The 57,381-nt window shown below is 73.1% G+C and carries 48 protein-coding genes and 1 riboswitch (1 of these 49 only partly in view); of the genes, 30 read left to right on the top strand and 18 right to left on the bottom strand.

From position 1 onward, the window contains the following. Positions 1-983 carry the final stretch of a 1-deoxy-D-xylulose-5-phosphate synthase gene (gene dxs, locus SM793_RS26185; RefSeq protein WP_320440734.1) on the top strand. Its footprint begins 1,018 nt before the window's first position, so the window shows 983 of its 2,001 coding nt (coding positions 1,019-2,001); its start codon lies beyond the left edge, outside the window; the stop codon is at positions 981-983. Continuing rightward, positions 973-2,403, top strand: coding sequence for an aspartate aminotransferase family protein (locus SM793_RS26180; protein WP_320440733.1), 1,431 nt, complete (start codon positions 973-975; stop codon positions 2,401-2,403). Before dxs ends, SM793_RS26180 begins: the two co-directional genes overlap by 11 nt. A gap of 67 nt (positions 2,404-2,470) precedes the next feature. Here the strand turns inward: SM793_RS26180 and SM793_RS26175 are convergent, their stop codons facing one another. Continuing rightward, positions 2,471-2,743, bottom strand: a complete 273-nt coding sequence (locus SM793_RS26175) for a DUF6343 family protein (RefSeq protein WP_320440732.1) — start codon at positions 2,741-2,743, stop codon at positions 2,471-2,473. An 88-nt stretch (positions 2,744-2,831) separates the two neighbouring features. Between SM793_RS26175 and SM793_RS26170 the strand changes: the two genes are divergently transcribed. Next, a complete protein-coding gene (locus SM793_RS26170) occupies positions 2,832-3,020 on the top strand; it encodes an I78 family peptidase inhibitor (RefSeq protein WP_320440731.1) in 189 nt (62 codons plus the stop codon). Between the two features lie 260 nt (positions 3,021-3,280). Here SM793_RS26170 and fabG read toward each other — a convergent pair whose 3' ends face one another. Beyond that, positions 3,281-4,048 (bottom strand): 3-oxoacyl-ACP reductase FabG, encoded by a 768-nt coding sequence (gene fabG / locus SM793_RS26165; RefSeq protein ID WP_320440730.1) that lies wholly within the window; start codon positions 4,046-4,048, stop codon positions 3,281-3,283. Between the two features lie 516 nt (positions 4,049-4,564). Between fabG and SM793_RS26160 the strand changes: the two genes are divergently transcribed. Continuing rightward, the gene (locus tag SM793_RS26160) at positions 4,565-5,461 is read left to right on the top strand and encodes a MarR family winged helix-turn-helix transcriptional regulator (protein ID WP_051742929.1); all 897 of its coding nucleotides are present in this window, start codon (positions 4,565-4,567) and stop codon (positions 5,459-5,461) included. A 329-nt stretch (positions 5,462-5,790) separates the two neighbouring features. On the opposite strand, the gene SM793_RS26155 is transcribed toward SM793_RS26160, so the two are convergent. Next, positions 5,791-6,654, bottom strand: a complete 864-nt coding sequence (locus SM793_RS26155; RefSeq protein WP_320440729.1) for an aldo/keto reductase — start codon at positions 6,652-6,654, stop codon at positions 5,791-5,793. Positions 6,655-6,922: 268 nt separating this feature from the next. Between SM793_RS26155 and SM793_RS26150 the strand changes: the two genes are divergently transcribed. The 11 genes from SM793_RS26150 to SM793_RS26100 all read left to right on the top strand — a co-directional run bounded on the left by SM793_RS26150 (position 6,923) and on the right by SM793_RS26100 (position 17,835). Continuing rightward, entirely contained in the window at positions 6,923-8,728 is a 1,806-nt protein-coding gene (locus tag SM793_RS26150) for an ABC transporter ATP-binding protein (RefSeq protein ID WP_320440728.1), read from the top strand. Positions 8,729-8,819: 91 nt separating this feature from the next. Beyond that, entirely contained in the window at positions 8,820-10,616 is a 1,797-nt protein-coding gene (locus SM793_RS26145; RefSeq protein WP_320440727.1) for an ABC transporter ATP-binding protein, read from the top strand. 136 nt (positions 10,617-10,752) lie between these two features. Then, positions 10,753-10,998 carry a LapA family protein gene (locus SM793_RS26140; protein ID WP_320440726.1) on the top strand — a complete coding sequence of 82 codons (246 nt, stop codon included), beginning with the start codon at positions 10,753-10,755 and terminating at the stop codon, positions 10,996-10,998. A 68-nt stretch (positions 10,999-11,066) separates the two neighbouring features. After that, complete coding sequence (locus SM793_RS26135) at positions 11,067-11,786, top strand: amino acid ABC transporter ATP-binding protein (RefSeq protein WP_320440736.1); 720 nt, start codon at positions 11,067-11,069, stop codon at positions 11,784-11,786. A gap of 10 nt (positions 11,787-11,796) precedes the next feature. Beyond that, complete coding sequence (locus SM793_RS26130; protein WP_320440725.1) at positions 11,797-12,684, top strand: glutamate ABC transporter substrate-binding protein; 888 nt, start codon at positions 11,797-11,799, stop codon at positions 12,682-12,684. A gap of 14 nt (positions 12,685-12,698) precedes the next feature. Next, the gene (locus SM793_RS26125; protein WP_320440724.1) at positions 12,699-13,343 is read left to right on the top strand and encodes an amino acid ABC transporter permease; all 645 of its coding nucleotides are present in this window, start codon (positions 12,699-12,701) and stop codon (positions 13,341-13,343) included. After that, on the top strand, positions 13,340-14,206 hold the full coding sequence (locus SM793_RS26120) for an amino acid ABC transporter permease (protein WP_320440723.1): 867 nt from the start codon (positions 13,340-13,342) through the stop codon (positions 14,204-14,206). The genes SM793_RS26125 and SM793_RS26120 overlap by 4 nt, the downstream gene beginning before the upstream one ends. 141 nt (positions 14,207-14,347) lie before the next feature. Beyond that, positions 14,348-15,262: a LysR family transcriptional regulator gene (locus SM793_RS26115; protein WP_320440722.1), complete on the top strand. Its 915-nt coding sequence runs from the start codon at positions 14,348-14,350 to the stop codon at positions 15,260-15,262. Positions 15,263-15,383: 121 nt separating this feature from the next. Then, entirely contained in the window at positions 15,384-15,950 is a 567-nt protein-coding gene (locus tag SM793_RS26110) for a cysteine dioxygenase family protein (RefSeq protein WP_320440721.1), read from the top strand. A 7-nt stretch (positions 15,951-15,957) separates the two neighbouring features. Next, positions 15,958-17,016 carry a YeiH family protein gene (locus SM793_RS26105; RefSeq protein ID WP_320440720.1) on the top strand — a complete coding sequence of 353 codons (1,059 nt, stop codon included), beginning with the start codon at positions 15,958-15,960 and terminating at the stop codon, positions 17,014-17,016. Positions 17,017-17,127: 111 nt separating this feature from the next. After that, positions 17,128-17,835 (top strand): spermidine synthase, encoded by a 708-nt coding sequence (locus SM793_RS26100; protein WP_320440719.1) that lies wholly within the window; start codon positions 17,128-17,130, stop codon positions 17,833-17,835. 77 nt (positions 17,836-17,912) lie between these two features. Here SM793_RS26100 and SM793_RS26095 read toward each other — a convergent pair whose 3' ends face one another. From SM793_RS26095 to SM793_RS26080, 4 genes are all read right to left on the bottom strand, one after another. Further along, the gene (locus SM793_RS26095; protein ID WP_320440718.1) at positions 17,913-20,225 is read right to left on the bottom strand and encodes a glycoside hydrolase family 18 chitinase; all 2,313 of its coding nucleotides are present in this window, start codon (positions 20,223-20,225) and stop codon (positions 17,913-17,915) included. A gap of 310 nt (positions 20,226-20,535) precedes the next feature. Continuing rightward, positions 20,536-22,455 (bottom strand): hypothetical protein, encoded by a 1,920-nt coding sequence (locus SM793_RS26090; RefSeq protein ID WP_320440717.1) that lies wholly within the window; start codon positions 22,453-22,455, stop codon positions 20,536-20,538. Positions 22,456-22,636: 181 nt separating this feature from the next. Then, complete coding sequence (locus SM793_RS26085) at positions 22,637-23,374, bottom strand: TetR/AcrR family transcriptional regulator (protein WP_320440735.1); 738 nt, start codon at positions 23,372-23,374, stop codon at positions 22,637-22,639. A gap of 243 nt (positions 23,375-23,617) precedes the next feature. After that, positions 23,618-24,127 carry an NUDIX hydrolase gene (locus SM793_RS26080; protein WP_320440716.1) on the bottom strand — a complete coding sequence of 170 codons (510 nt, stop codon included), beginning with the start codon at positions 24,125-24,127 and terminating at the stop codon, positions 23,618-23,620. A gap of 72 nt (positions 24,128-24,199) precedes the next feature. Between SM793_RS26080 and SM793_RS26075 the strand changes: the two genes are divergently transcribed. Further along, positions 24,200-25,420, top strand: coding sequence for a serine hydrolase domain-containing protein (locus SM793_RS26075; protein WP_320440715.1), 1,221 nt, complete (start codon positions 24,200-24,202; stop codon positions 25,418-25,420). 36 nt (positions 25,421-25,456) lie between these two features. Here the strand turns inward: SM793_RS26075 and SM793_RS26070 are convergent, their stop codons facing one another. The 3 genes from SM793_RS26070 to SM793_RS26060 form a co-directional block, all read right to left on the bottom strand. Next, complete coding sequence (locus SM793_RS26070) at positions 25,457-25,780, bottom strand: nuclear transport factor 2 family protein (protein WP_320440714.1); 324 nt, start codon at positions 25,778-25,780, stop codon at positions 25,457-25,459. A 273-nt stretch (positions 25,781-26,053) separates the two neighbouring features. Next, a complete protein-coding gene (locus SM793_RS26065; protein WP_320440713.1) occupies positions 26,054-27,577 on the bottom strand; it encodes an aldehyde dehydrogenase family protein in 1,524 nt (507 codons plus the stop codon). Positions 27,578-28,027: 450 nt separating this feature from the next. After that, positions 28,028-28,975 (bottom strand): terpene synthase family protein, encoded by a 948-nt coding sequence (locus tag SM793_RS26060; RefSeq protein WP_320440712.1) that lies wholly within the window; start codon positions 28,973-28,975, stop codon positions 28,028-28,030. Between the two features lie 293 nt (positions 28,976-29,268). Between SM793_RS26060 and SM793_RS26055 the strand changes: the two genes are divergently transcribed. The 7 genes from SM793_RS26055 to SM793_RS26025 all read left to right on the top strand — a co-directional run bounded on the left by SM793_RS26055 (position 29,269) and on the right by SM793_RS26025 (position 40,231). Continuing rightward, positions 29,269-32,382, top strand: a complete 3,114-nt coding sequence (locus tag SM793_RS26055; RefSeq protein ID WP_320440711.1) for an ATP-binding protein — start codon at positions 29,269-29,271, stop codon at positions 32,380-32,382. A 222-nt stretch (positions 32,383-32,604) separates the two neighbouring features. Further along, complete coding sequence (locus SM793_RS26050) at positions 32,605-33,690, top strand: aldose epimerase family protein (RefSeq protein ID WP_320440710.1); 1,086 nt, start codon at positions 32,605-32,607, stop codon at positions 33,688-33,690. 309 nt (positions 33,691-33,999) lie between these two features. Continuing rightward, complete coding sequence (locus SM793_RS26045; protein ID WP_320440709.1) at positions 34,000-35,277, top strand: extracellular solute-binding protein; 1,278 nt, start codon at positions 34,000-34,002, stop codon at positions 35,275-35,277. 191 nt (positions 35,278-35,468) lie between these two features. Further along, positions 35,469-36,473, top strand: coding sequence for a sugar ABC transporter permease (locus tag SM793_RS26040; RefSeq protein ID WP_320440708.1), 1,005 nt, complete (start codon positions 35,469-35,471; stop codon positions 36,471-36,473). Between the two features lie 36 nt (positions 36,474-36,509). Further along, positions 36,510-37,424, top strand: coding sequence for a carbohydrate ABC transporter permease (locus SM793_RS26035; RefSeq protein ID WP_320440707.1), 915 nt, complete (start codon positions 36,510-36,512; stop codon positions 37,422-37,424). A 55-nt stretch (positions 37,425-37,479) separates the two neighbouring features. Further along, positions 37,480-39,186, top strand: coding sequence for an alpha-amylase family glycosyl hydrolase (locus SM793_RS26030; protein ID WP_320440706.1), 1,707 nt, complete (start codon positions 37,480-37,482; stop codon positions 39,184-39,186). 25 nt (positions 39,187-39,211) lie between these two features. Then, entirely contained in the window at positions 39,212-40,231 is a 1,020-nt protein-coding gene (locus SM793_RS26025) for a LacI family DNA-binding transcriptional regulator (RefSeq protein ID WP_266273315.1), read from the top strand. A 54-nt stretch (positions 40,232-40,285) separates the two neighbouring features. On the opposite strand, the gene SM793_RS26020 is transcribed toward SM793_RS26025, so the two are convergent. Next, entirely contained in the window at positions 40,286-40,486 is a 201-nt protein-coding gene (locus tag SM793_RS26020) for a hypothetical protein (protein ID WP_320440705.1), read from the bottom strand. 172 nt (positions 40,487-40,658) lie between these two features. Beyond that, complete coding sequence (locus tag SM793_RS26015) at positions 40,659-41,951, bottom strand: transglycosylase family protein (RefSeq protein ID WP_320440704.1); 1,293 nt, start codon at positions 41,949-41,951, stop codon at positions 40,659-40,661. Between the two features lie 8 nt (positions 41,952-41,959). Continuing rightward, positions 41,960-42,127: riboswitch (cyclic di-AMP (ydaO/yuaA leader) on the bottom strand. 265 nt (positions 42,128-42,392) lie between these two features. On the opposite strand from SM793_RS26015, the gene SM793_RS26010 reads away from it, so the two are divergent. Further along, positions 42,393-44,627, top strand: a complete 2,235-nt coding sequence (locus SM793_RS26010) for a hypothetical protein (RefSeq protein ID WP_320440703.1) — start codon at positions 42,393-42,395, stop codon at positions 44,625-44,627. A gap of 89 nt (positions 44,628-44,716) precedes the next feature. Here SM793_RS26010 and SM793_RS26005 read toward each other — a convergent pair whose 3' ends face one another. After that, a complete protein-coding gene (locus SM793_RS26005; RefSeq protein ID WP_320440702.1) occupies positions 44,717-45,664 on the bottom strand; it encodes a hypothetical protein in 948 nt (315 codons plus the stop codon). Positions 45,665-46,178: 514 nt separating this feature from the next. Between SM793_RS26005 and SM793_RS26000 the strand changes: the two genes are divergently transcribed. Further along, on the top strand, positions 46,179-46,433 hold the full coding sequence (locus SM793_RS26000) for a DUF397 domain-containing protein (protein WP_030392214.1): 255 nt from the start codon (positions 46,179-46,181) through the stop codon (positions 46,431-46,433). A 539-nt stretch (positions 46,434-46,972) separates the two neighbouring features. Here SM793_RS26000 and SM793_RS25995 read toward each other — a convergent pair. After that, positions 46,973-47,494 (bottom strand): ATP-binding protein, encoded by a 522-nt coding sequence (locus SM793_RS25995; protein WP_320440701.1) that lies wholly within the window; start codon positions 47,492-47,494, stop codon positions 46,973-46,975. Positions 47,495-47,908: 414 nt separating this feature from the next. On the opposite strand from SM793_RS25995, the gene SM793_RS25990 reads away from it, so the two are divergent. Next, complete coding sequence (locus SM793_RS25990) at positions 47,909-48,775, top strand: helix-turn-helix domain-containing protein (protein ID WP_030392216.1); 867 nt, start codon at positions 47,909-47,911, stop codon at positions 48,773-48,775. 76 nt (positions 48,776-48,851) lie between these two features. Here the strand turns inward: SM793_RS25990 and SM793_RS25985 are convergent, their stop codons facing one another. Next, positions 48,852-49,457 carry a TetR/AcrR family transcriptional regulator gene (locus SM793_RS25985; RefSeq protein ID WP_320440700.1) on the bottom strand — a complete coding sequence of 202 codons (606 nt, stop codon included), beginning with the start codon at positions 49,455-49,457 and terminating at the stop codon, positions 48,852-48,854. Between the two features lie 237 nt (positions 49,458-49,694). Continuing rightward, a complete protein-coding gene (locus SM793_RS25980) occupies positions 49,695-51,218 on the bottom strand; it encodes an MFS transporter (RefSeq protein ID WP_320440699.1) in 1,524 nt (507 codons plus the stop codon). A gap of 87 nt (positions 51,219-51,305) precedes the next feature. Between SM793_RS25980 and SM793_RS25975 the strand changes: the two genes are divergently transcribed. Continuing rightward, positions 51,306-51,710, top strand: a complete 405-nt coding sequence (locus tag SM793_RS25975; protein WP_320440698.1) for a MarR family winged helix-turn-helix transcriptional regulator — start codon at positions 51,306-51,308, stop codon at positions 51,708-51,710. 75 nt (positions 51,711-51,785) lie between these two features. Here the strand turns inward: SM793_RS25975 and SM793_RS25970 are convergent, their stop codons facing one another. Together SM793_RS25970 and SM793_RS25965 are read right to left on the bottom strand one after the other, a co-directional pair. After that, the gene (locus tag SM793_RS25970) at positions 51,786-52,748 is read right to left on the bottom strand and encodes a M56 family metallopeptidase (RefSeq protein ID WP_320440697.1); all 963 of its coding nucleotides are present in this window, start codon (positions 52,746-52,748) and stop codon (positions 51,786-51,788) included. A 246-nt stretch (positions 52,749-52,994) separates the two neighbouring features. Then, positions 52,995-53,570: a DUF5134 domain-containing protein gene (locus SM793_RS25965; protein ID WP_320440696.1), complete on the bottom strand. Its 576-nt coding sequence runs from the start codon at positions 53,568-53,570 to the stop codon at positions 52,995-52,997. Between the two features lie 445 nt (positions 53,571-54,015). Between SM793_RS25965 and SM793_RS25960 the strand changes: the two genes are divergently transcribed. From SM793_RS25960 to SM793_RS25950, 3 genes are read left to right on the top strand one after another with little or no spacing between them, the layout of a single operon-like run. After that, complete coding sequence (locus SM793_RS25960; RefSeq protein WP_320440695.1) at positions 54,016-55,416, top strand: DUF6421 family protein; 1,401 nt, start codon at positions 54,016-54,018, stop codon at positions 55,414-55,416. Next, the gene (locus SM793_RS25955) at positions 55,413-56,171 is read left to right on the top strand and encodes an SDR family oxidoreductase (RefSeq protein ID WP_320440694.1); all 759 of its coding nucleotides are present in this window, start codon (positions 55,413-55,415) and stop codon (positions 56,169-56,171) included. Before SM793_RS25960 ends, SM793_RS25955 begins: the two co-directional genes overlap by 4 nt. Next, positions 56,168-57,274 (top strand): low specificity L-threonine aldolase, encoded by a 1,107-nt coding sequence (locus SM793_RS25950; RefSeq protein WP_320440693.1) that lies wholly within the window; start codon positions 56,168-56,170, stop codon positions 57,272-57,274. The genes SM793_RS25955 and SM793_RS25950 overlap by 4 nt, the downstream gene beginning before the upstream one ends. Positions 57,275-57,381: the final 107 nt, after the last annotated feature.

Below are 57,381 nucleotides of genomic sequence, written 5' to 3'. Positions count from 1 at the left end.
TCACCGCCGCGATGCTCCAGCCGGTGGGCCTGGCGAAGTTCGCGAAGGCGTACCCGGAGCGCACCTTCGACGTCGGTATCGCCGAGCAGCACGCCGTCACCAGCGCGGCCGGTCTGGCCACCGGTGGACTGCACCCCGTGGTGGCGGTCTACGCGACCTTCCTCAACCGGGCCTTCGACCAGGTGCTGATGGACGTCGCCCTGCACCGGCTGGGCGTCACCTTCGTCCTGGACCGCTCCGGAGTGACCGGCCCGGACGGCGCCTCGCACAACGGCATGTGGGACATGTCGATCCTCCAGGTCGTCCCCGGGCTGCGGCTCGCCGCCCCGCGCGACGCCGACGAACTGCGCGCCCAGCTGCGCGAGGCGGTGGACGTCGCCGACGCCCCGACCGTGGTGCGCTTCCCCAAGGCGACCATCGGCCCGGCCGTCCCCGCGGTCGAGCGGGTCGGCGGCGTGGACGTGCTGCTGCGCACCGGGGAGCTGCCGGAGATCCTGCTGGTCACCGTCGGCACCACGGCCGCCGCCGGGCTGGACGCGGCCCGGCTGCTGCTCGCCGAGGGGTTCACCGCGACCGTGGTCGACCCGCGCTGGGTCAAGCCGGTCGACCCCGCCATGCCGGAGCTCGCCGCCCGGCACCGGCTGGTGGTCACGGTCGAGGACAACGGCCGCGTCGGCGGCGTCGGCGCGGCGATCGCCCAGGCGCTGCGGGACGCCGACGTGGACGTCCCGGTGCGGGTGCTGGGCCTGCCGCAGGAGTTCCTCGGGCACGCCGCGCGCGGGGAGATCCTGGAGGAGACCGGGCTGACCGGTACCGGGGTCGCCGCCCAGACCGCGGCCTTCGCGAAGCACCTGCTTCCGGCCGGAGGGCTGCCCGGGCGGGAGCGTCCGGGTCGGGAGCGTCCGGGCCGGGAACGACTGGACCGGGACCTTCCGAACCGGGACCTTCCGAACCGAGGAGCGAAGCAGCGCCATGCCGGCTGACCCCGACGACCGTACCGCCCAGCAGCCCGACCGCACCGCGCCGGGCTTCGACCTGGCCGCCCTGCTCGCCGAGCGGGGCAGGGAACGGTACGAGCTGCAGAGCCGCTACCTGAATCCGCAGCTGACCCGGATGCTGCACACCATCGGCTTCGACAAGTACTACGAGCGGGCCCGGGGCCAGTACTTCTACGACGCCGAGGGCAACGAGTACCTCGACATGCTGGCCGGCTTCGGCATCTTCGCGCTGGGCCGCCACCACCCGGTGGTCCGCTCGGCCGTCCAGCAGGTGATGGACCTCGACCTGCCGGACCTGGTCCGCTTCGACTGCTCGCCGCTGCCGGGCCTGCTCGCCGAGCGGCTGCTGTCGTACACGCCCGGGCTGGACCGGGTGTTCTTCGGCAACAGCGGCACCGAGGCGGTCGAGACGGCGCTCAAGTTCGCCCGCTACGCCACCGGCCGCCGCCGGATCCTGTACGCGGACCACGCCTTCCACGGGCTGACCACCGGCTCCCTGTCGGTGAACGGCGAGAACGGCTTCCGCAAGGGCTTCGACCCGCTGCTGCCGGACACCGCGATCCCGCTCGGCGATCTCGGGGCGCTGGCCAAGGAGCTCAAGCGGGGTGACGTCGCGGCGCTGATCGTCGAGCCGATCCAGGGCAAGGGCGTGCAGGCGCCGCCGCCCGGCTGGCTGCGGGCCGCCCAGGACCTGCTGCACGAGCACAAGGCGCTGCTGATCTGCGACGAGGTGCAGACCGGGATCGGGCGCACCGGCGAGTTCTTCGCCTACCAGGACGAGGACGGCGTGCTGCCGGACCTGGTGTGCGCGGCCAAGGCGCTCTCCGGGGGCTATGTGCCCGTCGGGGCGACCCTCGGCAAGGGCTGGATCTTCGAGAAGGTGTACTCCTCGATGGACCGGGTGCTGGTGCACTCGGCCAGCTTCGGTTCCAACGCCCAGGCGATGGCGGCCGGTCTGGCGACCCTGGAGGTGATCCGGGACGAGCAGGTGGTGGAGAACGCCCGCAAGGTGGGCGACTACTTCCGGGCGCGGCTGACCGCGCTGGTCGACCGGTACGAGCTGCTCGCCGAGGTGCGGGGGCGCGGGCTGATGATCGGGATCGAGTTCGGGCGACCGAAGTCGCTCAAGCTGCGGACCGGCTGGACGGCCCTGCAGGCGGCCCGCAAGGGGCTGTTCGCCCAGATGGTGGTGGTGCCGCTGCTCCAGCGGCATCGGATCCTCACCCAGGTGTCCGGGGACCATCTGGAGGTGATCAAGCTGATTCCGCCGCTGATCATCACCGAGCGGGACGTGGACCGGTTCGTGGAGGCGTTCACCGAGGTGATGGAGGACGCGCACCGGGGGAGCGGCCTGATGTGGGACTTCGGGCGCACGCTGGTGAAGCAGGCGGTCGGCGGCCGCTGAGTCCGCGCGGACGCTTTTCGCGGGGTGGGGGCGGTCGCCGGGTTCCCACCCCGCGGGAGGCGGCGGATCAGAGCTCGGTCCGGCGGCGCCGGACCACGATGACGAGATCGACGGCGGCGAACAGGGTGAGGATTCCGCAGGCCACCGCGAAGCCGATGAGGGTGCCGCGGCTCGGCGCACCCGATTCGGGCGCGTTCGCGGCCCAGACCGCGAACCCCACGGTGGCCAGCGCGAACAGCGGGGTGAATGTCAGCGAGAGCAGGTAGCGCAGTTTGAGGTCGCTGCGGGCGGTGGCCGGTTCGGTGCCGCTGCGCCACCGGCGCGGGGTCGTGGCACGCATCCGCGGTCACCTCCCGGTCCTCTCCGGTCCTCGCCGGTTCGGGTCTACGATTCCAGCGTACGTCCGCTGGGCGAACCGGGGAGGGGCGATGACGGACACGGATGCCGAGGGTTACGCGGGGCTGCGGGTCGAGCGGGCCGAGGAGTTGGCCCGCCGGCACGGGTGGGCCTCGGTGCGGGTGCTGCCGCAGGGCGCGGCGATGACGATGGACCACCGGGAGGGGCGGCTCAACCTCGCGGTGCGCGACGGAGTGGTGGTGCGCAGCTGGGAGGGCTAGCTGTCACTCGTGTCTTTTCGTGGGTGATCCGGCGGTGACCGTGCGCATGGTCCCGGGGCATTCCCGGCGTCATTCGGAATTCCCCGGCAGAGGCGTTCTCCGATCGCCCGAGGCTGTTCCGGGATGCCCCGGAGACGTTTTCGGATCGAATGTCCGTATGGCGTTCGTGTGCCTTTTCCCAAATTCAGGCAAAAAGCACGGGGCGGGAGACCGGCCGCGCCGGTTCCCACCCCGTGGTAACCCTGCGTAGGTTCGCGGGTTCAGTCGAGGGGGCCGCCGGCCACGTAGACCACCTGACCGGAGACGAAGCCGGCGCCCTCGCCGGCGAAGAAGGAGATGGCGTTCGCCACGTCCTCCGGCTCGCCCACACGCCGCACCGGGATCTGGGTGGCGGCGGCGGCCTTGAACTCCTCGAAGCCCATGCCCACCCGGGCCGCGGTGGCGGCCGTCATGTCGGTGGCGATGAAGCCCGGGGCGACCGCGTTGGCGGTGATGCCGAACTTGCCGAGCTCGATGGCCAGGGTCTTGGTGAAGCCCTGCAGGCCGGCCTTGGCGGCCGAGTAGTTGGCCTGGCCCCGGTTGCCCTGGGCCGAGGAGGAGGAGAGGTTGACGATCCGTCCGAAACCGGCGTCGACCATGTACTTCTGGACCGCCCGGGTCATCAGGAACGCGCCGCGCAGATGCACGTTCATGACCGTGTCCCAGTCGGATTCGGTCATCTTGAAGATCAGATTGTCCCGCAGTACGCCGGCGTTGTTCACGAGGACGACCGGGGCGCCGAGCTCGGCGGCGATCCGGTCGACCGCGGCCTGCACCTGGGCGGCGTCGGAGACGTCCGCGCCGACCGCGAGGGCCCGCCCGCCCGCGGCGGTGATCCGCTCGACGGTCTCCCGGCCGGCCGACTCCTCCAGGTCGAGCACGGCGACGGCATAACCGTCGGCGGCCAGGCGGACGGCGGTGGCGGCGCCCAGGCCACGGGCGGCGCCGGTGACGACGGCGACCCGCGGGGCGGTGGTCTGCTCGGTCATGCTCGGTCTCGTCTCTCTCGGAGGTCCGCGGACGTCGTGGCGAGTCCGTGGATGTCGCTCGGGTGTCGCCCGGGGGTCACCCCGGTGACCGGTGGGACGCGGTTCCGTTCCGGAACGCGGTACTCAGGGAACTCCCAGGAACCGTACGGCGGGCTCCCGGGTTCCACCGGGCCGATCCGGAGCGCGGATCCGCTCGGGTGGCCATACCCTACCGGCGGGTAGGGAGCGCGGCCAGGGCGAAGGCGCAGGTGACCGAGGGTAAGGACCGACCGGTCGGCTTTCTCCTGCGAACGGGTTACCGGCGGGTCGGCGCGGCGAGTAAATATGCCAATGTTGCCGAACCTGCGTCTACTATCCGCCCCTGCCTGCCAGCGAGGGCCTGCCGTTTGTATAGTGTCCGCCAGCAGCCACCGGCTGCACGGCTGGAGCGCCCTCCCTCACAGCGGGACGCCCACTCGCCGTTACTGCCCCACCCGGGTGTCCCACACACACCGGGTGTGACATCGGGACGGATACATGGTGCTGGGGGAGATCCCGACGACCCGCGTGTCCGCGCGACTGCAGCAGTCGCCCGGACACCTCATCCGCGTTGCACAGCAGGTCCACACTCGACTGTGGTCCGAACATGTCGGGGCTGATCTCACGGCCCCGCAGTTCGCGGTCCTGTTGGTTCTCGCCCTCGAACCGGGCGCTGACCAGCGGACCGTCGGCGAGCGTGCCTCGCTCGACAAGGCCACAATGGCCGAGATGGTCGCCCGGCTGGTCCGGCGCGGCCTGGTGCTGCGGCGCCGAGACCCGGCCGACGGCCGGCGCAAGCTGCTCGCTCTCTCGCAGAGCGGGGCCCAGGCTGTCCGCGAGGCCACCGGCGGAGTGGTCCGTGTGCAGCGCACACTCTTCGAGCCGCTCACGTCGGAGGAGCAGCTGGAGATCGTCCGTGTGATGGCCAAGATAGCCAGACTGGAGCCGGCCCAGGTCGCCGTCCTGACGGACGCGCGACCGATGCTGGACGCCCAGAGGGCGATCGGCTACCTGATCAGGGTGAGCCAGCAGGTGCACACCAAGCTCTGGTCGGAGCACGTCGGTTCGGAGCTGACGGCGCCGCAGTACGCGGTGCTGGACGCGCTCGAACTGGAGCCGGGCGCCGACCAGCGCACGGTGGGCGAGCTCGCTTCGCTGGACAAGGCCACGATGGCGGAGATGGTCAGCCGGCTGGTCCGGCGCGGCCTGGTCCAGCGTCGCCGCGACCCCTCGGACGGGCGGCGCAACCTGCTGTCGCTCTCGCCGGCGGGTCAGGACCTGCTGCACCGCTCGTCCGCGGGCGTGGCCCAGGTCCAGCGGTTGCTGCTGGCTCCGCTGGAGGAGCACGAGCACGAGGCGGCGCTCGCGCTGATCGCCAAGGCGGCGCGGCTGTAGGCGAACGCCTCGGCCGTCCGGCAAAACGATTCGCCATCCGGTCGCTCCGCGGTCGTCCGGCGCTCACCCGTCGGCCGACCGTCCTCGACCGTGGGCCGTCGGCCCCGGACCGGTGACGGTTCGCGGGTCACTACGGCGAAGGCCGCCCCCCCCGATACGGGAGGGCGGCCTTCGCCGTTGACGCCCGGTCAGCCGGTCAGCCGGTCAGCCGGTCAGCCGGTCAGCCGGTCAGCCGGTCAGGTGCTCGGGCAGCCGGGCAGTCAGGTGCTCGGGCAGCCGGGCAGCAGGCAGTCAGGCGCTCGGGCCGCCGGGCGGGGCCGCCGGTCCGGTCAGTTCCAGTCGAAGCCCTGCGGGTCCGGGCCGATCCGGGTGCCGGTGGCGACCCCGGCGATCGCGGCGAGGTCCTCGGCGTCCAGCTCGAAGCCGGCGACGTCGAGGTTCTCCTTGATCCGCGAGGGGGTGACCGACTTCGGGATCGCGATGATGCCGCTCTGCAGGTGCCAGCGGAGCACCACCTGGGCGACGGTGCGCCCGTGCTTCTCGGCGATCCGGACCAGGGCCGGCTCGGCGAGGAGGTCCTTGCCCTGGCCGAGCGGGCTCCACGCCTCGGTGGCGATGCCGTGCTCGGCGTGGAAGGCGCGCAGCTCCTCCTGCGGGAAGTACGGGTGCAGCTCGACCTGGTTCAGCACCGGGACGAGCGAGGACTCCTCGGCCAACCGGGTGAGCTGCTCGGTGCCGAAGTTGGAGACGCCGACCGACCTGACCCGGCCGTCCGCGCGCAGCCGCTCCAGGGCCTTCCAGACGTTCGTGTAGCTGCCGTGCATGGGGCGCGGCCAGTGGATCAGGTAGAGGTCGAGGTACTCCAGGCCGAGCCGGTCCAGGGAGGCGTCGAACTCGCGCAGCACCGCGTCGCGGCCCTGCTCGCCGGACCAGTCACGGGTGCCGGAGTTCCACAGCTTGGTGGTGATGTAGAGGTCCTCGCGGGCGATGCCGCCGGCCAGCGCCTCGCCGACGGCCTTGCCGGTGCCGGTCTCGTTCTCGTAGATCGCGGCGGTGTCGATGGAGCGGTAACCCGCCTCGATCGCGGCGCGGACGGCGGCGGTGGCCTCCGCGTCCGGCACCTGCCAGACCCCGAAGCCGAGCTGGGGGATGAGGTTGCCGTCGTTGAGCTCGAGGCTCGGGATGTTGCTCACGGAAGGAGTGCCCTCTCCTGGTCGTCCACGGTTCCTAGGGGGCAACCGGTGGGGTCGCCGGATTTGTTCCCCGGTCCCGGAGAAATTTTCCGACGCGCGCTACCGGCGCTTGCAGCAGCCTACGGGGTGGTTCGGCGGGCGGAAAACCTGTTGCGCAGATCACATCCGGGTTGGCAGTCTCGCTGCCATGACCTCCTGACCGACCCACGGCCGTGACCCTACCGGCCTCTCCCTCGCCCTCCGCCCGCGCCGCCTCCAACGGAGTGTCATGCTGCTCAAAAACCTCCCGCTGGCCGATCCCGGCCGTCCGGAACTCTCCTCCCCGCTCGGGTTCCTGCGCTGGCTCCAGCGCGGCCAGCGGCGCGGGCAGGTGCTCGCCACCTGCTGGTCGCTGCTGGAGATGGGCTGCCAGGCGGCCCTGCCGCTACCGGTCGGCCTCGGTGTCCAGGCCGTCGTCGACGGGGACTCCGGCGCCCTGTGGCGGGCCGGGGCGCTCGCCCTGGCGCTGGCGGCGGTCTCCGCGGTCGGCACCGTCCTGCTGCACCGTCAGGCGGTCTGGAACTGGATCCACGCCGCCTGCCAGGTCCGGCAGCTGGTGGCCCGTCAGGCCTCCCACCTCGGCTCCGGGCTGTCCCGGCGGATCGCCACCGGCGAGATCGTCGCCGTCGGCAGCGGGGATGTCGAGAAGATCGGCTGGTACGTCGAGCTCGTCGCCCGGCTGCGCGGGGCGATCGTCGTCTGGCTGGGGGTGAGCGCCGCGGTGCTGGCCACCGAACCGGTGCTCGGGCTGGCCGTGCTGCTGGGCGTGCCGGTGCTCGCCGCCTCGGTCTGGCCGCTGCTGGGGCCGTTCGAGCGCCGCTACACCGAGCAGCGCGCACTCGGCGGCAAGGCGACCGAGCTGGCCGCCGACACGGTGGCCGGACTCCGGGTGCTGCGCGGCATCGGCGGCGAGGAACTCTTCCTCGACCGCTACCGGGCGGCCTCGCAGAAGGTCCGCGCGGCCGCCGTCCGCTCGGCCCGGATCTGGTCCCTGATGCAGGCCCAGCAGGTGCTGCTGCCCGGGCTGTTCGTGGTCGGGATCACCTGGTACGGCGCCCGGCAGGCGGCCGAGGGGCGGATCTCGATCGGCACCCTGGTCGCGGTCTACGGCGCCACGGCCTTCCTGGCCGCGCCGCTGCGGATCCTCGGCGAGGCGGCGCACGCCTGGAGCGTCGCCAGGGTCTCGGCCGGGCGGGCCGTCCGGGTGCTCTCGCTCACCCGGACCGACGGCGCCGGGACCGGCGGGCTCGCGGATCCGGCGCGTTCCGACCTGTACGACCCGGTCACCGGGCTGACCGTCCGGGCCGGGGAGCTGACCGCGGTGGTCTGCGGCGACCCGGACTTCGCCGGCGCGCTGGCCGAGCGGCTCGGCGGGCACGTCCCGGTGGCCGAGGGCGGGCGGCCGGAGCCCTCGGTCCGGCTCGGCGGGGTCGAGCTGGACACCGTCCCGCTGGCCGAGGCGCGGGCCGCTGTGCTGGTGCACGACAAGGAGCCGGTGCTGCTCTCCGGCACCCTGGCGGCGCTGTTCGACATCCCCGCCTCCGGCCGGGTCGAGCCCGCCGAGGCGCTCGCTGCCGCCCGTGCGGAGGACGTGCTCGACGCCCTGGTGGCCGGCTCGGCGGGCCTGACGGGCCGCGGCGAGGCGATGGGGGCGGAGATCACCGAGCGGGGGCGCTCGCTCTCCGGCGGCCAGCGTCAGCGGCTGGCGCTGGCCCGTGCGCTGCTGGCCGACCCGCCGGTCCTGGTGCTGGACGAGCCGACCAGCGCGGTCGACGCGCACACCGAGTCCCGGATCGCCGCCGGGCTGCGGAAGAACCGCGAGGGGCGCACCACGGTGGTCCTCGCGACCAGCCCGCTGCTGCTCGACCGGGCGGACCGGGTGGTACTGGTCCGGGACGGCCGGGTGGTCGCGAGCGGCTCGCACCGCGAGCTGATGCGCGGCGAGCCGGCCTACCGGGCGGTGGTGACCCGCGAGGAGGAGCCGGCGCCGGTCGGGCCGGTGGCCGAGGTGCCGGCGCGGGTGGGGCGGTCATGAGGCGCCGCCGCCCGTCCGGGCCGGCCGGTGCGCGCCCCGACGCCGCGCCCCGGTGGAACCGTCCGATCCCGTCCGAGCCGAGGAGTGACGCATGAAGCCCCCCGTCCAGCAGGAGCAGGGGCCGGCCACCACGCTGCCGGTCGGCTCCCCGGCCGCCGTGCGCGGCTACCTCCGGGTGCTGGCCCGGCGTCACCGCGGTGCGTTCTCGGCGGTGGTCGGGCTGCACACGGTGGCCACCGTGGCCGGGCTGGTCGGGCCGTGGGTGCTCGGCACGCTGGTCGAGTCGCTGGCCACCGGCACCGCCGGGTCCACCATCACGGTGGCCGTGGCCTGGTACCTGCTCGCACTGGCGGTGCAGTCCGCGTTCACCTGGTGGTCGCGGCTGCGTGGCGCCGTGCTCGGCGAGCGGGTGCTGGCCGACCTCCGGGAGGACTTCCTGGTCCGCTCGGTGGCGCTGCCGACCGGTGTGCTGGAGCGGGCCGGGACGGGTGACCTGGTCTCCCGCGGCACCACCGACATCGACCGGCTGGACAAGTCGGTGCGTGAGGCGGTGCCGGAGCTGGCGGTGGCGATCGTCTCGCTGCTGCTGGTCCTCGGCGCGCTGGTGGTCACCTCGCCGCTGCTCGCACTCACCTCGGTGCTCGGCCTGCCGTTGCTGCTGGCCTCCTCCCGCTGGTACTTTCGGCGTGCCCCGCAGTCCTACCGGAACGAGTCCGCCGGGTACGCGGCGGTGAACTCCGTGCTGGCCGAGACGGTGGACGCGGGCCGGACGGTGGAGGCGCTGCGGCTCGGCGAGCAGCGGGTCCGGCTGACCGATCGCAAGCTGGCGGAGTGGATCGCCTGGGAGCGGTACACCCTCTGGTTGCGCTCGGCGTGGTTCCCGACCATCGACGCGGTGTACACCCTGGCGGTACTCGGTCCGCTGCTGCTCGGCGGCTTGTTCGCGCTGCGGGGCTGGATCTCCGTCGGCCAGCTGACCACCGGGGTGCTGTACGCGCAGGCGCTGGTGGCCCCGGTCGATCTGATCCTGCGGTGGTACGACGAGCTCCAGATCGGACAGGCTTCGCTGGCCCGGCTGGTCGGCGTGCACGAGGTGCCGGCGGCGGAGAACGACGACGAGGCCCGGCCGAGCGGGCGGCGGGTCGAGGCGCGGGACGTGCGCTTCGGCTACCGGGAGGGCGCCGACGTACTGCACGGCATAAGCCTCGATGTCGCCCCCGGCAGCCGGGTGGCCCTGGTCGGGCCGTCCGGGGCCGGCAAGTCCACGCTGGGCCGGCTGCTGGCCGGGATCTACGCCCCGGGCCGGGGCAGTGTGACCCTCGGCGGGGCGGCGCTCTCCCGGATGCCGGCCGAGCGGGTGCGCTCCGAGGTGGCACTGGTCAACCAGGAGCACCACGTGTTCGTCGGGACGCTCCGGGACAACCTGCTGCTGGCCGCGCCCGGGGCGGACGACGCCGAGCTGCGCGGGGCGCTGGACGCGGTGGACGCCGGGGAGTGGGTGGACGCGCTGTCGGCCGGTCTCGACACCGAGGTCGGCTCCGGGGGCGCCGCGCTGACGCCTCCGCAGGCCCAGCAGCTGGCGCTGGCCCGGCTGGTGCTGGCGGATCCGCACACCCTGGTGCTGGACGAGGCCACCTCGCTGCTCGACCCGCGGGCGGCGCGGCACCTGGAGCGTTCGCTCGCCCGGGTGCTGGAGGGCCGGACGGTGATCGCCATCGCGCACCGGCTGCACACCGCGCACGACGCGGACGTGATCGCGGTGGTCGAGGACGGGCGGATCAGCGAGTACGGCAGCCACCCGGAGCTGGTGGCGGCCGGCGGTCCGTACGCGGCGCTGTGGCGCTCCTGGCGGGACGAGGGGGGAGATCGTTCCGCTGACGGGGCATGACAGCGCATGACAGCGCATGACAGGGCATGACGGAGGGTGACGGGAGGTGGCCCGGCGCGGGGAGCGGTTGCCCCGTGCGGGTTACTCCCGGGCGCGGGGCCGGGCAAACCGTCCCATTCGCCCGCAGACTGCACGGGTGACCAAGATTTCGGACGGCTCCTCCGGCACCAAGCGCAGCGAGATCGGTGGGATTCCCACCCGGTACATCGGGATCGGCGTCATCGTCGTCCTCGCGGTGTGGTTCCTCTTCGCCAACCTCGACAAGGTGCAGATCCAGTTCTGGGTCTTCACCGTGACCGCTCCGCTCTGGATCGCCCTGCTGGGCACCCTCATCGCCGGCGGGGCGCTCGGCTGGCTGTTGAAGGGGCGGCGCGGACGGTGAGCACCGCCGAGCCGCCGACCGGGCCCGGACCGGCGCCCGGCCCCGGCGGCTTCACCCCGCTGATCGAGATGCGCGGGGTCAACAAGCACTTCGGCGCGCTGCACGTACTCCAGGACATCGAGCTGACGATCGGCCGCGGCGAGGTCGTGGTGGTGATCGGGCCCTCCGGCTCCGGGAAGTCCACGCTCTGCCGGGCCGTCAACCGGCTCGAGCCGATCGAGTCCGGGACCATCCTGATCGACGGCCGGCCGCTGCCCGAGGAGGGCAAGGGGCTGGCCCGGCTGCGGGCCGAGGTCGGGATGGTGTTCCAGTCCTTCAACCTGTTCGCCCACCGGACCGTCCTCCAGAACGTCTCGCTGGCGCAGATCAAGGTGCGCGGGCGGCCCAGGGCCGAGGCGGACGCCAAGTCCCGGGCGCTGTTGGAGCGGGTCGGGCTGGCCGACCAGGCGGACAAGTACCCGGCCCAGCTCTCCGGGGGCCAGCAGCAGCGGGTGGCGATCGCCCGGGCGCTGGCGATGGACCCGAAGGCGTTGCTCTTCGACGAGCCGACCTCGGCGCTGGACCCCGAGATGATCAACGAGGTGCTGGACGTGATGCGCCGGCTGGCGAACGAGGGCATGACCATGGTCGTGGTGACCCACGAGATGGGCTTCGCCCGCTCCGCCGCCAACCGGGTGGTCTTCATGGCGGACGGCCGGATCGTCGAGGACCGCGCGCCGGAGGAGTTCTTCGGCGCCCCGGAGAGCGAGCGCGCCCGGGACTTCCTCTCCAAGATCCTTAAGCACTGAGGCCCGGCCCGTGAAGAAGACCGTCACCCTGCTGGCCGCGGCCCTGCTGCTGGCCGGCTGCGGCAAACCCGGCACCCCGCCGCCCAAGGGGCCGCAGCCCAGCGCGCTGCCCAGCTACCAGGTGGCGACCGGCAGCCCGGTCACCGGCTCACCGACCCTGGACGGCGCCCGGGCCCGGGGGTACCTGGTGGTCGGCGCCAAGGAGGACCAGCCCTACCTCGGCCAGAAGAACCCGGCCAGCGGCGAGTACTCCGGCTTCGACATCGAGATCGCCAGGATGCTCGGCGCCGACCTGGGCTTCGGCCCGGACCGGATCGAGTTCCGCACCATCGCCTCGGCCAACCGCGAGACCGCGCTGCAGAACGGCCAGGTCGACTACTACGTCGGCACCTACACCATCAACGACAACCGCAAGAAGCTGGTCGGCTTCGCCGGGCCGTACTACCTGGCCGGGCAGTCGCTGCTGGTGGGCAAGAGCAACAAGGACATCAACGGGCCGCAGGACCTGGACGGCAAGAAGGTCTGCTCGGCGGCCGGCTCCACCCCGTACCAGCGGATCCAGAAGCAGTACCCGAAGGCGAAGCTGATCGGCTACGACACCTACTCGGCCTGCGTGGACAACCTGATCACCTCCCAGGTGGACGTCGTCACCACGGACAACACCATCCTCATGGGCTACGCGGCCAAGGCGCCGGACGAGCTCAAGGTGGTCGGCCCGCTGTTCTCCCAGGAGCCGTACGGCATCGGCACACCCCGGAACGACACCGTGCTGCGCGGCGCGCTCAACGACGCGCTGGCGCGCCACGAGGCGAACGGCGACTGGAAGAAGGCGTACGACGCGACCCTCGGCCTGTCCGGGATCCCCGCGCCCACCCCGCCACCGATCGACCGGTACTGAGGGAGGGCCGGCCTGTGAAAACGCTGACCGACAACTGGTCGATCTACTGGGAGGGCTTCCTCGGGACCCTCTCGCTCTTCGCCGTGAGCGCGGTGCTGGCCCTGGTGCTCGGGGTGCTGATCGCGAGCTTCCGGGTCTCGCCGGTGAAGCCGCTGCGGGTGTTCGGCACCGTCTGGGTGACGCTGCTGCGCAACACCCCGCTCACCCTGCTGTTCTTCATCGTGGTGCTGGGCCTGCCGCGCTTCGACATCACCCTGCCGTTCTTCACCTTCGCGGTGCTCGCGCTCGGCTGCTACACCTCGGCCTTCGTCTGCGAGGCGATGCGCGCGGGCGTGAACACCGTGCCGGTCGGCCAGGGCGAGGCGGCGCGCAGCCTGGGTATGACCTTCGGCCAGACGATGGGGCTGGTGGTGCTGCCGCAGGCGTACCGGTCGGTGGTTTCCCCGATCGGCAGCGTGATGATCGCGCTGGCGAAGAACACCGCCATCGCGGGCTCGTTCAGCGTCACCGAGCTGCTCGGCACCTACCGGACCATCAACGAGCTGGGTTACAGCATCGTCTGGACCTTCGTCTGGATCGCCGTCGGCTACCTGATCATCACCCTGGCCGTCAGCGCCGTGTTCAATCTGCTGGAACGACGACTGGCGGTGTCGCGATGACGGTGGAATCCTCGGCGCTCTACGACATCCCCGGGCCGAAGGCGCTCGCCCGGCACCGGCTGTACGGCGGGATCGCGCTGCTGGCGATCGCCGCGCTGGTCGGCTGGATCGTCTACATGCTCTTCCACACCCAGCAGTTCACCGAGTCCAAATGGATGGCCTTCGAGTACAAGGGCGTCCAGGAGCTGCTGCTGCGCGGGCTCGGCAACACCCTCAAGGCCTTCGGCTGGACGGTGCTGTTCGCGCTGCCGTTCGGCGCGCTGTTCGCCGCCGGGCGGCTCTCCGACCACCGGCCGGTGCGGATGCTGTCCACGCTGGTGGTGGAGTTCTTCCGGGCCATGCCGGTGCTGGTGATGATCTTCTTCATCTTCGTCGCGCTCAAGGTCGCCCCGCTCTGGGCGCTGGTGGCGGGACTGGTGCTCTACAACGGCTCGGTGCTGGCCGAGGTGTTCCGCGCCGGCGTGCTGGCGGTGCCCAAGGGGCAGAAGGAGGCGGCCTTCGCGCTCGGCATGCGCAAGACCCAGGTCATGGCGTACGTGCTGGTGCCGCAGGCCAACCGGGCGATGCTGCCGGCCATCATCAGCCAGCTGGTGGTGGCGCTCAAGGACACCTCGCTGGGCTTCCTGATCACCTACGAGGAGTTCCTGCACGCGGGCAAGCTGATCGCCACCAACCTGGACTACGACCTGCCGTTCATCCCGGTGGTGATGGTGATCGCGCCGATCTACATCGGCATGTGCCTGCTGCTCTCCTGGTTCGCGCGATGGGTCGAGCGGCAGAGCCGGCGCCGGCCGAGCATGCGGGGCGGGGCGCCGGTGGCCAGTGCCGGGGTGGCGATGGGGCTGCCGCCGACCGCGCAGTGATGACCGCGCGGCCCGGTCGCCGGGGGTACGAGGGGCGGCCGTTCCCGGAGTGAACCATAGGTGCGAGCGAGGGTCGGCTCGACAACTCCAAACTCTGCTTATGATTGCCGGGCATGGGAACGGCGGCCGGGCGGAGGCACAGTGGAGCCGGTATTCGACTCGCGGCACATCCGGACCTTCCACGAGGTCGTCCGGGCCGGCTCCTATTCGGCGGCGGCCCGCGAACTCGGCTACACCCAGCCCGCCATCACCCAGCAGATGAAGGCCCTGGAGCGCAGCGTCGGCCTGCCGCTGTTCACCCGGGCCGGACGCGGACTGCGGCTCACCGAGGCGGGCGAGGCGCTCTCCCGGCACGCCGAGCAGATCCTCGGCAGCCTCTCCGCCGCCCAGCAGCAGCTGGCCGCGCTGGCCCGGCTGCGCGCCGGACGCGTCCGGGTCTGCGCGTTCCCGAGTGCCAACGCCACCCTGATACCCGAGACCATGGCCAGGCTGCTCGCCGAGCACCCGGGCGTCCGGGTCGAACTGCTGGAGGCCGAGCCGCCCGACTCCGTGCAGCGGCTGCTGCGCGGCGAGTGCGACATCGCGCTGGCCTTCCGCTACCCCGGCGCGCCGACGGAGGTGCCGCCGGAGCTGGACGAGATCCCGCTGATGGAGGACCTGCTGACGGTGCTGCTGCCGGTCGGCCATCCGCTCGGCCGCCGGCACGCCGTCCGGCTCGCCGACCTCGACGGCGAACGGTGGATCGCCGGCTGCCCGCGCTGCCGGGCCAACCTGCTGCACGTCTGCGCGGAGGAGGGCTTCGCGCCGGACATCGTGTTCTCCACCGACGACAACCTCGCGGTGCAGAGCCTGGTCGCCGCCGGGGTCGGGATCGCGCTGATGCCCGCGCTGGTGCTCTCCTTCATGTGCCACCGCAAGGTCACCGGCCGGGCCGTGGAGCCGCATCTGCGGCGGCAGGTCAGCGCGTACGTGCTGCGCGAGCACCGGCGGATCCCCGCCACCGCCCTGGTGCTCGACCAGCTGCGGCAGGCCGCGGCGGCCCGCGTCGGATGCTGATCCGGGCGACCGGGCGTCGGACCAGGTCGGTCCCCGGGAGCCCGACCAATAAGTAATCGTTGGGGGAGGGTGAAAGAACCCTCCTTGGACGTGATAGGTCGCGCGGGGCGACGCTACCGTCATGACAACGTCAGCCACGGTCGGCAGCGGCCGGCTCACCGAGCGGATGACCGCTCTCGTCGGCGAGATCCGCGCCGTGGTGGACCGCGGCCTGCCGCCGGAACTCACCGCCTACCTGGTCGGCGAGCGCCTCGCCCCGCACCTCGGTGACAGCGAGCTGCTCACCGCCGAGCAGCGCGAGGGCGACCCGGACCGCTACCGCCAGCACGTCCTCCACGCCGAGGAGGACGGCTCCTTCTCGGTGGTCGCACTGGTCTGGCTGCCCGGCCAGCGCACCCCGATCCACGACCACGTCTCCTGGTGCGTGGCCGGCGTCCACCAGGGCCAGGAGAGCGAGACCCGGTACCGGCTGGTGTCCGACGGACGCACCGCCCACCTGGTGGAGACCGAGCACGTGGTCGGCCCGGCCGGCACCGTCGCCGCGTTCGCCCCGCCCGGCGACATCCACCTGGTCCGCAACGCGTGCGGCTCCACCGCCATCTCCGTCCACGTGTACGGCGCCGACATCGCCAAGCTCGGCACCAGCATCCGGCGCGTCTACCGGCTGCCCGCCGGGGAACAGCGGTGAGCCCCGCATGGCGCTGACCCTCCGGGACCGCCGGGTGCGGCCGGTCCGCACCCGCATCCTGCCCCCACTCGGCGGCGACGCCCCCGGCCTGCTGCTCGCGGTGCTCGGCGTGGCCGCCGCGATCGCAGTCCACCAGGCCGTCCCCGCCGTGCCCAAGCTCACCGCCGCCGTCGTGCTCGGCATCGCCGCCGGCCACCTGCCCGGTCTGCGACCGGTGGTCCGCGGCGTCGCCCGGCCCGGGCTCTCCATGGCCGGCAAACGGCTGATGCGGATCGGCATCGTGCTGCTCGGCCTCAAACTGAGCCTCGACGACGTGCTCGGCCTCGGCTGGGCCACCGTCGCCATGGTGCTCACCGTGGTCGGCGCCACCTTCACCGGCACCCTCTGGCTCGGGCGGCGGCTGGGACTGCCCGGCGACCAGCCGCTGCTGGTCGCCACCGGCTACTCGATCTGCGGCGCCTCGGCGATCGGCGCGGTCAGCCAGGCCGCCGGCAGCGAGGAGGAGGACGTCGCCGCCTCCGTCGCCCTGGTCACCCTCTGCGGGACGCTGGCGATCGCCGTCCTGCCACTGCTCCAGCAGCCGCTCGGGCTCGACGCCGGCGGCTTCGGGCGCTGGGTCGGCGCCAGCGTCCACGACGTCGGGCAGGTGGTCGCCACCGCCCAGACCGGCGGCACGGGCGCGCTCCGCGAGGCGGTGCTGGTCAAACTGATGCGGGTGGTCCTGCTGGCACCGCTGGTCGCCGGGGTCGCCGTCGCCGTCCGGCGCTCGCACCGGAGGGCCGGCACCGCGCCGACCGCCGGCAAGCGGCCGCCGCTGCTCCCGCTGTTCGTCGCCGGGTTCCTGGCCATGATCGTGCTGCGCACCACCGGGGTACTGCCCGAGCGGACCCTCGCGCTCGCCGGGGACACCCAGGAACTGCTGCTCGCGGCCGCCCTGTTCGGCCTCGGCAGCGCCGTGCACCTGCCGAGCATGGTGCGCACCGGCGGCCGGATCGCCCTGCTCGGGCTCGGCTCCTGGCTGGTGGTGGCGGGAGTGTCGTACGCCGGAGTGCTGATCACCACGTAAATCGGGCGCCCGCCGGAGCCGGCTGGGTTATCGTCGGGCGGGTGGTCCGGCCCCAGGAGTGGAGGCCGTCCCGAGTGTCCGAGCCCCCGCCTCCGTGGAGGAACCCGCCGTATGTACAGCGCTCTGCCCGCACGGGACGGCTCCGCCGCCGTCGTCACGCTGGACCGGCGCGAGGGTCCGTTCGGGGAAGTGGCGCTGCGCCGGCGCGGGCAGGACTACGAGATCATCGCCAACGGCTGCTTCCTGATGGACACCGCCGACGGGCGCTCCGAGCGGCTGCTGATCGCGGTGGCGCTGGAGGAGCTGGACCGGACCGGGCCGGTGGCGCGGCCGTCCCTGCTGATCGGCGGACTCGGGGTGGGGTTCTCGCTGGCGCACGCGGCGGCCGAGCCGCGCTGGGGCCGGATCGCGGTCGTGGAGCGCGAGAGCGCGATCATCGACTGGCACCGCGCCGGACCGCTGGCCGAGTTCTCCGCCGGGGCGCTGGGGGACGAGCGGGTCGAGGTGCTGCACACCGACCTGCTGGAGTACCTGGCCGGGGCCGACGGCGCCCGTTACGACGCGCTGTGCCTGGACATCGACAACGGGCCCGACTGGACCGTCACCGACGGCAACGCCGGACTGTACGGCGCGGACGGACTGGCGGTGCTGCGCCACCGGCTGGAGCCGGGCGGGGTGCTGGCGGTCTGGAGTGCCCGGCCGTCGCCGGCCTTCGAGGAGGAACTGCGGGCGGCCGGCTTCTCCGACGTGGTGACCCACGAGATCGAGGTCGCCCGGGGTGTTCCCGACGTCGTGCACCTGGCCCGCCGCGCGCGGTGAGCGCGGGGCGGGCCAGGGTGTGACGGTCAGGGCACGGACGGACGGGGTGTCAACGGACGGGGTGTCGACGGACGGGGCTACTTGAGGCCGTTGTCCACCGCGGCCATCAGCTCGCCGTTCGGCGTGTCACCGTCGAAGGCCCAGATCATCGCGCCGGCCAGCCCCTGGGACTTGATCCAGGCGGTCTTGCGGGCGATCTCGGTCGGGTCGTCGTAGGAGTAGAACACCGAGCCGTTGTAGATGTAGGCGTACCCGGCGACCGGGTCCCGGTAGATGGTGTAACCACCGCCGGCGGCCATCTGCTTGAGCTTCTTGTAGTCCTCGAAGCCGGCCTCGTAGGTACCCGGGCCGGGGCCCGTCGCGGTCTGGAAGAGGCCGTTGGTGGTGCCGCGCGGAACGCCCGTCCAGCCGCGGCCGTAGAACGGGATGCCCAGCGTGAGCTTGCTCTTCGGGGCGCCGCCGGAGACGTACGCGCCGATCGCGATCTCGGAGCTGAACTGCCGGGCCGGCGGGTTCGGGTCGCCCGCCGCGACCTTGATCGCGGACTGCTGGTTGGTGACCATCTCCCAGCCGCCGTGGTAGTCGTAGCCCTGGATGGTGGCGAAGTCGAAGGCGCCGAACAGGCCGGGTACGTCGATGCCGGCGGCGACCTTCGCCGGGTCGGCCGGGAGGAAGGCACTCAGCGTGTAGTGCTTGCCGGTGGTGGCGCCGAGGGCGTCCAGCTGGCGGCGGAACTCCTGGGCCAGCAGGGTGTAGTTGGCCTTGTCGGCGGGCCGGAAGATGTTCCCGGTGTGCCCGTCGGAGTTCGGCCACTCCCAGTCGAGGTCGATGCCCTCGAAGATGCCCGCCGCGCTGCCCGCGCCGCCGCGGCCGTCGATCACCGGCAGGTTGCCCTTGATGTACATGTCGATGCAGGAGCTGACCAGCGCCTTGCGGGAGGCGTCAGTGGCCGCCGCGTCGGAGAACCACTTGCTGTACGACCAACCGCCCAGCGAGATCTGCATCTTGAGGTTGGGGTACTTGGCCTTGAGCTGCTTCAGCTGGTTGAAGTTGCCGGCCAGCTTCTGGTCCCAGGTGTCGGTGGTCCCGGCCACCGAGCTGCCCGCGTCCCAGCCCTTGCCGAAGTCGGCCCAGGCGTCACCGGCGCCGTCGCCCGCGTTCGGGTCGTTGTCCGGACCGGCCGCCTTGTTGGTGATGAAGCACTGCTTGGTGCTCGGGTGGATGTTGGCGAAGGCGTAGTTGAGCGTGGTGAGCCGGCCGGCCGAGCCCGAGGTGTCGAGCTGCTTCACGCTGTAGCCCCGGGCGTAGATGCTCCACTGGGTGAAGTAGCCGATCTTCATCGTGGCCGGGTTGCTGCCGCCGGGCTTGGTCTTCCCGGTGGCCGGGCCGGAGGCGGGCGAGACGTTGCCGGCCGCGTCGCGGGCCTTGACGGTGAAGGTGTACGAGGTGTCCGGCGCCAGGCTGCCGACGGTCGCGGCGGGGGCGGTCACGGTCACGGCCAGTGCGGTGCCGTTGTACACGTCGTAGGCGGTGACGCCGACGTTGTCGGTGCTCGGGGCCCAGCTCAGCGAGACGGAGTTGGCGTCCGAGCCGGTCACCGCGGGGGTGCCCGGCGTGCTGGGCGCCTCGCGGTCCTCGACCGGGGGACTGGTGGTGGCGCTCACCGGGCCGGCCGCCGCGGAGCGGTTGCCCGCCGCGTCGAAGGCCTGGACGGTGAACTGGTAGGCGGTGCCGGCGGTCAGGCCCTGCACCGTGACGGCGGTGGTGGCGCCGTCGGCGGTGGCCACCTTGGTGCCGCCCTGGAAGACGTCGTAGCCGGTGACGGCCACGTTGTCGGTGCTGGCGGTCCAGGACAGGTCGACCGAGGTCTGGGTGACGGTGCCGGTCCTGAGGTTGCCGGGGACGGTCGGCGCGGTCTGGTCGCTGCCGCTGCCGCTGCCGTCGCAAGGCTGTCCGTTGACCTTGCAGTTGTTCAGCGGCTGGTAGCTGCCGGAGTAGGCGATGTTGAAGCCGACGTTGTAGGTGCCGCCGGCCGGCAGGGTCGCGGCCCAGCCGGGGTTCTTCACCGTGACGTGGGAGCCCGAGGTGGTGTAGCCGGCGTTCCAGAGGCCGGCCACGGTGTTGCCGGTCGGGAGGTCGAACTCCAGGGTCCAGCCGTTGACCGCGGCGGTGGAGCCGTTGGTGATGGTGTAACTGCCCTCGTAGCCGGTGCTCCAGTCGCTGCCCTTGGCGAAGGCCGCGGTGACGGACCCGGCGGCGGCCTCGGCGGCCGGGGCGGCGGCGCGCTCGGCCGCGGCGCTGGCCATGGTGGCGGGGAGGGCGGCGGCGAGGACCGGGACGAGCAGGGTCCCTGCTGCCAGTAGCGGCAGGCTGATCCGACGTCTGCGCATGGATGTGGCTCCTGTCCTGGGGTCCCGGGGCAGGCCCGGACGCCCCGTTACCCGTGGGGAGGTGTCAGGTGCGTGGAGCGGTGTGCTCCGGGCCATGGGGGTGGCGCGGAACCGGTCCTCGGGCCGTCGGGGTGCCACGGAGGATCCTGTGCCGAGGGTAGGGAGCGGACCGGCAACTGGCAATAGGTCTGTACCAGTTGCTGGTCGTGGGCATGACGGAGGGCGCGCGTGCCCGCCCGGCCCGCCGGTGGAAGGGCGGGCCGGTGCGGGTGCGCACGGGTCGGGGCGGGGCGGCGGGGCGCGGTACGGCTCAGCCGAAGGGGTCGCGCTCCGGCGCGGGGACGCTCGGCGGGGCGCTCGGCGGCGGCGGGGCGGACTGCGGGCCGGGCACGGTCGTGCCGAACGGGTCGGCCGCCCGCTCGGCGGCGGTCACGGTACCGAAGGGGTCGGGGGCGGCGACGGGCTGGGGCGCGGTGGCCGGCGGTGCGGCGGCCGGAGGTGTCGCGGCGGGCGTGCCGAGGATGCCGAAGGGGTCGAAGTCCGGGGGCGGCACCATCACGGGCGTGCCCTTGGGGGGCTCCGCGCTCTCGGTGGCGGGCGCGGCGGCGGGGGTGCCGAGGATGCCGAAGGGGTCGAAGTCCGGCGGGGGCACCATCACGGGCGTGCCCTTGGGCGCGGCCGGCGCGGCGGGCGCGTCCTCGGGGACCAGGATCGGCTGCGCCGGGGTCGGGTCGGCGACCGGGGCGAAGGGGTTGAAGTCGGCCGGGGGGACGCGGACCGGGGTGCCGCGCAGGTGCACCGGGAGTTCGGCGGCCTCGTCCTCGGCGGTGGATCCGGGTCCGGCGGCGGATCCGGGTCCAGCGGTGGCCGCAACCCGGGGCAGGTCGGTGACGGGCGGCAGGTCGGTGACGGGAGGCGACGGCGGGGCCGTCGCGGGCATCGGCGGCGCCGCGACGGGGGCCGGGTACGCGGCCGGCGCCGGTTCGGGGGCCGGAACGAGGAGCACGGTGGCGGCCGGCAGCGGGGCGGCGGGCAGCGGCGCGGCCGGAGAGGCGGGGACGCCGTCCCAGCCGAACTGCACGGACTTCAACAGCTCGGCGAAGACGTCCGTGTACAGCTCCCAGTCCTGCGGCTGCGCGGTGGTCAGCTGGACGCAGAGCACCGAGGCGCCGTCCGGCAGCGGGACGAACGCCTCGACCACCGAGGTGACGGCCCAGCGGCGCACCCCGTCGGCGGCCAGCGGGCCCGGGACGGGCACACTGCGGCCCTCGACCAGCACGGCCGCCGGCCCGGCGGGCAGCAGCACCGTCCACACCTCGGCGTGCCGCCGCACGGTGGCGAGCTCGGTGGCCAGGCCGGTGATCGGCAGCGGGTGGCGGGCCAGCGAGACGACCAGCGTCGCGTCGGCCGCCCTGCCCTCGGCCTGGACGGCCGCGACCCCCGCGTAGACGGCGCCGGAGGCGGTGACGACGTCGGCCAGGGCGGCGGCGATCAGTGCGAACTCGCGGCGGTCGGCCGGGGCGGTGCCGCCGAACAGCTCCTCGGCGGTCTCGGCCAGGTGGGCCGTCAGCTCGGCGGCGGCCGCGCCGGTGGCGGGGGCGATCCCGCGGCCGGCCGGAATGCCGTCCACGGGGCCGGTGGACACCGTGCGGGCGGAGACCCCGGGCGGGCCGCCGGGCGCGGTGAGGGCGTGGAAGCCGGGCGGGACGACCAGCCGGACCTCGGCGCCCGCCCCGGTCGGCAGCTCGACCGGCTGCCGGGTCTGCTGCCCGGCCGCGAGGGCGGCCAGCGGCGCGGCGAACGCGGGGCGGAGCTTGGGGTCGGCGGGCTCGCCGGTCACCGGGAGGCCGAAGTGCCCGGCGGTGAGGGCCTCCGGGGAGCCGCCGGCCGTGCCTCGGACCGGGCCGGCGGCGCCGTAGCGGGCCAGCAGCCCGCCGATCGCCAGCGGGGCGAGCGCGGCGCCGCTGCCGGGGCGGGCGGTGCCGGCGGTGACCACGGTGCCGAGCCGGCCGACGGCGGTGTGCACCGGGCCGTTGGGCGCCAGCGGCAGCTGGAACAGGGCCTCGGCGGCCGGGTGCGCGACGGACCGCAGCGCCGTCAGCACGGCCGCGGGGTGGCGCGAGGCGCGGGTGTCGAAGAGCGCGTCGGTGAGGCTGCCGAGCGTCGCGGAGACCCGCTCCGCCGCCGCGAAGGGAGTCGCCTCCGCGCTGAACTGGCCGTCCTGGGTCAACTGTTGAGCCCCCCGCTCTGCTCGCTGTGCGTTCGCTGGTCCGGATCCCGGCCCGAGGGGTGCCCGGCGGGCCGTCGGATCCGTGCACATTCCTATCAGAGGCCGCCGACGCGGCAGAACCGGCGGCCCGTTGTGCGGCCCGCAAACAGGCCCGCGCTCCGGCCCGCGCTCCGGGCTGTACTCAGGCCCGCTCCCGGGGCTCCTCCGGGGCCGGCGGGACGGCCAGGACGGCGAGGGTGTCGGCCAGGCCGGGGACGGCCAGCAGGCCAGCGAGGTCGCGGACCAGCTTCCCGGTCGGGCCGTCCGGCCGCTCCCCGGCGAAGAAGCCGGCCAGCTCGGCGGCCAGCGCGGGCTCCCGGGCGGCGGTCAGGGCGAGCGAGGCGACGAACTCCTGCACCAGGTGCAGCTGCAGCTCCTCCAGCGGCACCGAGCGGTCGGTCAGCCACTCCAGCGAGGTGATCTCGGCGTTGGCGATCCAGGCCCGGACGGTCAGCCGCAGCCCCGGACTGGGTGAGGGGAGCGCCAGGTGGCCGAGGATCTGCTCGTGCGCGGCCTTCCGGACCTCGTCGATCACCGCCGAGGTGTTGGTGCTGGCGGTCACCGAGCCGCCGCGCAGCAGTGCGGCGAAGCCGGGGCCGTGGCTCTGCACGAAGTCCAGGTAGCGGCCCATCACCCGGTACAGCCGCTCGGACAGCGGGCCGTCGGCCGGCTCCTCGAACCGGGCGGACAGCTCCCGGCCGGCCCGCCGCAGCGACTCCTCGTAGATCGCCTGCTTGCCCGGGAAGTAGTGGTAGACCAGCGGGCGGGAGGCGCCCGCGGCGGCGGCGATGTCGTCGATCGACACCTCCTCGGGCGGGCGGTGGCTGAACAGCTCCAGGGCGACGGCGATCAGCTGCTCGCGCCGCTCGTCGACGCTCAACCGCCGGCGCGGCCGCCCGGCCTTGCCCGTCTCGTCCGCTTTGCCCGTCCTGCCCGTCCTGCCTGCCGCGCCCGCCTCGTCGGTCGCGCCCGTCGAGCCCGTCTCGTCCGCCGCATCCGGCGGTCCTGTCCGCGCGGGCCGCCCGGTGCGCTCCGGACGGTCGCCGTGCGCGGGCGCGGAGAAGGGGGCCGACGGCGTGCGGGATGCCATGCGCGCCACCCTATCGGCCCGGGTCGGGCCCGGTCAGGACCGGTGGTGCTCCAGGTAGCGGCGGTACGCCTCACGGCCGTCCGGGACGAACTCGTCGCGGGCCAGCCGTTCGGCCAGCTCCGCCGGGGTGAGCCAGGTGTGCCAGGCCACCTCGGACTCCTGCGGGTCCACCGGGCCGTCCCACTCGGCCTCGTGCACATCGGACCACCAGGAGAGGCCGTCGCCCCGGAAGACGAAGCGGAACAGCGGGCGCGGGACGATCCCGGTCACGCCCAGTTCCTCCTCGGCCTCCCGGACGGCGGCCTCCTCGTACGTCTCGCCGGCGCCCACCACGCCGCCGACGAACATGTCGTGGGCACCCGGGGCGAACAGCTTGGTGTCGGTGCGCCGGTGCACGAAGATCCGCCCGGCCGGGTCGCGGACCAGGACGAAGACGCACCGGTGCAGCAGCCCCCGCCGGTACACCTCCCCGCGCGTCGCGGTCCCGATCACCCGGTCGTGCTCGTCGACGACGTCCAGCAGCTCTTCGGCAGGGTTGGTCATGACCGACAGGTTAGGGTTTCCGGGCGATTCACGGACACACGAACGAGACAAGAGGGACGAGGGAGGCGCGCGGTGGTGGAGATCTGGGGCGAGACGGCCGAGGGCTTCGAGCCGGTGCGGGCGGCCTTCGCCCGCAACTTCCGGGAGCACGGCGAACTCGGCGCGGCGTTCGCGCTGTACGTCCGGGGCCGGAAGGTGGTCGACCTCTGGGGCGGCGACGCCCGGCCGGAGGTCGGCGGCCGGCCCGCGCCGGCGGTGCCGTGGACGGCCGACACCGCGCAGGTGCTGCGGTCGGTCACCAAGGGCCTGACGGCGACCACCGCGCTGCTGCTCGCCGAGCGCGGGCAGCTGGACCTCGACGCCCCGGTCGCCTCCTACTGGCCGGAGTTCGCGGCGGCCGGCAAGGGCGGGGTGCCGGTGCGCTGGCTGCTGTCGCACCAGGCGGGCGTGCCCGCGCTGGACGTGCCGCTACGGCTGGAGGACGTCCTGACTTGGGAGCGGGCCGCCGCCGCGGTGGCCTCCCAGCGGCCCGCCTGGGAGCCGGGGACCGCGCACGGCTACCACCCGTACACATTCGGCTGGCTGGTCGGCGAGGTGGTGCGCCGGGTCGCCGGACGGACCGTCGGTCAGTACTTCGCCGAGGAGATCGCCCGGCCGCTCGGCCTGGACCTGTGGATCGGGCTGCCGTCCGGCGCCGCGCCCCGGGTCGGCCGGCTGGTCGACCTGCCCGCGCCGGCGTCGGCCAGGACCGGGCCGAGCGGCCTGCGGCTGCGGCCCAAGCAGTCGGTCCGGGACGCCTACCAGGACCCGTCCTCGCTGACCGCGCGGGCCTTCGCCTCGGTGCGTCCCGGGGTGGACCTCAACGACCCGGCGGTGCAGGCCGCCGAGATCCCCGGCGCGGGCGGGATCGGCACCGCGCGCTCGGTGGCGCGGTTCTACGCGGCGCTGATCGGTGCGGCGGACCGGTACGGCAGCGGCGGCGGGACGCTGCCGCCGCTGCTCGGCCCGGAGGTGCTGGCCCGCGCGGTCGGGCTGGCGGTGAGCGGCCCGGACCGGGTACTGATCGTCAACTCGACGTTCGGGCTGGGTTTCTTCCGGCACAGCACGACCGCGCTGATGGCCTCGCCGGCCAGCTTCGGGCACCCCGGCCGGGGCGGTTCGCTGGGCTTCGCCGATCCCGGGCTCGGGATCGGCTTCGGCTACGTCACCAACGGCATGCAGCCCGGGGTCACCGGGGACGTCCGCTCCCGCGCGCTGGTCCGGGCGGTGCGGGAGTCGCTCGGGGTGTCCTGACCCGCCCCGGCCGTCCCCGGTGACGGGGCTCCGGGGTCAGGCCTGGCCGGTCTCGAAACGGCCGATCCGGCCGTGCTCGACGGTGAAGCGCCAGGCGGTGCGCATCTCGCCCCAGGTCTCGTTGCGGAAGTCGGCGACCAGTGTCCGGCCGCCGTCGGACTCGGAGCGGACCTCCATGTGGCCGCGCACGGTGAAGATCTCCCGGTCGATCCAGTCCTGGAGGTCGCGGTCGGAGCCGTCGTCGGACATCGTGGCGTCGGGCGCCAGCAGGTCGACGAAAGCCTGCCGGTCGCCCGCGTTGATCGCGGCGACGGCGGCGCGCACGGTCGGGTCGGTCAGTTTGGCGGTGGCGATGGCCATCCGGTCTCCCAGGAGTCGAAGCGGTGGGACTCCTGTTTAGGGCGTCGGACGGGACACGCCGCGCATGTCGGCGGCGCGTCGGCGATTTCCAATGATTCATGTGCTTACATCCCGATACGGGTGATTTACCCTCAGGGGTCCCCGAGACCGGGCCACGGGGAGTGGCATACGGAGTGGGAAGTCGGCCGGACCCACTTCCCACTCCGCGTTCCGGGCCCGTCGGCAGTGCGGGCCCGTCGGCGTTCCGGCCCGTGGGTGGTGCGGGCCGGTCGGTCAGAACAGGCCCAGGGCCTGCGGGGAGTAGCTGACCAGGAGGTTCTTGGTCTGCTGGTAGTGCTCCAGGACGGCCTTGTGGCCCTCCCGGCCGATGCCCGAGTTCTTGTAGCCGCCGAAGGCCGCGTGGGCCGGGTAGGCATGGAAGCAGTTGGTCCAGACCCGGCCCGCCTGGATGGCGCGGCCCGCCCGGTAGGCGGTGGTGCCGTTGCGGGTCCAGACGCCGGCGCCGAGGCCGTACAGGGTGTCGTTGGCGAGCGCTATCGCGTCGTCGAAGTCCTCGAAGCGGGTGACCGCGACGACGGGGCCGAAGATCTCCTCCTGGAAGATCCGCATCCCGTTGACGCCCTCGAAGACGGTCGGCGCCACGTAGTAGCCGCCGGCCAGCGCGCCCCCGAGGTCGGCCCGCTCGCCGCCGGCCAGCACCTTGGCGCCCTCGGCCTGGCCGATCTCGATATAGGAGAGGATCTTGCGCAGCTGCTCCGCGCTGGCCTGCGCGCCGACCTGGGTCGCGGTGTCGAGGGGGTTGCCCTGGCGCATCGAACGGACCCGCTCCAGGCCGTCCGCGAGCAGCCGGTCGTAGATCGAGGACTCGATCAGCGCCCGGCTCGGACAGGTGCAGACCTCGCCCTGGTTGAGGGCGAACATCGCGAAGCCCTCGACCGTCTTGTCGTAGAAGGCGTCCCGTTCGGCTGCGACGTCGGCGAAGAACAGGTTGGGGCTCTTGCCGCCCAGCTCCAGCGAGACCGGGATGAGGTTGCCGCTCGCGTACTGGGAGATCAGCCGGCCGGTGGTGGTCTCGCCGGTGAAGGCGATCTTCCGGATCCGGTCGCTGGAGGCCAGCGGGCGGCCGGCCTCCAGGCCGTAGCCGTTGACCACGTTGAGCACGCCCGGCGGCAGCAGGTCGGCGGTCAGTTCGACCAGCAGCAGGACGGAGGCCGGGGTCTGCTCGGCGGGCTTCAGTACGACCGCGTTGCCCGCCGCGAGGGCCGGGGCGAGCTTCCAGACCGCCATCAGGATCGGGAAGTTCCAAGGGATGATCTGGCCGACCACGCCCAGCGGCTCGTGGAAGTGGTACGCCACCGTGTCCTCGTCCAGCTGGGAGAGGCCGCCCTCCTGGGCGCGCAGCGCGCCGGCGAAGTAGCGCAGGTGGTCGACCGCGAGCGGCAGGTCGGCGCCCAGGGTCTCGCGGACCGGCTTGCCGTTCTCCCAGCTCTCCGCGACGGCGAGCCGTTCGAGGTTCTGCTCGATCCGGTCGGCGATCCGCAGCAGGACCTGGGCGCGTTCGGCGGGCGGGGTGCGGCCCCAGGCCGGGGCGGCGGCGTGGGCGGCGTCGAGGGCGGCCTCGATGTCCTCGGCGGTGCCGCGGGCGACCTCCGTGAACACCTCGCCGGTGACCGGGCTGGGGTTCTCGAAGTACTGGCCGAGGACCGGTGGCGTCCATCGGCCGCCGATCCAGTGCTCGTAGCGGGGGCGGTACTCGACGATGGATCCGGGCTGTCCGGGGGGCTGGTAGACCGGCATGCTCTGGTGCCTCCTCGCGCTGTCGGGGCGCCGCACCGGCGCGTGGGCCGGGCGGTGCGCCGGGCCGTGCAGGGCGGCCCGGCGGAGGGTACGGACACACACGCGGGTCGGGCACGCCCCGCTCCGGGGGCGCCCGCCGGTCAGCACCCTAACCGGCGGGCGGCCGGTTCGGCTACGGTCCGTACGGCGCTCGTCCACGGAGGGTGGCGCATTCCGGCCGCCGCACTTCGGCCCCGGCCCCTGCGAGTGGGGCCGCCCCGAGGCGCCCGGAGGCGAGCGAGCTCCCGCTCCGAGGTGCCCCGAAAGCGAGCGAGCTCCCGCTCCGAGCCGAAGGGGCGCGCCGGTGCCGAAAGGGAGAAGCGAGGAGGCCCCTGAGGAACGAAGGGGCATCGGAGCGCCGACCGTCGGCGCCGGACGAGAGCGCCCCGGAGGCGAGCGAGCGACTTACTGTCAGGCCTCCTGGTAGCGCCCCGTGCGGCGCTCCCAGCTCAGGTAGCCGGCCAGCCAGGTGACCAGGCCTTCGGCGTAGCGCTGGGCGACGATCCGCTCGACCCGGGCCAGCCCCAGCTCCCGGTGCACGTCGGGGAGCCGCTCGTACAGCTCGCGGCAGCGCTCGGCCATCAGCTGGGCCTCGGCCATCACCACCGCGCAGGCCGACTCGGCCGAGCAGTCCCGCTCCCGCTGGACGATCATCACCAGGTTGTTGACGTCGCCGCGCGGCGCCTCCAGCGGGAACGACCGGACGTCGTTGGTGAGCGAGGGGATGTCGGCGGCGAGTTGGCGGATCTGACGCAGCACCGGATGGTGCAGGACGGCCGGCGGGACCTCGAAGTGGCCGAGTCGCTCGACCATGTCGAAGATGGTCTCCATCGCGGCGGTGCCGCGCCGCAGCACCTGGTAGCCGGCCCGGTCGGGCGGGCGCGGGCTTATCCGGCCGGCCGCCTCCGCGGGGTGGCTGGCCAGGTAGTACTCCCAGTTGTACGCGGCGCGCGCCTGCCAGCGGGCCGGCATGCCCTGGACGCTGCGCTCCCAGAGGTCGGCGAACGCGGTCTCCACGGGGGAGTTCCGGTCGGGCCGGGCGCCGTGCAGGACGGCCACCAGCCGGTCGCAGATGGGGGCGACCTCGGTGGGGCGGCGGCCGAGCGGGCCGTCGAACTGGTCGTCGAAGAGGAAGTAGAAGCCCATGAGGTCCGCGGCCAGGGCCAGTTCGTCCGGCCCGGCGTCGGGGTAGCCGAGGGCGGCGAGGTCGACGACCTCCCAGTGCGCGTAGGACGGGTGGGTCGGGTCGGCCAGCAGGGGGTGGCGGGTGAGCCAGGCGCGGTGCAGTTCGGCGGCGTACGGTCCGTGGGCACTGCGACGGTGTGGGAACGGAATCTGAAGTGAGGTGTCGTCAGACATCGGACTCCCGGAGCTGCGGAGGGTGGGGGCGCTTAAGGTACTGCTGCTGTTGGTGGGGGAGTTGGGGTTGCGCGGCCGGGTGGTGACGGATGGGCACGACATGATCAACTCGGCCTGCGGGCCGTAGAGTATCCGATGCAATGATCCGACGTTAGGGATATAGGGCAATTGCCCTCGGCAAGCTTGCCGAACCCTCGATCTCCGCCCCCGCCTGCGTGAATGCGCTCCACCACACCCCCGGCGGCGCTACTCTCGGCTCCACGAGCAGGGAACGGCGAGGCGGAGGCGCGACGGTGACCGAGCGGGACAGCGAATTCCGAGCGGAGGCGACGACCGGCGCGCAGGAGGCCGAAGGCGCCCTCAGCCGGGTCAGGTTGCGTGACCGTGACGCCGAACTCCGCTCCGCCGAGGCGGCGGTGGACAAACTCTGCCGCGACTTCGCGGCCGGTGGCACCGAGATCGGCGAACTCCTCACCTTCTCCGGCCGGCCCGGCATCGGCAAGACCAGCCTGCTGCACGAGGTCCGCCGGATCGCCAAGCTGCGCCCCAACGCCACCGTGCTGTTCGCCCGCGGCGGCGAGCGCCAGTTCAACGAGCCGTACCACGTGCTGCGCCAACTGCTCCAGCCGGTGCTGGGCAGCCTCGACCCCGGCGAGTTCCGCCAGGTGATGGGCACCTGGGAAGAGGTCGTCGGGCCGGCCATGGGCCTCAAGCAGCCCAAGAAGGGCGCCCGCCGCCTCGACCCGCAGGGCGTCCGGGACGGCCTGGACTTCGTCCTCACCCAGCTCGCCCCGCGCCGCGCCCCGCTGGTGATGCTCGTCGACGACCTGCACTGGGCCGACCTCGAGTCCCTCGGCTGGCTGGCGCAGTTCGCCGTCCGGGCGCGCGAACTGCCGGTGCTGCTGGTGTTCGCCTACCGCGACGACACCGCCAACTGGCAGCAGGAGTCCCAGGACCACCACCGCGCCCTCGCCTCGCTGGCCACCCGTCGGCACGAGCTGAGCCGGCTCTCCCTGGTCGCCGTCACCGACATCATCCGCGCCGAGCTGGGCGACCGGGCCGAGGACGCCTTCTGCTACGAGTTCTGGAACGTCGTCAACGGCAATCCGTTCGAGGCCGTCGCCCTGCTCGACCAGGTCCGCGACCAGGAACTGGAGCCGGTCGAGGAGAACTCGCTCCAGCTCCGCGAACTCGCCGTCGACGCCACCGGGATGACCCTCAAGTCCTGGCTGGACCGGCTCGGCGCCGCCACCCTGCGGTTCGCCTGGGCCGCCGCGATGCTCGGCACCGACATCCGGCCCGACCTCGCCACCCGGATCTCCGCCCAGTCCACCGAGGGCGCCCGCGAGTCCGTCAAGGAACTGCGCAAGCAGCGCGTCCTGACCGTCACGCCGAACGGCAACCTCGAATTCGTCCACCCGCTGATCGCCAGCTCGATCTACAACACCATGCCCGAGGCCACCCGGACCGGGATGCACGGCGTGGCCGCCGCCGAGATCGAGAACGCCGGGCTCGGCCTGCTCGCCGCCTCCCGCCACCTGGTGGAGACCTTCGCGGGCGAGGGCGACGACCGCACCGTGCGCAAACTCCGCCGGGCCGCCTCCGAACACCTGCTGATCGGCGCGCCCGAGGCCGCCCAGCGCTGTCTGCACCGGGCGCTCGCCGAACCGCCGGACGACCAGGACCGCGCCGAGGTGCTCTACGAGCTGGGCTGCTCGGCCCTGCTGACCGACCCGGTCGCCACCGTCAACCAGCTGAAGCTCGCGCTCGACCCGGAGGAGGGACCGCTGCGCCCCGCGCTCCGGGTGGACGCCACCTTCCGGCTCTCCGAGGTGCTCGCGCACAGCGGCGAGCTGCGCCAGGCCGCCCTGGTCTGCCAGCAGGAGGCCGAGCAGACCTTCGGGGACCCGGCGGGCCGGATGCGGCTGGAGGCCGCGTCGTTCATGTGGCACGCCTTCCGCAAGTCCGAGGAGGACGGGCCGGCCCGCTCCGCCCGGCTGGGCGCCCTGTGCGACAGCCTCACCGGACGCGAGGCCGCCGACCGGGCCGTGCTGGCGCTGCGGGCCTGGGACCTCACCCTGCGCGGCGCGCCCTCGGCCGAGGTGCTGCGGCACGCGGACGACGTGCTCGACAACGGGCGGCTGCCCAAGGGGCTCGGCTGGACCGACAACATCTGGGGCTTCGAGCTGCCCGCCACGCTCGGCCTCGCCTACACCTACAACGACCGGATCGCCCAGGCCGAGCGGCTGTTCTCGGACGCCATCGTCCAGTTCGAGGTGGCGGGCTGGTCCGGCGCCCACCGGGGCTTCGCCTACTTCCTGATGGGCCTGGCCCGGTTCCGGCGCGGTCTGCTCGCCGAGGCGGAGGACTTCCTGCGCCGCGCGCTGCGGCTCTCCGAGCGGATCGGCTCCAAGCTGCCGCTGGCCTGGGACGCGGTCGGGGTGCTGATCGACACCCTGATCGCCCGCGGCCGCAGCCGGGAGGCCTGGGACCTCGCGATCGAGTTCGGCTTCCACCCGCCGTACCACGCCACCGCGATGGTGCTGCCGGACGCCGCCTCGCTGTACGGCAAGCTGCTGCTCTCCGTCGACCGGCCCGCCGGTGCGGCCGCCGCGCTCACCGAGGCCGGTGCGCAGCTGGACACCCGGGGCTGGCACAACACCGTCTGGGCGCCCTGGGCCGCGCACCTGGCCGTCGCGCTCGCGGGGGACGAGCCGGAGCGGGCCCGCGACTACGCCCGCCGCTCGGTCGCCGACGCGGAGCGGTTCGGCACCGCCTCGGCGATCGGGACGGCGCTGCGGCTCCACGCCCAGATCGAGGACGGCCAGCAGGCGGTCGAGCTGCTGGAGCGGGCGGTGTCCCACCTCGGCCAGTCGCCGGCCGGCTACGAGCACGCTGTGGCGCTGGTCGACCTCGGGGCCGCGCTGCGCCGGGTCGGCCGGCTGGAGGACGCCCAGGAGTACCTGTACCAGGGCATCGAGCTGGCCCAGCACTGCGCCGCGGACGGGCTGGTCGACCGGGCCCGGCGCGAGCTGGCCAACTACGGCCTGCGGCCGAACCGGTTGGGGGACGTGCGGGAGACGCTCAGCCAGCTCGAGTGGGACGTCGCCGAGCTGGCCGTCCGGGGTGCGCCGCCGCAGCGGATCGCCGAGCAGCTCTCGCTACCGCTTAGCCTCGTCAACCGGCGGCTGGCCGCGGTCTACCGCAAGGCGGGCAGCGGGCCCGACGGTCTGGCCGCCGCCCTCGGGCTGGTGCCGGAGCAGCGGGCGGTCGAGCCCCGGGCACCGGAGCCGCGCGACGGCTCGGACCCGGTGGAGCCGCCGGCGCTTCCTGAGCTCCGGGTGGGTCCGGAGCTTCCCGAGCGGCCGGACCGGCTGGACCGGTCGGACCGGCCGGACCGCTTCTGACGGTTCCCGGCCGGGCGGCGACCGGTTCCGACTGGTTCCGACCGGGTGCGCCCGGGTGTGCGCGACCCGTTCACGCCCGGGCGGCGCGCGCGGACCCGATGAGCGCCCTGCCACCCCCGCGGCTGACTAGGCTTGACGCCGACCCGGGCCCGTACGGGGTCCGGGCGGTATCCCGGTCATGGGTGGGCACGCACCCCGTGGCCCGCCAGTGAGGAGCAGGTCATGGCGACGCCCCCGGCGAACGGGTCGCGGACCACCAGCGTGCGGCGCGAGCCCCTGGACCCCTCGGGCGCGGGCTCCGCGATCGAGCGGTGGACGCTGCGGGCCGGCCCGTACGAGGCGAGCGTGCTCACCCTCGGCGCCACCCTGCACACCCTGGTCGGCCCCGACCGGGACGGCCGCCCCGGCCAGGTGCTGCTCTCCAGCGACCGGATCGCCGACATCCTCGGCCCGGCCCGGCACTACGGCACCGTGGTCGGCCGGTACGCCAACCGGATCGCCGACAGCCGGGTCGCCCTCGACGGTGAGGAGCACCCGCTCGCCCCGACCGGCGGCGGGGTCACCCTGCACGGCGGTCCGGACGGCTTCGCCAACCGGATGTGGGCCGCCGAGGAACTGCCCGACGGCGTCCGGCTGCGGCTGCACAGCCCGGACGGCGACCAGGGCTTCCCGGGCGCGCTGGACGTCACGGTCGACTACACCCTCGACGCCTCCGGCGAGCTGGCGATCCGCTACCACGCGGTGACCGCCGCGCCGACCGTGGTCAACCTCACCAACCACGCCTACTTCAACCTGGGCGGCGAGGGCTCCGGGGACGTCCTCGGCCATCTGCTCACCCTGGACGCCGACGGCTGGACCCCCACCGACGAGCGGCAGATCCCCTCCGGGCGGATCGAGCCGGTGGCCGGCACGCCGTTCGACTTCACCTCCGCCCGGCCGATCGGCAAGTCCCTGCACGACGGGCACCCGCAGCTGACCGGCCCCGGCGGCTACGACCACAACTGGGTGCTGCGCCCCCGCCCGGCGGACGGCGCCCCGGCCAGGGCCGCGCGGCTGGAGGACCCGGTCAGCGGGCGGACCCTGGAGGTGCTGACCACCGAGCCGGGGATCCAGGTCTACACGGCCAACGGCTTCCGCGGCGCGGTCAGCGGCGCGAGCGGGGTGCCGTACGGGCCGTTCTCCGGGGTCGCGCTGGAGACCCAGCACTTCCCGGACTCCCCGCACCACCCGGACTTCCCGAGCACCGTGCTGCGGCCGGGGGAGGAGTTCCGTTCGACCACGGTGTTCCGGCTCGGCACCACCGGTTGACGGGGGCGCTGCAAGAACCTTTCACCACGGAGGGTGGCCCCGGCGGCAGTCGTCGACCGGGGCGAACCGGGCAGAACGCCACAATCTCCCCGGCTGTCAACTACCGTGCGGCAACGTGAAGGACACGTGGGTGTAACGATCGCTGTTTCTTGCAGAAACTTGCTGCAAGGGCTTTCCGCGACTGTTGCCCCGCTGTTAACTTCCTTCCCGAGCCCGGCGGCAGCAACGGTGCGGTCGGCGCGAGGCAAGGCAGCCATTATGCGCCTGTCTCCCACTATTTCGGGCACCCCCACCCTCCAAGGAGTTCTCATGCGGCGTGGCATCGCGGCCTCTGCCCTCGTTGTGGCCCTCGCGGTCTCGATGGCTGCCTGTGGCAGCAGCGGCTCCAGCTCGGACGGCAAGGCCGACGGGCCGGTCACCCTCACCTACTGGGACACTTCGAACGCCACCAACGAGGCGCCGAACTACCAGGAGCTCGTCAAGAAGTTCGAGGCGGCCAACCCGAACGTCAAGGTCGACTTCGTCAACGTGCCGTTCGACCAGGCGCAGAACAAGCTCCAGACCGCCATGGGGGCCAAGGGCGCGCCCGACGCGTTCCGTTCCGAGGTCGGCTGGACCGCCGCCTTCGCCAAGGCCGGCTACCTGGAGCCGCTGGACGGCACCCCGGCCGCCGCCGACTCCGCCAAGTTCCAGCCCAGCCTGATCCAGCAGGCGAGCTACCAGGGCAAGCTCTACGGCGTGCCGCTGGTCACCGACACCCTCGGCCTCCTGTACAACAAGGAGATCTTCGCCAAGGCCGGCATCACCGCCGCCCCCACCACCTGGGACGAGCTGAAGACCGCCGCCGCCACGGTCAAGGACAAGGCCGGCGTGGACGGCTTCTGGCTGAAGGCCGCCGACGGCTACTACGCGATGCCGTTCCTGTTCGGCGAGGGCACCGACACCGTCGACGCCAAGGGCAAGAAGATCACCGTCGCCGGCCCCGAGGCCGTCAAGGCGATCGAGACCTACAAGTCGCTGTTCACCGCGCCCGGCACCGCCAAGGCCGACGTCACCACCGACGCCTACGCGCACATGATGGACGCCTTCAACAGCGGCAAGGTCGCGGCGATCGTCCAGGGCCCCTGGGAGATCACCAACATCTACAAGGGCTCGGCCTTCGCGGACCGGACCAACCTCGGCATCGCCCCCGTCCCCGGCGGCTCGGCCGGCAAGGGCGGCGCCCCGACCGGCGGCCACAACATCTCCGTCTACGCCGGTGCCGACCAGGCCCACAAGGCCGCCGCCGAGAAGTTCGCCGCCTTCATGACCTCGGCCGAGAGCCAGGCGTTCATCGCGCAGAAGAACTCCACCCTGCCGACCCGCGACGACGCCTTCACCCCCGAGGTCAAGGCCGACCCCGGTATCGCCGGCTTCCAGTCGGTGCTGTCGAGCGCCAAGCCGCGCCCCGAACTGCCCGAGTACAGCTCGCTGTTCGCCTCGCTGGGCACCAACCTCGGCAAGGTCGTCCAGGGCACCTCCACCCAGGACGGTCTGAACACCGTCGCGACCGACTACGCCAAGCTCCTCCCGGGCTTCGCCAAGTAGTCCCCCCACAGGGCCTGCCTCACGACAGACCCGAGGGTCCGTCCTCGAGCCCCCGCCCGCCGTGCGACGGCGGGGATTCGAGGACGCACCCCGGCCGTCCGGCCCGCCGACCCCCGGCGGACCGGGCGGCCGGACCCGTAGCAGCAGTCGCCGAAGCGAGGCGGCGGACCTCCCCGAGAAGGTGTCGAACAATGTCAGTCGCCGTGCAGGGCGCCACCGGCCGAGGCAGCCGGCAGCGCGATCCGCGTCCGGGCCTGATGGAGCGCCTCAAGCGCTCGTACGCCAAGCACTGGTACGCCTACGCGATGATCGCACCGGTCGTGCTCGTCCTCGGCGTCCTGGTGCTCTACCCGCTCGCCGAGGGGCTCTGGCTCACCCTCACCGACGCCAACAGCCTCAACATGGCCAGGAAGATCGGCGTCAACGAGATCCCGGCGAGCTACCACTTCGTCGGCCTCGACAACTACGCCGACATCCTCTGGGGCCCCGGCTCCTACGACCGCTTCTGGTCGCACTTCGTCTGGACCATCGCCTGGACCGCCCTGTGCGTCGGCCTGCACTACACCATCGGCCTCGGCCTCGCCCTGCTGCTCAACCAGAAGCTCCGCGGCCGCGCCGTCTACCGGATGCTGCTCATCCTGCCCTGGGCCGTGCCGACCTTCGTCACCGTCTTCTCCTGGCGGCTGATGCTCGCCGACGGCGGCGCCGTCAACGGCCTGCTGTCCGCGCTGCACCTGCCCGAGCCCGGCTGGCTGGACGACCCGCTCGCCCAGAAGGCCGCCGCCGTCCTCGTCAACACCTGGGTCGGCGTGCCGTTCATGATGATCTCGCTGCTCGGCGGCCTCCAGTCGATCCCGGCCGAGCTGTACGAAGCCGCCGAGATGGACGGCGCCACCGCCTGGCAGCGGTTCCGCCACGTCACCCTGCCCGGGCTGCGCACCGTCTCCTCGACCGTCGTGCTGCTCGGCGTGATCTGGACGTTCAACCAGTTCGCCGTCATCTTCCTGCTGTTCGGCGCCAACGGCGCGCCGGACGCCCAACTGCTGGTCACCTGGGCCTACCGGCTCGGCTTCGGCCAGCAGCCCCGGGACTACGCGCAGTCCGCCGCCTACGGCGTGATCCTGCTCTCCATCCTGATCGTCTTCACCGGCTTCTACCGTCGCTGGCTCGCCCGCAACGAGCGCGCGAACGGCTGACCCGGCGAACCGCACGACCACGAAGGAGGCACCCCGATGAGCACCACCACCGACCGACCCACCCCCCGCGCCGCAGCCCGCACCGCGGCCCCCGCCGCCCGGCCCGCCAAGGTCCGGGGCCGGGGCGAGAGCGGCCCGCTCGCCAAGGCCCTGATGCACGGCGCGCTGATCCTGGCCAGCCTGGTCGCCCTGTTCCCGGTGGCGTGGATCCTCTACGTCTCGCTCGGCCCGGACAAGACCGACTACCTGCACCCCGGCGCGATCCTCGACAAGATCACCTTCTCGAACTACCGCACGGTACTGTTCGACACCGACTTCATGAGCTGGTTCGGCAACGCCTTCCTGGTCTCCGGCGTCACCACCGTGTTCGGCGTGATGATCGCCGCCTCCACCGGCTACGCCGTCTCCCGGATGCGCTTCCCCGGCCACAAGCCGCTGATGTGGTCGCTGCTGGTCACCCAGATGTTCCCGATCGCGGTGCTGATCGTGCCGATGTACACGATCCTCTCCCGGCTCGGCCTGCTGGACAGCTACCTCGGCCTGATCCTGGTCTACTCGACCACCACCGTGCCGTACTGCGGCTGGCTGCTGAAGGGCTACTTCGACACCATCCCGGTGGAGATCGACGAGGCCGGCCGGGTCGACGGGCTCTCCCCGTTCGGCACCTTCTGGCGGCTGGTACTGCCGCTCGCCCGTCCGGGCCTGGCGGTCGCCGCCTTCTACTCCTTCCTCACCGCCTGGGCCGAGGTCGCCTTCGCCTCCACCTTCATGCTGAGCTCCGACAAGTACACGCTGGCCGTCGGCCTGCAGACCTTCGTCAGCGAGCACGACGCCCAGTGGAACCTGATGGCCGCGACCGCGGTGCTGATCGCGATCCCCTCCTCGGTCCTCTTCTACCTGGTGCAGCGTCACCTGGTGACCGGGCTGACCGCCGGCGCCTCGAAGTCCTGACCGCCGGCGCTCCCACGTCCTGACTGCTCCCCCTCCACCCCAAGGGATACCGTCCATGACCCAGAACCTGGCCGACACCTCCCGGCCCGCCGTCGACGCCACCGCTCACGAGGCCGGTGCCGGCGCGGACAGAGGCTGGTGGCGGGACGCGGTCATCTACCAGGTGTACCCGCGCAGTTTCGCCGACTCCAACGGCGACGGCATGGGCGACCTGCCCGGCATCCGCAGCCGCCTGCCCTACCTGCGCGACCTCGGCGTGGACGCCGTCTGGCTCTCGCCGTTCTACGCCTCCCCGCAGGCCGACGCCGGCTACGACGTGGCCGACTACCGGGCGGTGGACCCGATGTTCGGCAGCCTGCTGGACGCGGACGCGCTGATCCGCGACGCCCACGCGCTGGGCCTGCGGATCATCGTGGACCTCGTCCCCAACCACTCCTCCGACCAGCACGAGTGGTTCCAGCGCGCCCTGCGCGAGGGTCCCGAGTCCCCGCTGCGCGAGCGCTACCACTTCCGTCCCGGCAAGGGCGAGAACGGCGAACTGCCGCCCAACGACTGGGAGTCCATCTTCGGCGGCCCGGCCTGGACCCGCTCGCGGAACCCGGACGGCACCCCCGGCGACTGGTACCTGCACCTGTTCGCCCCCGAGCAGCCCGACTTCAACTGGGACAGCCCGGCCGTCGCCGACGAGTTCCGCTCCATCCTGCGGTTCTGGCTGGACATGGGCGTCGACGGCTTCCGGATCGACGTCGCCCACGGCCTGGTCAAGGCCCCCGGCCTGCCCGACCTCGGCGGCGGCGACCAGCTCAAGCTGCTCGGCAACGACGTCATGCCGTTCTTCGACCAGGACGGCGTGCACGAGATCTACCGCAGCTGGCGCAAGATCCTCGACGAGTACCCGGGACAGCGGATCGGCGTCGCCGAGGCCTGGACCCCGACCGTCGAGCGCACCGCCAACTACGTCCGCCCCGACGAGCTGCACCAGGCGTTCAACTTCCAGTACCTGGGCACCTCCTGGGACGCCGTCGAGCTGCGCGGCGTGATCGACCTCTCGCTCGACTCGATGCGCCCGGTCGACGCCCCCACCACCTGGGTGCTGTCCAACCACGACGTCACCCGGCACGCCACCCGGTTCGCCAACCCGCCCGGCCTCGGCACCCAGATCCGCACCCCCGGCGACCGCGCGCTCGGCCTGCGCCGGGCCCGCGCCGCGACCCTGCTGATGCTCGCCCTGCCCGGCTCCGCCTACGTCTACCAGGGCGAGGAGCTCGGCCTGCCGGACGTCACCGACCTGCCCGACGAGGTCCGCCAGGACCCCTCGTTCTTCCGCCAGGCCGGCCAGGACGGCTTCCGCGACGGCTGCCGGGTCCCGATCCCGTGGTCCGGCACCGAGGCCCCGTACGGCTTCGGCCCGGCCGCCGGCGGCCCGTCCTGGCTGCCGCAGCCCGCCGAGTGGGCCGCGCTCAGCGTCGAGGCGCAGACCGGCGACCCGACCTCCACCCTGGAGCTGTACCGCTCCGCGTTGGCCCTCCGCCGGACCACCGCCGACCTCGGCGCCGGCCGGGAGGTCGAGTGGCTGGACAGCCCCGAGGGCACCCTGGCGTTCCGCCGCGGCTCCTTCGTCTGCACCGTCAACACCACCGACGCCCCGATCGCGATACCGGCGCCCGGCCGGCTGCTGCTGACCTCCGCCGGCGCCGACCCGCGGGTCGTCGACGGCGAGGCGGTGCTGGCGGCGGACAGCACCGACTGGTGGGCGGTCTGACGTGGTTGCAATAGGCTCTGGGACCGTGACTACGGCGCGACTCTCAGACATCGCGGCGCAGGCGGGGGTCAGCGAGGCCACCGTCTCCCGCGTGCTCAACGGCAAGGCGAACGTCTCCGCCACCACCCGGCAGACCGTGCTGGCGGCGCTGGACGTGCTCGGCTACGAGCGGCCGACCCGGCTGCGCCAGCGCAGTGCCGGGCTGATCGGACTGATCACCCCGGAACTGAGCAACCCGATCTTCCCGGCGCTGGCCCAGGTGATCGAGCAGGCGCTGAGCCGGCACGGCTACACGCCGGTGCTCTGCACCCAGACCCCCGGCGGCTCCACCGAGGACGAACTGGTCGAGATGCTGGTCGACCGGGGCGTGGCGGGCATCGTCTTCGTCTCGGGCCTGCACGCCGACAGCACCGCCGACCACGACCGCTACGCCCGGCTGGCCGGGCGCGGGGTGCCGTTCGTCCTGATCAACGGCTACAGCGAGAAGATCGACGCGCCGTTCATCTCCCCGGACGACCGGGCCGCGATGTGGATGGCCGTCCAGCACCTGGCCGAACTCGGCCACGAGCGGATCGGGCTGGCCGTCGGGCAGCGGCGGTACGTTCCGGTGCTGCGCAAGATCGAGGGCTTCACGGCGGCCCTGCGGGAGGTGCTCGGGCACACCCGGGAGGAGGCCGAGGAGCTCGTCCGGCACACGCTGTTCAGCGTGGAGGGCGGGCACGCGGCGGCGGGGGCCCTGCTGGACAAGGGCTGCACGGCGATCGTCTGCGGCAGCGACATGATGGCGCTCGGCGCGATCCGGGCGGTCCGTCAGCGGGGCCTGGCGGTGCCGCAGGACGTCTCGGTGGTCGGTTTCGACGACTCGCCGCTGATAGCTTTCACCGAGCCGCCGCTGACCACCGTGCGCCAGCCGGTGGAGGCGATGGCCACCGCGGCCGTGGACGCCCTGCTGGAGGAGGTCGGCGGGAACGCCGTCCAGCGCGGGGAGTTCATGTTCCAGCCGGAGCTGGTGATGCGCGGCTCGACCGGGGGCCGCGCGCGCTGAGGACACCACGAGGGGCCCGGGAGCGAACCGCTCCCGGGCCCCTCGGCGTTGTGCTCAGCCCTCCTGGACGGTGGGCCCGTCCGGGCTGACCCGGTGGCCGTCGGCGGCGTCACCGGTGCGGGTGCCGGTGCGCCGGCCCCGCTCCAGGTAGTCGCGGAGGATCAGTTCGACGGCGTCCTGGGGGTTCTTGGTGCCGGACAGCATCATCGCGTCGATCGCGAGATTGGCGTCGAGCGAGACGGTGACCTGGGCCATGGTGGCTCCTCCTCGGGTGCGGAGCAGCAGCATGCCCGGCCGGGGCGTGCTTTGACCATGACTGTCCGGGTGCCCGGGTGCCCACGTGCCCGCGTGCTCCGGTGCCCGGGTGTTCCGGGCAGGCCCCCGGGGGAGGAGCGACGGCTCCCCCGGGGGCCGGGGTGCTACCGGATCAGACCCGGCCGGCGAAGTCCGGCGCCCAGTTGGCGACGGTCTGGACCCGCACGCCCGAGCTCGGGTTGGCGGCCTCGACGTACTTGCCGTCGCCGACGTAGAGCGCGACGTGGTAGACGCCCGAGTCCTGGCCGTTGTTGGACCAGAACAGCAGGTCGCCCGCCTTGAGCGAGTCCAGCGAGACGTGCGTGGACGCGGCGGCCTGGTCGGCGGCGACGCGCGGGACGGAGACGCCCGCGGCGCGCAGCGCGGCCTGGGTCAGGCCGGAGCAGTCCCAGCCGCCGTTGCCGGTGCCGCCGTAGACGTAGGCCTGGCCGACCTTCGACTGGGCGAAGGAGACGGCGGCGGCCATGCTGCCGGTGGCGGCCGGGGCGGGAGCCGGGGTCTCGGCCTTCGCGGGGGTCCCGGTGGCGGGCTCGGCGGCGGTCCCGGAGCCGTTCTGCGCCTCCTTGGCGCGGTTGAACCAGTCGAAGCCCTGGCCGGACTTGTCGGCGGCTGGGGCCTTCGCCTCGGCGCGGTCGCCGAGGGTCAGGTGCTGGCCCGGGTAGATGCTGTGCGGGCCCTCGGCCAGGGTGGCGCGGTTGAGCTCGTAGAGCCGCTCCCAGCCGCCCTGGACGCTGTTCTTGTCGGCGATGGAGGAGAGCCAGTCGCCGGCGACCACGGTGTAGTCGGCGGACGCCTCCTGGCCCGCCTGGCGGTGCCACTTCTGCCAGTCCTGGGCGCCGGTGCGCTGCGGGGCGGCGTCGGAGGCGGCCGGGGCCTGGGTCTCGGGCTGGGCGGCGGGCTTGGCGGCCGGCTGGCGCTCGGCGGGCTTCTCGGCGGGCTTGGCGGCCGGCTTGGCGGCCGGGGCCGGGGCCGGGGCCGGGGTCTTGGCGGCCGGCGCGGCGGTGGCCGAGGTGTCCACGGCGGCCGGGGTGCCGCCCTTGGTCAGACCGGCCTGGACCGAGCAGACCGGCCAGGCGCCGGGGCCCTGCACGGCGAGCACCTTCTCGGCGATCGCGATCTGCTGGTCCTTGGTGGCGAGGTCGGCGCGGGCGGCGAAGGAGGTGCCGCCGAACGCTGCCCAGGTGGAGTTGGTGAACTGGAGGCCGCCGAAGAAGCCGTTGCCGGTGTTGATGCTCCAGTTGCCGGTGCTCTCGCACTGGGCGACCTTGTCCCAGGTGGCGACGGAGGCGGCCGAGGCGGTGCCGGCGGTGAGGCAGGGGACGGTGAGGCCGATGCCCGCGACGCCGAGGGCGGCGATCGCGCGACGGGTGCGGCCGGACAGACGGGTGCCGTTGGTGGGCAGCATGAAAGACGTGGTCCTCTCCCACGCCTGCGAGGTGAGCTGTCGGATTCGGGCCGGAGTAGCCCGGCCGCGCTGTGGACGCGGCTTCACCCCTAGCCCGGGGCCGGTCCGTGGACCGGTCCTGGGCGAACTACCTGTGGTTCCCCCGCTCCTGCCGTGATGTATTGCGCTGCCAGCACGCCCGACGGCAGGACTCGGCGTCGCGGACGGGCTGGGTCCGTGTGGCCACGAACGGGGAGCACGTTAAGCAGAGGCGGCTTCAAACCGCAAACATGTGTGATGACCGTCACAGTTTACGAACGCCATGCTGAACCGCTGCCCTTCATGATCAGAAATGACCGTTTTCCGGCAACGCCCGTCATGGCCAACACAACTGCCTATGCTTCAGAGCGTCGGCACCATGCCGGCGCCGACGCAGCCGCCCGGGGGGAGGGCTACGCACCGATGGGCATCGACGAGGAGCCGGACGCCGCCCGTCCGGCTGCCGGGCGACGCGGAGCGCATCACAGGGCAAAACATCGCAGAGCGGACATCCCGCCCGAACCGCCGCGAACTCCCGTAAGCCGCCGCGGATTACTGCGCTGGCTGGCCGTCGGCACCGCCTTCGCGGCGATCAGCGGCGAGGAGGTCCTGCGCCGCTCGCTGACCGGAGAGACCCGGCTGGTCACCCCGGCCGCCGTCGTCGGCACCGGCCCGCCGGGGGCGGCCGCCCCGATGGGCCGGGACGGCGGCCACGGCGCCGCCCCGCCGGACGCCACCGCCGCCCCGGGCACCGGACCGCCCGAGCAGCCCGCCCCCGCGCCCACCGTCGACCAGGGCGGCCGCCGCTGGTCCGACCGGGCCGGCTGGGGCGGCGGCCCGCCCGGACCGCGCAGCGCCGTCCGGATCACCGACAAGGTGCTGCTCGACACGGACGCCGAGGTCGGCTCCCTGCTGGTCGAGCCGGGCGGCAGCCTCACCTTCGCCGCCGACCGCACCCTCACCCTCGCCGCCGCGGGCAACGTCGAGGTCCGCGGCACCCTGGCCCTCGCCCCCGACGGCGACCGGGTGCACACCCTCCGCTTCCCCGCCGTCGACGAGAAGCGCTTCCAGGGTGACGGCATGAAAGTCGTCGACACCGACGTCGGCCTCTGGGTCACCGGCGCCGGCTACCTGCGGCTGGACGGCGCCGCCAAGACCGCCTGGGTCCGCGCCGAACGGGAGCTCAGAGCCGGCGACACCGAGGTCTCCCTGGCCGCCCCGCCCGCCGGCTGGCTCCCCGGCGACGAACTGGCCGTCACCCCGACCGGCCCGCCCGACCAGGACGGCTTCGCCGCCGCCTACGACCTCGTCACCGTGCGGTCCGTCAGCGGAGCCACCGTCACCCTGACGACGCCGCTCAAGTACCCGCACCCCAGGGTCGCCGCCGGAGGGGGCGTCACCGTCGGCGCCGAGCTGCTCAACCTCACCCGCAGTGTCCGGGTCGAGGGCAGCGCCGCGGGCCGCGCCCACGTCCACCTCACCAGCACCCGCCGGGCCGACGTCCGGCACGCCGCGCTGCGCTGGGTCGGGCCGCGCGCCGACACCAAGGAGACCTGGCGGGGCCCGGACGGCACCGCGCCCGTCACCGCGCCGGTGCTCGGCCGGTACGGGCTGCACTTCCACCGGCTCGGCGACGCCGCCCGGGGCACCGTGGTCGAGGGCGTGGTCGTCCGTGACGCGGGCAGCCACGCGTTCGTGCCGCACGCCAGCCACGGCATCACCTTCCGCAGCTGCGTCAGCCACGAGACCTGGGAGGACGCCTACTGGTGGGACGGGCCACTGGACACCCGCACCCCCCAGCAGCCCTCCGACGACATCGTCTACCAGTCCTGCGTCGCCTCCCGCACCCTGCTCGAACCCGCCCCCCGGGCCTACCGGCTGACCGGCTTCAACCTCGGCGCGGGCACCGGCGGCAAGGCCCTGGACTGCGTCGCCGTCGGGGTGCAGGGCGCCACCGGCGCCTCCGGCTTCGAGTGGCCGGAGAACAGCGAGGGGGTCTGGACCTTCCAGCGCTGCCTGGCCCACAACAACCTCCAGGACGGCATCTTCGTCTGGCTCAACGCCCAGCGGCACCACGTGGTCACCGAGTTCGCCGCCTACCACAACGGCGGCTGGGGCATCGAGCACGGCGCCTACCTCAACGACTTCGACTACACCGCGAGCGTGCTGTACGGCAACGCGGGCGGGGGAGTGGCGCTGCACGCGCTCGGCCGGGACCAGGGCAGCAACTTCGACGGCCTGCTGATCGACGCCGCCGGGCGCAGCGACTTCGCGGTCTCCACCGCCCGGCACGAACTCGCCGGGGAGTCGGTCACCTTCAGCCGCAGCCGCTTCACCGGCTACCGCAGGGCCGGGATCGCCTTCCGCGCCGGGGCCGACGGCAGACCGGACGACGTGCTGGTGCTGGACTGCGAGTTCGGCGGCAACGAACTCTGGCTGGACCCGGCGGCCGGGGCGCCCAGGAACATCCTGCTGCGCCGGGCCGGAACGACCGAGGTGCTCCAGGTCCGCCGGGCGGGCGAGGAGGGTACCGACCGGCCGCAGTGGAACGCGGTGGCCGTGTCGGTGCCGACGCTGGCGGGCCAGTCCCGGCCGGTGCAGGTGCCGACGCTCAGACTGAGGGACGCGGCCGCGCCCACCGCCCGGGTGGGGCGGTGACGGCGCCGCGGTGCGGCCGGGGGCCGGCGGCGGACGCGCGGCGGGCCCGGAACGGAGCCGCCGTTCCGGGCCCGCCCACGCGGTGTCCGCTACTGGGCGGCGTGCCGTCCGGCGCCGCGGATGCCGTCGTCGGCGTTGTCCGCCTCGTCGGCCCCGAGGTCGGGGTCGACGGCCGGCAGCGCGGCCAGGTAGGTGGAGGCGACCAGCTGACCCACCGCCGGGTACGCGCCCAGCGGCGCGGCCGACGGGCAGCCGGACTCCTCGGCGGCGGCGGCGAGCAGCTCGGCGTCCGCCTCGGGGCCGATCACCAGCGGGGCCAGGGCCGGGTTCTGGGCACCCATCTCCTTGAGGTGCGCGACGGCCTCGGCCACCGAGCCGGGGATGTCCAGCGCCGCGGCGACGACCGGGACGGCGAGCCGGGCGGCCAGCAGCATGCCGGTGATGCCGGCCGCGTCGGCGGCGGGCTGCCCACCGACGGTGGTGAGCACCACGCCGTCGGCGGCGGTCGCGATGGCGAACAGCCGGGCGCGGTCGGCGCGGGCCAGTCCGGCCTCGGAGAGGCGGACGTGGACGGCCTCGGCGAGCAGCGGGTGCGGGCCCAGGGTGTCGGTGACCTGGGCGCCGTACTCGGCGGCGAGGGCGTGCAGTTCGGGGAGGAAGCCGTGCGGGCCGGGCACCAGTGGCACCACGACGGGCGTCGGCAGGCCGGCCTCGGCCGCCTCGGTCAGGAGTTCGGCGACGGTGCGCTCGGCCGCGGTCCCGCCGGTGTGCCGGCCGTCGGTGTGCTGGCCGTCGGTCCCGCCGGTCGGCAGGTAGCCGGCGGCGGTCAGCACGCCGTTCTGCTCGCTGCGGACGATCGACAGCAGCTCCTCGACCACCGACCGGGATTCCGGTCCGGCGGCCGCGGGGACGGCGAGCAGCATGGCCGGGGAACCGGTCGGGATCTCGGGGCGCTCGGGACGGCGGTGGCGCCCCCGCGCACGGGAGCCTGGAGTACGGACGGGCAGTGGCGCGCCCGGGATGGCTGCGGTGCTCATGGCGGAGATCGTAGGACATCGACCCGCCCGGCCCGCAGTCGGCTGCCGTCCCGGGTGGGACCACCGCTGCGAAAACCGGACATAACCGGCCTCCGGGCGGCAGTTGTCCCGGTACCCGTGCAGATGCGCCGGAACGGGGCTTTCGTTGCACGGGTGGCGCGTGACATGTCTCACAGCATACGACCGGCCTGACGGAGCGTCACTGAGGTGCGACTCCCGGCGTCGGAAGATCAACATTCAGCGGGGAGTCGCCTACGGGCGGTGAGCGACTACCTGCCGATTCGATCGGCTATGTCCACTTATATGCTGCCGGGAGGGCTCCTGGCGAAGAGTTCCGGTTCGGTGTCGAAAAGCCCGTGCACCTGCAATGTCCCGTGCTGATGCACGTGCACTGGAGCTATCATCGCGTCAAGTGAGGCGTTGTGCCGGGCCGGTACGGGGCCGGCCCGGTCGTACGGCCGGGGCCGGGGCGCCGAGCTGGACGACCCACTCCGGAGCTCTTCGGGAGATTTCTATGCACGACTCGCACGACACGTACGACACGTACAACGGGATGGCCGCTGCGGACCTCGAAGGCGTGGTCTGGCAGAAGAGCCTGCACAGCAACTCTCAGGGGAACTGCGTCGAATTCGCCGCCCTGCCGGGGGGCGAGGTGGCGATGCGCAACTCGCGCTTCCCGGACGGTCCGGCGCTGATCTACACGCGGGCCGAGATCGCCGCACTGCTGCTGGGGGCCAAGGACGGGGAGTTCGACCACCTGGCGGTCTGAGCGGTCGCCGGCTTCACCATCGGGGGGCCGTCGTGGGTGCTGACACCACGACGGCCTTTGTCTTTTCCGGCCGTCTCCGCCGGCCCGTCTGCACCGGTTCACCTGCCCGGCCGGCCTGCCCCGGTCTGCCTCTGCGGTCTCTCTTCGTGGGCCCTTCCGGCCCAGGGGGTCCCGGGTCGATGGAGTGCCCGGCCGTCGTGGCCGGGCCCGCACCGACCCCGCGCTCGCCCTCCGTGTCGCCTGCCGTGCGCCTCTGCCGTGCGCCCGGCGCCCTTCGCCGTTCGTCCTTCGCCGTCCGTCCTTCGCCGTCCGTCCGTGGCCGTTCGTCCTTCGCCTTGGCCGCCCGCCTTCCGGTCTGCCGAGCCGCCGCACGCGGACCGGAGGGACACGGATCGGAGGGACGCCACCGCCGGGAGGCTGCCGGTGCCCGCTGCCCGAGGGCCGCCGATCGCCGTTGCCGGGGTGGAGCTGAGCGGTCGCCGGAGGAACTCGCCGGCCGGGATGTGGTGTTCCGGGCGCGGCTGCCGGCGGACGCGGAGTCAGGCCGAGCGCCGGTGCCGTCCGCCGAACTCGGCCGCGGGGGCCGCTCGCAGGCTCTCCTCCGCCTCGAACAGCGCCCAGACGACCTTGCCGCCACCCAGCGGGTGCCAGCCCCAGGAGCGGCTGAAGGAGTCGACCAGGTGCAGTCCGCGGCCGGACTCGGCCACGAAGTCGGCCTCCCGGGCCACCGGGCCCAGGCTGCTGGGGTCGCTCACCGCGCAGACGACCTGGGGCGCGCGGTGCACGAGGCTTATTCGGATCGGCAGCCTGCCCTCGGGCGTCGGCTGCGTGGGAAAGTCGTGGTCGTCCACCGTGGTCGGGCACGCGCCGATCGCGTGCCGCAACGCGTTGGTCACCAGCTCCGAGGCCACCAGCGCGACATCGTCGAAGAGCTCGCCCAGGTCCCAGCGCTGCAGGGCGGTCCTGGCGAAGTCGCGCGCGGTTCTGACGGCTTCGAAGCGAGGGGTGAGCGTACACGTGACCACATGGGGGTCGACTGCCAAAGCCGTTCCGGTGCTCATGAAGAGCTCCTCCCATAAGGGGGCGGACACGGCTGGACCCGCCGGGGTCATGCCGGTCACCTCCGACTCGCTAGGCCGCGCGGCCGCCTCTCGACCAGGCGCGCGCGCACGAGGGCCCGGAGGCGCGGGGGCGCTGCCGGGCCGGTGCACGGAATCGCGCGTGGGGTCGACGCGGAGCCCGCGGGATTGCCAGGGATGTGCAGGTGCACGTGCACCATCGTGCTCTGCGCTCACTACAGATGCAAGAGCCGATTCACGTGCAGTCGTTCAAATGGCATATGCAAGCGCCGGATGCACGTGCATCCTGGTGTGCGGAGTGCAGAACTGATAGGAACATCCGTCAGTATCGGCACCGTGAGCGCTCAACTGATGGCAGACTGTGCGCTGTTTGCCCTAGGTGGAGGTTAGGACCGCATGACCACAGTTCAGCCGGGCGGCGGCTCGATGGTCCGCCGGATCCTCCTCGGCTCCCAGCTGCGCCGGCTCCGCGAGACGCGCGGCATCACCCGCGAGGACGCGGGCTACGCGATCCGGGCTTCCGAGTCCAAGATCAGCCGCATGGAACTCGGCCGGGTCAGCTTCAAGGAACGTGACGTCGCCGACCTGCTCAGCCTCTACGGCGTGGACGACGGCCTCGAACGCGAGGCGCTGCTCGGCCTGGTCCGTGAGGCCAACAAGTCGGGCTGGTGGCACAGCTTCAACGACGTCCTGCCGGGTTGGTTCCAGACCTACGTCGGCCTCGAGGAGGCCGCTGCCCTGATCCGTACCTACGAAGTCCAGTTCGTCCCCGGCCTGCTGCAGTCCGAGGAGTACGCACGGGCGGTTTTCGGCCAGAGTCGGCCGGTGATCAGCGAGGAGGAGGTCGAGCGCCGGGTCAGCCTGCGCATGCGCCGTCAGAAGCTCCTCACCGAGGGCGGCAGCCCGCGGCTCTGGGCGGTCATCGACGAGGCGGCGCTGCGCCGTCCGGTCGGCGGCCCCAAGGTGATGCGCGGCCAGGTCCAGTACCTGATCGACGCCGCCGAGCAGGCCAACGTGGTCATCCAGGTCATGCCGTTCCGTTTCGGTGCGCACGCCGGTGAGTCCGGCGCCTTCACCATCCTGCGCTTCCCCGAGCAGGACCTCGCGGACGTGGTGTACCTGGAGCAGCTGACCAGCGCGTTGTACCTGGACAAGCGCGACGACGTCGATGCCTACATCCAGGTCATGGAGCGGCTCTGCGTGGACAGCCTCACGCCCGAGCGCACCATCGACCTGCTGGCCTCGATCCTCAAGGAGCGCTGAGCCCGGACCGGACCGGTGCCCGCGGGGGCGCCGGATCCGGAGGGGCACGCACACAGCGGCCGCCGGCCGCCGCGGTTCAGCCGCGGGCCGGCGGCCGTTCCCGTTCCGGCGGGAGCGGCTGCGGCGGACGGCCCAGGTGCCAGGGCAGGTTGTAGCGGCGGAACAGGTCGGCGCGGATCGGGGCCAGCGGGAGTTCCGCCCCGGGCAGCAGCACGCCGATGCAGCCGCCCATCAGCGCGCTGCGCAGCACCGCGTGCTCGGCCGGCGGGTCGGGCGCGCCCCAGTCGCGCAGCAGTCCCTGGAGGATCGAGCCGAGCCGCTGCTGCTCCGGGTCCTGGACGAAGGCGCCGGTGTCCGGGTCGAGGATCAGCGCGAGGTGCGAGCGCATCACCCTCGGGTGGTCCATGGCCAGGCTCAGCACCGCGTCTATGGCCCGGGCCAGCCGGTCCTCGGGGCCGGCGTCGGGCGCCAGCTCGTCGAGGGCGGTGGAGAGCGCCTGGTGCATCATCCGGTGGGTGGCCGACTGCATCAGCAGCCGTTTGCCGTCGAAGTAGTAGGAGAGCAGGCCGCGCGCGAGCCCGGCCCGCTCGGCGATGTCGGTCAGCGTGGTGCCGGCGTATCCGCGCTGGTCGACCAGTTCGACGGTGGCCCGCATGATGCGTCGCCGGGAGCGCTGGCGCATCTCCTCATTGACCGAATCCCCGCGAGGTGCCATCGTGTCTGCTCCGTACGTTCGTTGGCTGGCGGCCAATATACTGGCCGGGCCGACGACCGAGCCCCGGCGACCGGCATTCGGCCGGGCGGTCCGGGTTCGGCCCGTACGGAGGCGCCGGCCCTACCAACACGGGGGTTTGGTAGAGCCGGCGCCCAGCCCGAAGGCGGAGGGTGGATCCGGGTGTCGCGGAACCTCTGCCGCCGCTCAGCTCTTGCTGAGGATCTCGTCGTGTCGCTCGGCCAGGTTCGTTCGGCCTACTGACGGATAATCATAGTCCGCTACCGGCAGGGTGGTTGCCTTCTTCCGCCGGTCGAGCACGGCGCCCGCCACGGCGATCACCAGGCCGACCAGCGCGACCCCGGTGACGAACAGCAGGGCCGGCCGGTAGCCGTCCAGCTGTGCCTCGGCGCCGGTGCCGCCGTTGCTGCCGGCGGTGATGATCGCGGTGGCGCCGGCCAGGACGACCGCGGTGCCCACCTGGATCGCGGTGTTCACCAGCCCCGAGGCGAGGCCCTGCTCCTCGTCGGCCACCCCGTCGGTGGCGGCGATGTTCACCGAGGGGAAGGCGAGCGCGAAGCCGACGCCGAGCAGCACGATCGAGGGCAGCACCAGCACCGGGTACGAGCTGTGCGCGTCCAGCCGCAGGAACAGCGCGAACGCGCCGACCAGGGCCAGCAGGCCGATCGGCAGCAGCCGGCCGGTGCCGAAGCGGTCCACCACCGGGCCCATGAAGGGCGCCGAGAGCGCGATCATCGCGCCGGCGGGGAGCAGGCCGAGCGCCATCGCCAGGGCCGACCAGCCGAGCAGGTCCTGCAGGTAGAGGGTGACGACGAACTGGAAGCCGCCGTACGCGCCGGCCATCGCGAAGGCGATCACGTTGGCCCGGGCGACCGAGCCGTTGCGGAAGATGGCGAGCCGCACCAGCGGGTGCGCGGTCCGGCTCTCGGTCACCAGGAACGCCGCGGCGAGCAGGACCACGACGGCCAGCGAGCCCAGGGTGCGGAAGCTGAGCCAGCCGGCGCCCTGCGCCTCGGTGGCGGTGAACACCAGCAGCAGGACGGCGGTGGTGCCGGTGATCGCGCCGAGCACGTCGTAGCGGCCGGTGACCTTCTCCTCGGTGGGGCGGGGGAGCAGCCGGACGGCGAAGACCAGGGCGAGCAGCGCGATCGGGACGGGCATCAGGAAGGTCCAGCGCCAGCCGACCGCGGTGAGCAGGCCGCTGAGCACCAGGCCGAGCGAGAAGCCGCTGGCGCCGCAGGTGGTGTATATCGACAGCGCCCGGTTGCGGGCCGGGCCCTCGGGGAAGGTCGTGGTGATGATCGACAGGCCGGCCGGCGCGGTGAACGCGGCCGCGACGCCCTTGAGGAAGCGGGCGGCGATCAGCAGGCCGCCGTCGTCGACCAGGCCGCCGAGCAGGGAGGCGGCGGCGAAGACGCCGAGCGCCACCAGGAAGACCCGGCGGCGGCCGAGCAGGTCGGCGGTGCGGCCGCCGAGCAGCAGCAGGCCGCCGTAGCCGAGCACGTAGCCGGAGACCACCCACTGGAGGGTGGAGGTGGACAGGTGCAGTTCCGAGCCGATGGAGGGCAGGGCGATGCCGACCATCGAGATGTCCAGGGCGTCCAGGAAGAGCGCGGCGCAGAGCACGATCAGGGTGCCCCAGAGCCGAGGGGTCCAGTGGGCCCCGGTATTTGACGGATCGTCGATGGTCGTGGCGGTCGCTGTGGTCATGACGCAAGAGACTACATGCACATGCATCCAATGCAAGTGAATATGATGTTAACGCATAAGTTGTTGGCGCTGTGATACGGTGGCGACGTGGCTGAACTCGACTCCCCGGAGGAGGCAGACCTGGTCGCCCAGTGGCGCGACCTGCTCGCCCGGCATGCCCGGACCGCCTGTCTGCTCGACCGTGAGCTCGGTGAGAAACACGGCCTGGGCATGAGCGAGTTCGAGGTGCTGGAGCGCCTCGTCGAGGGCTGCGAGAGCGGCGACAAGGGCCTGCGGGTGCAGGAGCTCGCTCCCACCGTGCACCTCAGCCAGAGCGCCCTCTCCCGGCTGATCGGCCGGCTGGAGAAGGCCGGACTGGTCACCCGGGCGATGTGCCCGGTCGACCGGCGCGGCATCCAGGTCGCGCTCACGGAGGAGGGCTGCCGGCGCTACGCCGAGGCCCGCGCGCTGCACCGCGAGGTGCTGTCGCTCACCTTGGCCGAGGAGCCGTAAGGCAGTTCGGCCGGTAGCCGACGCCCCGTCAAACCCCTTGTACCGCCAAGGCGGTGGCCGAGTTCGCGGGGCCGCTCAGCGCAGCGCGAGCAGGCCCGGGGCGACGGCCAGCAGGACCACCGCGGCGGGCACCGCCAGTGCGGCCAGGGTCAGCCGCAGCCGGTGCGGCACGGACAGCCTCGGCCGCCCCGCCAGCAGTCGGTCCACCCGCTTCGGGGACTGCGCCTGCCCGGGCGGGCAGGCGCCGAACACCCCGCGCTCCAGATTGATCCCCGCCAGCGCCAGGGCCGTGGTGTGGCGCCCGTGCCGGCGCGCCGCCCGGTCGTCCGCCGCCAGCTCCACCAACTCGCCCACCTGGTCCCGGAAGGCGCGGAACACCCCGACCCCGGGGAACCCGGAGGCGAGCGCCTGCGCGCCCTGGGCCAGCCAGTGGTGCCGGGCCCGCACGTGTCCCCGCTCGTGGCTGAGCACCGCCGCCAGCTCACGGGCGGTGAGCCGGCGCAGGGCCCCGGTGGTGACCACCAGCCGGGAATCCTGCCCCGGCAGCGACCACGCCTCCGGGCGGACGTTCTCCAGTACCACCAGCCGCTCCCGGCGCGGCCGTGCGCCGGCGCCCGAGGCCGGCTCGATCGACTCCGGCAACGGCGGTGAGAGCTCGGCGAGTTGAGCGTGTCGACGGGCCCGCAGCGCCTTCGCGGTACGGATCTCCCGGGTCAGCGCGACCACCGTCTGCAGCCCGCCCGCCGCCAGCACCGCCGCGCAGAGCCGGCCCCAGCCCTCGGCGTTGTGCAGCCCGTACGCGGCCTCGACGCCCGTCGGCGCACAGGCGAACAGCACCGTGCGCAGCGCGGGGAGGGCGGCCATCGCGGCGAGCACCAGGCCCAGCGCGCAGCACAGCAGCACCGCCACCACCAGGCACTGCCAGACCAGCAGCGCCAGCACCGGTTCCCGCTCCACCCAGCGCGCCCGGACCAGCGGCCGGGGGGCGAGGGTGGCGAGCAGCAGTCCGAGCAGCAGCAGGCCGAGCAGGGCCGTCATGGCATGGGCTCCCCGGGGACGCACGGAGCGCGACAGTGCGCTCCCGGTCAACCTATGCGCTGCCGGAGCCGGGTGGAACGGCTTTCGGCCACCCAGTGACCAACGCCACGACACCTGGGGGACGGGGCCGGGTCACGGTGCGCGCGCCGGCGTCGCGGGCCCGGTGTCGGATCGCGTTCCGTGGTGGGTCCAGCGCTGTCGTGGGTCGCGTTCCGTGGTGGATCGTGGGGGGAGACCGGACGGTCGTCACATGGTCAGGAGCATGGCGAACATGCCGATGCCCATGGACAGTCGGCAGGCCCGGGCCAGTCCGGCCGAGGCCATCGCCGCCGTGCCGCCGGAGACGCTCAGCAGTCGGCTGCCGGACCACAGCGCGTACCCGCCGAAGTAGGCGAGCAGGGCGCCGGTCAGCGCGGGCGAGCCGGCTGCCGGACGGTGCCCCGCGTGCCCGTGGGCGGCGGTCATCGCCAGCGCCATGTACGTCATCGCCAGCGCCCCGACCGCGTGGTGCAGCCGGTGCGCCCGCCGGTCCGGCCGGCGGGCGGCCGCCAGCACCAGGACCACCGCGGGCGGACCGTACACCCAGGCCCACACCTCGCCCGGCACGGTCGGGCCGGCGACCGCCATGGCGGCCATGCCAAAACCCATCAGCCCCTCGGCGAGGTCCGCCTCGTGGGTGTGCAGCCGGCCGGGACCGGCGCCGGGGGCGGCCGGGGCCGCCACGGGTGTGCACGGGGCGTGGCGCAGCCGGGAGAGGCAGTAGCCGCCGGAGGCCGCGGTGAGGACGGCCAGCAGCCAGCTGACCAGGTCTGGACCGTGCAACGGCGGCCTCCCGGGCGGCGCGGACGGACGTACCGTCCACGATCACCGCTCGCTGCCGCGCGCAGCAGGGCGCGTACGGGGGCGCACGGTTGTGCTCCTCGTGGTGCGATCGGCCGTCGGGTGCCGCCCGGTCCGGCTGCTCAGGGTCGGCGCGCGCTCAGGTCGGCCCGCGTTCATGGTTGGCGCGCGTTCGGGCAGGGCGGTGCTCAGGCCGGTCAGCGCCGGTGACCTCTCCCGGTGGCGGGCCCGGGACACGCGCGGCATGGTCGCCTTGGGAGGCTTCGTCCAGGCTCGTCCGGAAGATCCCCTCGCCTGTTCACGCGGCTGCCACGCGCGCTCCACCGCAGGCCACGGAAGATCCGTCGCCGAACCCCCCCTTGAACAGAAGAACCTTTCGTACTTATGGTGGTCTTGTTGAAAACCCTCCTGTCGAAGTGAGTCCCCGATGCAGAATCTTTCGCCAAGGGTCGCCGAGGCGGCCGACGCCCCGGCCCAGAGCCTCGCCGCGCACCCGGCCTGGCTGCGACTGAAGGACGCCGTCGAGACCCTGCGCCCCCTGCAGTCCAAGGACGGCTCCATCGACCTGGCCGCTGTGCAGCGCCAGACCGTCGACCCCCTGGTCGGGACGGTGCGCGCCGCCGTCGCCGAGCTGGCCCCGCTCTTCCCGCACGACGCCGACTACCTGGCCGCCGTCGACGCGGACCTCGCCAAGTGGGCCGACACCGGCTACCGGGAGCCCGACTTCCTGGACTCGCTGCTCGCCTTCCAGCCCGCCGCCCAGCGCGAGGACGGCCTGCAGCACCTGGTCGTCTTCCCGATGTACACGCAGAACGGCAACCCGGACCGCAACCTCGAAGCCGTCCTGCTGAACGTCGTGTGGCCCGAGTGGCTGGCCGAGCTGGAGCGGACCCGCTTCGACAACCCGATGTTCGTGCCGATCACCTTCACCGACTTCACGGCCGGCTACGACACCAACTCCGCCGTCCTCTTCCCCGAGACCGTGGCCGTGCGCAAGGCGCCGGAACGATTCACCTGGGGCGGCATCTTCTGCGACCGCGAGGCCGCCCGCTTCCGCGTCGTCTCCACCAACGCCGTCGAACTGCTCGGCCTGGAGATCCCCGCCGACGCCCAGAGCCTCCTGGAGGACCAGGAGCGCTCGCAGCAGACCTTCGTGCTCTGGGACCTCATCCACGACCGGACCCACAGCCACGGCGACCTGCCGTTCGACCCCTTCATGATCAAGCAGCGCAGCCCGTTCTGGATGTACGGACTGGAGGAGCTCCGCTGCGACCTCACCACCTTCAAGGAGGCGGTGAAGCTCGAGACCGAGGGCGACGCGCACGCCCGCGACGTCCAGTACGCGATCCTCTTCGACCGCCTCTTCCGCTTCCCGGTCACCGGCGACCGCGTCCGCAACTACGACGGCATGGGCGGCCAGCTGCTCTTCGCCTACCTGCACAAGCACGACGCGCTGCGCTGGCGCGACAACCGCCTCAGCATCGACTGGGAGCGGGCCCCGCAGGTCACCAACGACCTCTGCGCCGAGATCGAGACCCTCTACCGCGACGGTATCGACCGCCCGAAGCCGGCCCACTGGATCGCCGCCTACGAGCTGGTCTCCCGCTACCTCACCCCGCACCCGGCCTCGACCTGGGCCAAGGGCACCGAGGCACTGCCGTTCGGCAGCACCGAGGGCAAGGCGCTCAACAAGGCGCTGTGCGACGCTGTGCTCCCCGACGAGTTCCCGCTGAGCATGTTCTACGAGGCCCTCTCGAAGAAGCTCAGCGGTGTCATCGCCTCGACCGCCGGTATCACCGGCGCCGGCCTGCAGGGAGTCGCCGCGTGACCACCGCACCCAACGGACCGCTGACCGGCAAGGTCATCGCAGTCGCCGGAGCCAGCGGCCCGGCCGGCCAGGCCGTGCTGCGCCGCCTCGCCGCCGACGGCGCCACCGTCATCGGCGCCGACATCGACGCCCAGCGCCTGGAGTCCGCACTCGACTCCGTCCGCATCGCCGTCCGCGGCGCGCGCGTCAGCGGCCAGGTCATCGACCTCCTCGACCCGCAGGAGGTCCACGACTGGGCCGACCACCTCGAGGCCGAGCACGGCCACGTCGACGGCGTGTTCCACCTCGTCGGCGGCTGGCGCGGCAGCAAGACCTTCTTCGACAGCCGGATCGACGACTGGGACTTCCTGCACGACACCGTCGTGCGCACCCTCCAGCACACCTCGCTGGCGTTCCAGCCCGCCCTGGTCCGCAGCGGGTCCGGCCGGTACGCGATGATCTCCGCCACCGCCGCGCACAAGCCCACCGCGGGCGGCGCCGCCTACGCCGCCGCCAAGGCCGCCACCGAGGCCTGGACGCTCGCCATGGCGGACTCCTTCCGCAAGGAGACCACCGCCGAGGACGGCAAGCCCACCGCCGCGGCTGTCATCCTGGTGATCAAGGCGTTGCTCAGTCCCGAGATGCGGGCCGAGAAGCCGGAGGCGAAGTTCGCCGGCTTCACCGAGACCGCCGACCTCGCCGCACACCTGGCGGGCCTCTGGGACCGCCCCGCAGAAGAACTGAACGGACAGCACCTGTGGCTGACAGCCCAATGACCGACCCTTCCGACCCTTCCGACCCGTCCGAGCTCTCCGGCCGCACGGACGCCCAGCGGCGGCACGACACCGCCGTCCGCGGCTTCGCCAGCGACAACTACGCCGGCGTGCACCCGGAGGTGCTCGCCGCGATAGCCCTCGCCAACGGTGGCCACCAGGTCGCCTACGGTGAGGACGACTACACCACCCACCTCCAGGACGTCTTCCGCCGCCACTTCGGCGAGCAGGCCGAGGCGTACCCCGTCTTCAACGGGACCGGCGCCAACGTCGTCGCCCTGCAGGCCGTGCTGCCGCGCTGGGGCGCGGTGATCGCCGCCGAGAGCGCCCACATCAACGTGGACGAGGGCGGCGCGCCGGAGAAGATGGGCGGCATCAAGCTGCTCACCGTCCCCACCCCCGACGGCAAGCTCACCCCCGAGCTCATCGACCAGCAGGCCTGGGGCTTCGGTGACGAGCACCGCGCGCAGCCGCTCGCGGTGTCGATCACCCAGAGCACCGAGCTCGGCACCCTCTACACGGTGGAGGAGATCCGGGCGATCGTCGACCACGCGCACCAGCTCGGCATGCTGGTCCACGTGGACGGCTCGCGGCTCTCGAACGCCGCCGCCTCGCTCGGCGTCCCGCTGCGCGCCTTCACCACGGACGTGGGCGTCGACGTGCTGTCCTTCGGCGGTACGAAGAACGGCCTGCTGCTCGGCGAGTGCGTGGTCGTGCTCAACCCCGAGAAGGTCCGGAACATCAAGTTCCTGCGCAAGACCTCGATGCAGCTCGCGTCGAAGATGCGTTTCGTCTCGGTCCAGTTCGAGGCGCTGCTCTCGGGTGACCTCTATCTCCGCAACGCCGGCCACGCCAACGCCATGGCGAGCCGGCTGGAGGCCGCGGTCCGCGGGATCGAGGGCGTGACCGTGGTCCGCCCGGTCCAGGCCAACGCGGTCTTCGCGATCCTCCCGCGCGAGGTGAGCGAGCGGCTGCAGAAGCGTTACCGCTTCTACTTCTGGAACGAGCACACCGGTGAGGTCCGCTGGATGTGTTCGTTCGACACCACGGAGGCCGACATCGACGCCTTCGCGGCGGCCATCGCCGAGGAGATGGGTCGCGCCTGAGGCGCGCCTTGACCGCTGGTCGTCCCGTCCCGCCACTGCGGGGCGGGACGATTTGCTTCTGACGGTCCCGTCCCCGTACAGTTCCGGAGTCGCCGCGAGAGAGCGGG

It is taken from the genome of Kitasatospora purpeofusca, assembly GCF_034043715.1.
GTDB lineage: Bacteria > Actinomycetota > Actinomycetes > Streptomycetales > Streptomycetaceae > Kitasatospora > Kitasatospora purpeofusca_A.
The sequence above is the reverse complement of the archived record's forward strand: the minus strand, read 5'-3'. Positions and strand labels throughout refer to the sequence as shown.

Bases quoted from the DNA above. Each gene is read 5' to 3' on its own strand.
- SM793_RS26145 (WP_320440727.1), top strand. From the start codon at position 8,820: ATGAAGCCCCCCGTCCAGCAGGAGCAGGGGCCGGCCACCACGCTGCCG.
- SM793_RS26010 (WP_320440703.1), top strand. From the start codon at position 42,393: ATGGGCATCGACGAGGAGCCGGACGCCGCCCGTCCGGCTGCCGGGCGA.
- SM793_RS25970 (WP_320440697.1), bottom strand. From the start codon at position 52,748: ATGACGGCCCTGCTCGGCCTGCTGCTGCTCGGACTGCTGCTCGCCACC.
- SM793_RS25950 (WP_320440693.1), top strand. From the start codon at position 56,168: ATGACCGACCCTTCCGACCCTTCCGACCCGTCCGAGCTCTCCGGCCGC.
- SM793_RS26040 (WP_320440708.1), top strand. From the start codon at position 35,469: ATGTCAGTCGCCGTGCAGGGCGCCACCGGCCGAGGCAGCCGGCAGCGC.
- SM793_RS26030 (WP_320440706.1), top strand. From the start codon at position 37,480: ATGACCCAGAACCTGGCCGACACCTCCCGGCCCGCCGTCGACGCCACC.
- SM793_RS26045 (WP_320440709.1), top strand. From the start codon at position 34,000: ATGCGGCGTGGCATCGCGGCCTCTGCCCTCGTTGTGGCCCTCGCGGTC.
- SM793_RS26065 (WP_320440713.1), bottom strand. From the start codon at position 27,577: ATGCCGGTCTACCAGCCCCCCGGACAGCCCGGATCCATCGTCGAGTAC.
- SM793_RS26120 (WP_320440723.1), top strand. From the start codon at position 13,340: ATGACGGTGGAATCCTCGGCGCTCTACGACATCCCCGGGCCGAAGGCG.
- SM793_RS26005 (WP_320440702.1), bottom strand. From the start codon at position 45,664: ATGAGCACCGCAGCCATCCCGGGCGCGCCACTGCCCGTCCGTACTCCA.
- SM793_RS26170 (WP_320440731.1), top strand. From the start codon at position 2,832: ATGACGGACACGGATGCCGAGGGTTACGCGGGGCTGCGGGTCGAGCGG.
- SM793_RS26080 (WP_320440716.1), bottom strand. From the start codon at position 24,127: ATGACCAACCCTGCCGAAGAGCTGCTGGACGTCGTCGACGAGCACGAC.
- SM793_RS25960 (WP_320440695.1), top strand. From the start codon at position 54,016: ATGCAGAATCTTTCGCCAAGGGTCGCCGAGGCGGCCGACGCCCCGGCC.
- SM793_RS26150 (WP_320440728.1), top strand. From the start codon at position 6,923: ATGCTGCTCAAAAACCTCCCGCTGGCCGATCCCGGCCGTCCGGAACTC.
- SM793_RS26035 (WP_320440707.1), top strand. From the start codon at position 36,510: ATGAGCACCACCACCGACCGACCCACCCCCCGCGCCGCAGCCCGCACC.
- SM793_RS26020 (WP_320440705.1), bottom strand. From the start codon at position 40,486: ATGGCCCAGGTCACCGTCTCGCTCGACGCCAATCTCGCGATCGACGCG.
- SM793_RS26135 (WP_320440736.1), top strand. From the start codon at position 11,067: ATGCGCGGGGTCAACAAGCACTTCGGCGCGCTGCACGTACTCCAGGAC.
- SM793_RS26175 (WP_320440732.1), bottom strand. From the start codon at position 2,743: ATGCGTGCCACGACCCCGCGCCGGTGGCGCAGCGGCACCGAACCGGCC.
- SM793_RS26100 (WP_320440719.1), top strand. From the start codon at position 17,128: ATGTACAGCGCTCTGCCCGCACGGGACGGCTCCGCCGCCGTCGTCACG.
- SM793_RS26160 (WP_051742929.1), top strand. From the start codon at position 4,565: ATGGTGCTGGGGGAGATCCCGACGACCCGCGTGTCCGCGCGACTGCAG.
- SM793_RS25985 (WP_320440700.1), bottom strand. From the start codon at position 49,457: ATGCGCCAGCGCTCCCGGCGACGCATCATGCGGGCCACCGTCGAACTG.
- SM793_RS26015 (WP_320440704.1), bottom strand. From the start codon at position 41,951: ATGCTGCCCACCAACGGCACCCGTCTGTCCGGCCGCACCCGTCGCGCG.
- SM793_RS25980 (WP_320440699.1), bottom strand. From the start codon at position 51,218: ATGACCACAGCGACCGCCACGACCATCGACGATCCGTCAAATACCGGG.
- SM793_RS26060 (WP_320440712.1), bottom strand. From the start codon at position 28,975: ATGTCTGACGACACCTCACTTCAGATTCCGTTCCCACACCGTCGCAGT.
- SM793_RS25990 (WP_030392216.1), top strand. From the start codon at position 47,909: ATGACCACAGTTCAGCCGGGCGGCGGCTCGATGGTCCGCCGGATCCTC.
- SM793_RS26180 (WP_320440733.1), top strand. From the start codon at position 973: ATGCCGGCTGACCCCGACGACCGTACCGCCCAGCAGCCCGACCGCACC.
- SM793_RS26105 (WP_320440720.1), top strand. From the start codon at position 15,958: ATGGCGCTGACCCTCCGGGACCGCCGGGTGCGGCCGGTCCGCACCCGC.
- fabG (WP_320440730.1), bottom strand. From the start codon at position 4,048: ATGACCGAGCAGACCACCGCCCCGCGGGTCGCCGTCGTCACCGGCGCC.
- SM793_RS26050 (WP_320440710.1), top strand. From the start codon at position 32,605: ATGGCGACGCCCCCGGCGAACGGGTCGCGGACCACCAGCGTGCGGCGC.
- SM793_RS26000 (WP_030392214.1), top strand. From the start codon at position 46,179: ATGCACGACTCGCACGACACGTACGACACGTACAACGGGATGGCCGCT.
- SM793_RS25995 (WP_320440701.1), bottom strand. From the start codon at position 47,494: ATGAGCACCGGAACGGCTTTGGCAGTCGACCCCCATGTGGTCACGTGT.
- SM793_RS26095 (WP_320440718.1), bottom strand. From the start codon at position 20,225: ATGCGCAGACGTCGGATCAGCCTGCCGCTACTGGCAGCAGGGACCCTG.
- SM793_RS26110 (WP_320440721.1), top strand. From the start codon at position 15,384: ATGACAACGTCAGCCACGGTCGGCAGCGGCCGGCTCACCGAGCGGATG.
- SM793_RS26070 (WP_320440714.1), bottom strand. From the start codon at position 25,780: ATGGCCATCGCCACCGCCAAACTGACCGACCCGACCGTGCGCGCCGCC.